Below are 55,170 nucleotides of genomic sequence, written 5' to 3'. Positions count from 1 at the left end.
ACGCTGTCCTTGCGCGCGCTCGATGCCTTCGACGCCTTCTTCAGCGCGCTCTATGACGCCTGCGAGGCGATGGACATTCCCGCCGACACCGCGATCTCCGAGGCCGGGCCGGGGCAGTTCGAGATCAACCTGATGCACCAGCCGGACGCGCTGAAGGCAGCCGATGACACCTGGGCCTTCAAGATGCTGGTGAAGGGGCTGGCGCGCAGCCACGGCTTTGCCGCCTCGTTCATGGCGAAACCCTATTCGCTGTGGTCGGGCAACGGCATGCACATGCATTTCTCGATCCTCGACGAGGCGGGGCGCAACATCTTCAACGACGGCAGCGAGAAGGGATCGGGGGCGATGCGCGCCGCGGTCGCGGGCTGCCTCGCCGCCCTGCCCGGCTCGACCCTGATCTTCGCGCCACATGCGAACAGCTTCGAGCGCCTCGTGCCGAACGCCCATGCGCCCACCGGCATCGGCTGGGCCTATGAGAACCGCACCGCGGCGCTGCGGATCCCGGCCTCGGGCCCGGCGGCGCGGCGGATCGAGCATCGCGTGGCGGGTGGCGACGTGAACCCCTATCTCAGCATCGCCGCGGTTCTCGGCGCGGCGCTGGTCGGGCTCGAGGACGGCCTGGTCCCCGACGATCCGATCATCGGCAACGCCTATGCGCAAAGCCTGCCGCAGCTGCCCGCGACCTGGAACCTCGCGATCAACACCTTCGCCGAAGACCCGCTGATCCGGCGCATCTTCGACGAGGAACTGGTCGAGAACTTCCTGATGACCAAGCGTCAGGAGGTGCATTACATGGCCGAGCTGTCCGAACAGGAACAGACCGAGCTCTACCTCGACACCGTCTGAAAAGGCCGGGCGTGCCATGTGCAAAGGGCCACCGCCCATGCGCAAACGGCCCGTCCGCCGCCCCTGCCGGCCCCCTTGCCCGCTTCGGGGCGGAGGGCTAGGCTTGCCCGACCCAACTGCACGAGACTTCCATGCTGATCGGCATCCTGCAAACCGGCGAATCCCCCGACATCCTTCGGGCGGACTCCGGCGACTATCCCGACATGTTCGAAACCCTGCTCGCCGGGCGCGGTTTCACCTTCCGCACCTATCGGGTGAAGGACATGGACTTCCCCGCCGACGTCCATGACTGCGAGGGCTGGCTGATCACCGGCTCGCGCTTCGGCGCCTACGAGGACCACCCGTTCATCAAGCCGCTCGAGGCCTTCATCCGCAAGGTGATCGCGGCGAAGGTGCCGCTGGTGGGTGTCTGCTTCGGTCATCAGATCATCGCCCAGGCCATGGGCGGCACCGTCGAGAAATTCGCCGGGGGCTGGGCCGTCGGGCCGCAGGACTATGATTTCGGCGGCGAGACGGTGACGCTGAACGCCTGGCACCAGGATCAGGTGACGAAGCGCCCCGAGGGCGCCGAGGTGGTGGGCGGCAACGCCTTTTGCGAGAATGCCGCCCTCGTCTACGGCGACACCGCCTTCACCGTGCAGCCCCACCCCGAGTTCCCCGACAGCTTCATCAAGGGGCTGATCGACACCCGCGGCACCGGCGTGGTGCCCGACGACCGGCTCGCGGCCGCCCGTGCCCGGCTCGGCGCGCCGAACCAGTCCGGCACACTTGCCGACCGGATCGCCGCCTTCTTCCTCAAACCCCGGGCCTGAGCCCCGAAAGGCACATCATGTCAGACTGGACCGATCTGATCCCGCAGGCCGCGCGCAACTACATCGCCGGGCGGCGCCTCGACGAGGTCGAGTGCATCGTCGCAGACATCGCGGGCGTCGCCCGCGGCAAGGCGATGCCGGCCTCGAAATTCGTGCATCAGGACCGCTTCTTCCTGCCGAACTCGATCTTCCTGCAGTCGATCACCGGCGAATGGGTCGACAACCCGATGGGCGCCTTCACCGAGCCCGACATGATCCTGACGCCGGACTGGAGCACCGCCACCGCCGCGCCCTGGACCGCCGACGTGACCTTGCAGATCATCCACAATGTCGAGGACCAGCAGGGCAACCCGGTGCCGACCGCGCCACGCAACCTGCTCAAGCGCATCCTTGCCCTCTACGAGGCCGAGGGCTGGAAGCCGGTGATCGCGCCCGAGATGGAATTCTTCCTCGTCGCGCGCAACCTCGACCCGAACCAGCCGATCATCCCGCCGATGGGCCGCTCGGGCCGGCGCGCCGCGGGCAAGCAGGCCTATTCGATGTCGGCCGTCGACGAATACGGCAAGGTGATCGACGACATCTATGACTTCGCCGAGGCGCAGGGCTTCGAGATCGACGGCATCTTGCAGGAAGGCGGCGCCGGTCAGGTCGAGATCAACCTCGCCCATGGCGATGCGGTGCATCTGGCCGACCAGATCTTCTTCTTCAAGCGGCAGATCCGCGAGGCCGCGCTGCGCCACGACTGCTTCGCCACCTTCATGGCGAAACCGATCGAGGGCGAGCCGGGCTCGGCGATGCACATCCACCAGTCGGTGGTCGACGTGAAGACCGGCGAGAACATCTTCTCGGAAGCCGACGGCAGCGAGAGCATCCAGTTCATGTATGCCATCGCCGGGCTGCAGAACCACCTGCCCGCGGTGATCGCGCTGCTTGCGCCCTATGTGAACAGCTATCGCCGTTACGTGCCGGACTTCGCCGCACCGATCAACCTCGAATGGGGTCGCGACAACCGCACTACCGGGCTGCGCGTGCCGATCTCGGAACCCGCCGGCCGGCGTATCGAGAACCGCCTCGCCGGGATGGACTGCAACCCCTATCTCGGCCTCGCGGCCTCGCTCGCCTGTGTCTATCTGGGCCTCAAGGAACAGAAGATGCCGCGCCCCGAGTGCATCGGCGACGCCTACATGAACGAGACCGACCTGCCCTACAACCTCGGTGACGCGCTGGATCTGTTCTCCGATTCCGCGCCGGTGCGCGAGGTGCTGGGGGTCGAGTTCTGCACCGTCTACGAGGCGGTGAAACGCAACGAATACAAGGAGTTTCTGCAGGTGATCTCGCCCTGGGAGCGGGAACATCTGCTGCTGAACGTATGAACCTTCTCTTCGCCAACGACCGTCCCGGGGAATTCCCGCAAAGCTTCTATGCCGCGAGCCGCGATCCGGCTCCGGACCGCCCCGCCCTTGCGGGCGCGATCCGTGCCGATGTCGCGGTGGTCGGTGCGGGATATACCGGGCTGTCGGCGGCGCTGCATCTGGCCCGCGCGGGGCGCCGCGTCGTCGTGCTCGAGGCGCATCGCGCGGGCTTTGGCGCCTCGGGCCGCAACGGCGGGCAGATCGGCTCGGGCCAGCGGCTCGAGATGCCCGACCTCGAGCATATGGCCGGCAAGCCCGCGGCGCGGCGGATGTGGGACATGGCCGAGGAGGCGAAGGCGCTGACCTATGCGCTCGCCGCCGAGGCGGGCGTGCCCACCCATCGCGGCATCGCCCATTGCGCGCTACACGAGCGCGAGGTCACCCACGCCCATCACATGGCCGAGCACCTCGCCACCCAGTACGGCTATGACGCGATCACGCCGCTTGACCGCGACGGGCTGGCCGCGCTGATCCCCTCGCCGCTCTATGTCGGCGGCGACATCGACCGCGGCGCGGGGCATGTGCATCCGCTGAACCTCGCACTTGGCATCGCCCGGCTGGCCGAGGCCGCGGGCGCGCAGATCTTCGAGCGCTCGGCGGTGACGAAGATCCGCCACGCCCATCACGCCGGCGAGACGAGCCGGGTGATCACCGCGGCAGGCGAGGTCAGCTGTGACCACGTGATCCTCGCCGCGAACGGCTATCTCGACCATCTCGAGCCGAAGATCGCCGCGCGCGTGATGCCGATCAACAATTACATCGTCGCCACCGAACCGCTCGGCCCCCGGCTGCGCGAGGTGCTGACCGAGAACATCGCCGCGCATGACACGAAATTCGTGGTGAACTACTGGCGCGCACACGAGGACCGGCTGCTCTTCGGCGGCGGCGAGACGGTCAGCTATCGTTTTCCGCGCGACATCGCCGCACTGGTGCGCAAGCCGCTCGAACAGGTCTACCCGCAGCTGAAGGGCGTGAAGATCACCCATGCCTGGGGCGGCACGCTGGCGATCACCGTGAACCGGATGCCCTGCTTCCGCCGTCCGCATCTGAACTGTCTTTCCGCCTCGGGCTTCTCGGGCCATGGCGTGGCGCTCGCCACCCATGCCGGCAAGCTGATGGCCGAGGCGGTGACGGCGACCGGCGACGGTTTCGACGTGATGGCGACACTGCCCGCCCATATCTTCCCGGGTGGCAGCCACCTGCGCTTCCCGCTCCTCGCACTCGGCATGGGCTGGTACAGCCTGCGCGATAGATTGGGATTCTAGGCGACACTTCGCCGGCGACACGAAACTTTCACTTGGCCTGCGGCCAGGAGCATCTTACTGCTTTTCTGAATATGACATTCAGGAAAGCTGAAACTCATGCCCCGTGATGGCGATCTCGCCCCGACCTGTCCCCCGCCGAACTGCTACGACGCCGAGCCTATCCCCGCGGCCGCCCGCGCCGAGATCGAGCGGCTTCTCAGCTCGGGCGATCTGTTCCGCTACACCTCGGAAAACGCGCCGGTGTCGCAGCTCGAAGCCGAATTCGCCGCCTTCATGGGCACCCGCTATGCCGTCGCCGTCGCCTCCTGCTCGGCGGCGCTGTTTCTCTCGCTGAAAGCGCTCGACCTGCCGCGCGGCGCGCGGGTGCTGGTGCCCGCCTTCACCTTCGCCGCCGTGCCCTCGGCGATCGTGCATGCCGATTGCGTGCCAGTGCTGGTCGAGGTCGGCGAAAACTTCCGCGTCGACCTCGACGACTTCCGGGAAAAGTTCGACGACAGCATCGCGGCGGTGCTGATCTCGCACATGCGCGGCCATACCTCGGACATGGACGCGATCATGGAGCTGGCCGACGCGAAGGGCGTGCCGGTGATCGAGGATGCGGCGCACAGCCTCGGCACGGTGTGGGACGGCAAGAAGATCGGCACGATCGGCAAGATCGGCTGCTTCAGCTTCCAGAGCTACAAGCTGGTGAACGCCGGCGAGGGCGGGGTGCTGGTCACCGATGACCCGGAACTCGCCGCCCGCGCGATCATCATGTCGGGCGCCTACGAGCACAATTGGAAGAAGCACCCGGGGCTGCAGAACAGCTTCGTGCACTGGCAAAACCAGCTGCCGCTCTACAACACCCGGATGCAGAACCTCTCGGCCGCGGTGATCCGCCCGCAGCTGGCCGAGGTGCCGCGCCGCGTGCGCGACGGGCTGGCGAACCACGATTACGTCGCGGCGAAGCTGAACGAGAGCCCCTGGCTCGACGTGCCGCCCGCCCTCGGCCCCGAGACGCGCGCCCCCGACAGCCTGCAGTTCAACCTCACGGGCGACTGGACCGATGCCGAGGCACTGCGCCTGCAGGACGAGGCCAAGGCCCGCGGCGTCGGCGTGCAGGTCTTCGGGCTGAGCAAGGACAATGCCCGCGCCTTCTGGAACTGGCAGTTCCTCGGCGATCTGCCCGAGCTGCCGAAGACCCGCGCGATGCTGATGCGCGCCTGCGACACCCGGCTGCCCGCGCGGCTGACCCGCCCCGAGCTCGACTTCATCGCCGATGCGATCGTCGAGGCGGCGGCGGCGGTCAAGGGCTGAGGACGCAGGGGGCGCTGCCCCCTCGCGGCTGACGCCGCTCCCCCCCGAGGTCTTTCGGGCAGGAAGAAAGCAGGGGCCTCGTCACTCAGGCGAGGCCCCTTCGCTTTTCATCTTGGCCCAAATACCTCGGGGGGCGCGCAGCGGGGGGCAGAGCCCCCCTCCCCGGTCACAGCCCGAGCCGCGGGATCTCCATCTTCGGGCAACGGTCCATCACCACCATCTTGCCGGCGGCGCGGGCGCGGGCGGCGCCTTCCTCGCTGATCACGCCAAGCTGCATCCAGACCGTGCGCAGCGCCGGCAGATGGGCAAGCGCCTCTTCGACGATGCCCGGCACCGCCTCGGGGGCGCGGAAGATGTCGACCATGTCGACGGCGATCTCCGCCGGGATCGAGGCGAGATCGGCAAAGACCGTCTCGCCAAGGAAGCTTTGGCCGGCAAGGCCCGGGTTGACCGGAATCACCCGATAGCCCTTCGTCTGCAGGAAGGCCGCAACGTAATGCGAGGCGCGGTCGGGTTTCGCGGAAAAGCCCACGACGGCGATCACCTTGGTGGTCTGCAGGATCTCGCGGAGTTCGGCATCGGTCATGGCAGCCTCCCTTTCAGCCGGACAGATAAAAATGCGCCCGAACCAGAACGGCCGGGCGCACAGGTGCGGAACGAGGGACAGTGAACTGAAACACAGCGGTTCCAAGCTGCGCTTCTGTCATCATACATAGGAATGCGTCCCCCCGGTTAAAGGGGGGCGGCCGCGAATCGCATCTTTGTGAAGCTGCGACAGGCATCCGTCCGTCCGCGCGCGTCAGCGGTTCGTGGCCGCGTAGAGCGCCACCGCCGCCGCGTTCGACACGTTGAGCGAGCCGAATGCGCCCGGGAATGGGATCTTCACCAGCCGGTCGCAGGTGTCGCGCGTCTTCTCGCGCAGCCCCGGCCCCTCGGCGCCCAGCACCAGCGCCACGGGCCGCGTGCCGACGGCGGCCAGCGCCTCGCCCAGCGTCTCCTCGGCCTCGCCCGCAAGGCCGAGCAGCACATAGCCCATCTTGCGCAGCTCTTCCATCGCATCGGCGAGGTTCGTCACGCGCAGATAGGGCTGGCGTTCGAGCGCGCCCGAGGCAGTCTTTGCCAGCGCCCCGGTCTCGGGCGCCGAATGGCGCGCCGGCGCGACCACGGCGCGCGCGCCGAACACCTCGGCCGAGCGCAGGATCGCACCGACGTTGTGCGGATCGGTCACCCGGTCGAGCAGCACGACCAGCGGCGCGCCGCGGCCGGTGAGCGCCACGTCCTCGAGCTTGCCCCAGTCGAGCGGCTTGACCTCGAGCGCGGCGCCCTGATGCACGGAATCGGGCGCGAGCGGCACCTGCGTGTCGAACTTGCGCGGATCGACGATCTCGGCCGTCATCCCCGAGGCGGCGATCGCTTCAGTCAGCTTGTCAGAGGCGTTCTTCGTCAGCACCAGACGCAGCTTCACCCGCGCCGGGTTCACCAACGCGTCGCGCACCGCATGCAGGCCGAACAGCCACACGGTTTCCGCCGCCGATGCACGCTTGGCGCGCTCCTTCTCGATCACCCAGGTCGGTTTCTTCATCGCCGCTCCCCTTTTGTCCCTTCCTGCGCCGGCAGCGCCGTTTTGGCAAGAGCCGCGAAAACCGTCAAAAACCCGCTTGACGCCCCCCACCCCCTTCGGTAAATCCCGCCCCACGTCGGGTGACGAGCTGCAAGGTGCGGCAGCGGACTGTAACTCCGCCGGGGAGACCCACGCCTGGTTCGATTCCAGGGTCACCCACCACTCCCCCTCAGGATTGGTGATTTCGCAAGGCCTGCGGGCACTTCCGCCGCGGTCTTCGCGCGCGCGGCACCTTCCCTCCGTCCCTGCTCTGCCGCTATAGTAAGCCGACAGTGAAAGGCAGTACGATGACGGGCACAGTGGCCGGCGGGCAAACCTACAACGTGTTCTGCGTGGCGCAGGCGGGGCGGCTCGAATACGAGGCGATCCTCTTCACCCATTCCTTCCGCAAGGCGAACCCCGACTTCGCCGGCCGGCTGCTGGTGGCCGAGCCCACCGGCGCCCGCTGGTCGCAGCCGGTGCGGATCTCGGACCCGGTGCGGGCGCTTCTGGCCGACGCAGGCGCCGAGATCGTGCCCTTCGAAAACAAGCACTTCGGCGAGATCTACCCGCATGGCAACAAGATCGAGGCGATGACGGCGCTGCCCGCCGAGCCCTTCGTCTTCTTCGACACCGACACGCTCTTCACCGGGCCGCTGAGCTCCGTGGGCTTTGATTTCGCCCGCCCCTCCGCCTCGATGCGGCGCGAGGGCACCTGGCCCGAACCGCCGCTCTACAAGGTCGGCTACACCGAGATCTGGAAAAGTCTCTACGACCATTTCGGCCTCGATTTCGAAAGCTCGCTCGACCTCAGCAAGCCCGATGAATACTGGCAGCGCTATCTCTACTTCAACGCCGGCTGGTTCTTCGGCGCCGATGCCCAGGCCTTCGGCAAGCGCTTCCTGCATTACGCACATTGGATCCGCTGGAACACGCCCGAGGAGCTGGCCTGTCAGTCGCTCGATCCTTGGCTCGACCAGATCGCGCTGCCGCTGGTGATCCATTCCTTCGGCGGCGGCCGGCCGGGACCGGAGCTGGCCGGGCTCGACGGCGCCGTCACCACCCATTACCGTGCCCTGCCGCTGCTTTACGCGCGCGAGAGCGACGCCGCGGTGGCGGTGGCTGAGGCGGTCGCCGCCCCGAATGCGGTGAAGAAGGTGCTGAAGAACTACGAGCCGGCAAAGAAGCTGATCTATCAGAACAAGGGGCAGAAGCTGCGCCGCAAGTTCGACCGCAACGATCTGCCCCGGCGCGAGCAGGTGCTGCGCAATGCGATCCGGCGCGAGGGGCTCTGGTTGCGCTGAGAGCTCTGCCACATTTCCTTCACGGTCTTCCCGCAATCCGACCCCAGTTCCGCTTTAACCTTTTGGCAGAGTGAGGATGGAGAAACCCATGGATCGGCTCATGGAATTCACGATACCGATTCTCGGTGCGGATGTTCCCGTCGTCATGACGACTCTGACCGGAATCGGGTTGGCGATCTTTGCCGAGGCCGTGCACACCGGCCTCGGCACCTGGTTCCGGCCGCTGCGCTTCCTCGGCACGCTGCTGGCTCTGGCGCTGGCCTCGGCCTTTGCCGCCGAGCTTCTCGCCTTCATCGTCCAGCCCTTCTCTCGCGCAGGCATCGTCTCGGCCGGAGCCGACGGGCTGATCGCGTCGACGGCCGTGCTTGGTGCCATCGGCTTCACCTACATGATCCTGAAGTGCATCATCGCGCCCGCCTGGTACCGGCTGCGCGACTATCTGCACCTCGGCCTCTAGCGCGCCGGCCGGAACATCCCGCACAAAACGAATGTGTTTGAAGCGCCCCGGACCCGGCGATAGGGTTCGCCCCGTTGCATTCCGGGAGGCGCATATGACCGACTTTTCCTTTGACACGCTGCAGGTGCACGCCGGGGCCGAACCCGACCCCGCGACCGGCGCCCGCCAGGTGCCGATCTATCAGACCACCGCCTATGTCTTCAAAGACGCCGACCACGCGGCGCGGCTCTTCAACCTGCAGGAAGTGGGCTACATCTATTCGCGCCTGACGAACCCGACGATCTCGGCGCTCGCCAGCCGCATCGCCGCACTCGAAGGCGGCGCGGGGGCGGTGTGCTGCTCCTCGGGCCACGCTGCGCAGATCATGGCGCTCTTCCCGCTGATGGGGCCGGGGCTCAACATCGTCGCCTCGACCCGGCTTTACGGGGGCACCATCACCCAGTTCGGCCTGACGATGAAGCGCTTCGGCTGGGGCTGCACCTTCGTCGATTTCGACGACACGGCGGCGATCGAGGCCGCGGTGGACGAGAACACCCGCGCGATCTTCTGCGAGTCGATCTCGAACCCCGGCGGCTACATCACCGATCTCGACGCGGTGGCGAAAGTGGCCGACAAGCTCGGCCTGCCGCTGATCGTCGACAACACCCTCGCCTCGCCCTACCTGTGCCGCCCGATCGAGCATGGCGCGACGCTGGTCGTGCATTCGACAACGAAATACCTCACCGGCAACGGCACGGTGATGGGCGGCGCGATCGTCGATTCCGGCAAGTTCGACTGGTCGGCCTCGGACAAGTTCCCCTCGCTCAGCGCGCCCGAGCCGGCCTATCACGGGCTGAAGTTCCACGAGGCGCTCGGGCCGATGGCCTACACCTTCCACTCGATCGCGATCGGGCTGCGCGACCTTGGCATGACGATGAACCCGCAGGCGGCGCATTACACGCTGATGGGGATCGAGACGCTCAGCCTGCGCATGGAAAAGCACGTGGCGAACGCGAAAGCGGTGGCCGAGTGGCTCGAGAAGGATCCGCGCATCGACTATGTCACCTGGGCCGGTCTGCCGTCCTCGCCCTGGCACGACCGGGTCGCGAAGATCTGCCCGAAGGGCGCCGGCGCGCTCTTCACCGTGGCGGTGAAGGGCGGCTATGACGCCTGCGTCAAGCTCGTCGACAATCTGAAGCTCTTCAGCCATGTCGCGAACCTCGGCGATGCGCGCTCGCTGATCATTCATCCGGCCTCGACCACGCACCGCCAGCTCAGCGAGGAACAGCAGGTCGCCGCCGGCGCCGCGCCGGGCGTGGTGCGGCTGTCGATCGGGATCGAGGATGTGGCCGACCTGATCGCCGACCTCGATCAGGCCCTGACCGCCGCGACCGCCTGAGGCGACGCCACGAGAACCGACAAGGCCGGACCCCGCGCCCGGCCTTTTTCCGGGGCGGGCGCAGCAGAAATACGTCCGCGGCCTGCGGGTGACAGTCCCTCCGAGGATCGCCCGCATCACTTTTTCAACATTCGGCGGAGAAATGCCGCTCAAGGCGGGCGCAGGCGGGGCCTGCGGCCCGGGCGCCGCTTTTCATGGCGGAGAAGATGCTTTACCAAGGGAGGAACCGCCCGCGCCCATTCCGGCGCCCGTTCCGCAGGTCCAGAGCCCCCGACATGAAACCCAGCTTCGCGCTCAATCTTTCGCATGACGGCATCGGCCTGCTGCTCCGCACCCCGACCGGCTGGGAAGTCCTGGGCGAGGTCAGCCTCGATGCGCCGAACCTGTCCGAGGAACTCGGCCGGCTGCGCCGCCTCGCCGAGGCGCGCGCGCCCGAGACCGGCGTGCTGACGAAGCTCATCATCCCGGCGAGCCAGATCCTCTATGCCGAGATCGCCGCCCCCGGCCCGCGCCCGGCGATGCGCCGCCGCCAGATCACCGCCGCGCTCGAGGGAATGACGCCCTATAAGGTCCCGGATCTGGTGTTCGACTGGTCCGGCCGCGGCGAGACGGTGCAGGTGGCGATCGTGGCGCGCGACACCCTCGCCGAGGCCGAGAGCTTTGCCGAGGATTGGGGCTTCTGCCCGGTGGGCTTCGTCGCCGTGCCGGCGCCCGGCCGTTTCGCCGGCGAGCCCTGGTTCGGGCTGAGCTCGGTCGCCGGCCGGCATCTGCCCGACGGCACCCGGCTGGACCGCGACCAGGACCCGGTGCCGCTGGCCTCGGCGCCCCATGCCGCAGCGGACGAACCGGTTCTGGAAAGTGTCGAGCGCGTCGAAGAGCCGGCGCCCGAACCTCACGAAGCTCCCGAAGCTGATCTGGACGCAATCGCCCCGGCCGAAGAGCTTGCGGCCCCCGAGATCGTGACCGCGACCGAAGACCCCGCCGCTGGAGACACCCTCGTCCCCGACGAGGCCGCCCCCGAGGCCGAAGCGCAGCCCGCCCCCGAGGCACCCGAGGTCGCCGCGGCACCGCCCGCCGAGGCCAGCGCGGACGAGACCGAAGCCGAGCCGGCCGAGATCCCCGCGGACGCGCAGCCTCAGCTCCCGGCCGACGCCGAGGAGCTTCCCGCGACGGAACCGGCGGCTGTGCCCGAGCCCGCCACAGAAACCGCACTGCTCGCCACAAGCGACGATGACACCGGCAGCGAGATCGACGCCCCCGAGGCAGCGCCCGATCTCGACCGGGCGCCGGACGGGCCGCTCGAGCCCGAGGCGGCCCCTGCGACCGAAACCACGGCGGACGACAGCCCCGCGGAGCCGATCACGCCGGCCTCCCCGATCGAGGCGCCGGCCGAACACCCGGTCGAGGCGGATGCCGCTCTTGCGCCGCTGGACGCGATGCCCGAGGCGGAAACGTCCGAGCTGGCGGCCGCGGAAGGCCCCTCCGAAAGCGACACGCTTGCCGTTGCGGCGGCCCTTGCCGCCGCAGAAGTGAGCGCGATCGAGGAGACCGCCGAAGCAGCCGAGAAGATGGCCGAGGCCGAAGAGGACACCGCTGAAGAGCACGCCGCCGAAGACGATTCTGCCGAAGCGACGGCAGAGGTCGAAACGGACGTGGCGGAAGAGGACACGGCCGAAGCAGTCCCCGAGGCGGAGACCGACGAGGACGTGCCCGAGGCGGAAAACCCGCCCGAACCGGCCACCGACGGCGCAGCGGAGGCCGGGACCGGCACCGCCGCGCGCACAACACGCATCCCGCCGCTGGCCGGTGTCGCGCGCGCCTCCGCCCCGCCCCGCCCGCTTGGCGGCGCGGTGCGCCCGGCCGCGATCACCGCCCCGGGGCTCGAGCTGACCGAGGACGAGGCCGCACCGGTGCTTGCTGCGCCGCGCAAGCCGCGTCCCGCCGAGCCAAAGCCCGCTCCGGGTGCGCACACCGCCGTTCCGCCCGAGACCACGGTCTTCGGCGCGCGGCGTCAGAAGCAGATCGGTGGCAAGCCGCGGCATCTCGGCATCGCGCTGATGCTGGCCTTGGTGATCTTCCTTGGTCTGGTGGCGATCTGGGCCTCCTATCTCGATACGCCTGCCCCCGTAGCGAACTCCGTCGCGGCGCCGGAACAGGACAGCGCCGCGCAGGGCCTGTCCCTCGGCACCGACAGTGCCGCGCTGACCGGCGGGCCGGCGGATGCCGCATCGGACCTTGCCACGGCCTCGAGCCCCGACAGCCCTGGCCCTGCCGACGCGGCGGCAAGCGATATCCCCGCCGATGCCGACCTTGCCGGCATCGATGCGGAGATGGCGGCCGATGGCGTGATCCCGGAAGCCACTCCGACCGGCAGCGCCGAGGGGCTGGCCGCGGCCCCCGACGGCACGCTGTCGAGCCCGCAGCTGCCTGCCGAGCCCGCCGCCGACGGGCAGGATCCGGCCCCGGCCGCCCCGGTGGCCGATGCCCTCGCCGCCGCGGCAGAGGCCACCGCCGCCGGCGCCCCGGCCGGCGCCATTCTTGCCCCCGCCGCGCCGCAGCCCGACCTTCAGCCCGCCGTCCCAGCCGCCCCGCCGCCCTTCGAGGAGCTCGCCCGCGTCTCACCGGGCGCCTCCTTCGAGCCGACGCCCGAGGGCGTGGTGACGCCGGGCGGGTTCACCCTCTACTCCGGCCGGCCGCCGCGGGCCTCGCGCGCGCGCCCCGATGCGGTGACCAAGGCCGCCATCGCCGCCGAAGAGGCCGCCGCCCTGCCCTGGGCCGACCCGGCGCTGAAACGTTTCAAACCGAAAACCCGGCCCGCGACGGTCGAGACCGCCGCGGCGGTGGCGGCGACGGCCCCCGCCCCGCAACCCGCCCCTGCCGCGACAGAGCCCCCCAAGGCCACCGAGGCCGAAACCGAGACCGCGGCCGCCCCCGTCGCGCCGCTCTCGGCCGAGGCGCAACGCCTGGCCGCACAGCGTCCCTCGACCCGGCCGAGCGCCGTCGAACGCAGCGCCGAGGCCGCCGCGGCCGCCGCCGAAGCCGAGGCCGCCAAGGCCGAAGCGGAAGCCCAGGCGGCGAAAGCCGAAGCCGAAGCCGGTGCCACGGCACAGGCGGTGTCGGTCTCGCGCCGCCCCGCGGCCCGGCCGCGCAGCTTCAAGACCTCGGTCGAACAGGCGCTGGCCCTGGCGATCGCCGCCGAACCCGAACCCGTCATCGCCGCCGCCGCACCGGCGCCGGTGATCGCAGCCCCCGCCCCGGCGTCGCAGAAGGCCGCCCCCGCGGCCCCGCAACGCGGTGTCGCCGCCGCGCCGGAACCGGCGGTGGAGCTCGACGAACCGGAACCGACACTGCCGACGAAGCGGATGCCGACCTCGGCCTCGGTGGCGAAACAGGCGACCGAGCAGAACGCGCTGGCGCTGCGCGAGATGAATCTGATCGGCGTCTACGGCGCCTCGGGCAACCGCCGCGCGCTGATCCGCATGCCGAACGGCCGCTTCGTCAAGGTCGCCGTCGGCGACCGGCTCGACGGCGGCCGGGTGACGGCGATCGGCGACGGGCAGCTGAGCTACCAGAAGGGCAGCCGCACCCTGATGCTGAAGATGCTCAAAGGCAGCTGACGCGCGATAACAGCTTCGACAGACGCCGGTTTCAGCCTTGTCGCCGGGGCGTGATGCTCTAGGCTTGTGCCGTCCATCCTCTCCCTGCCCTTCGGCTGCTTCGGGCGGCCCAGAGAACGAGTCCCCGCGCCATGACCGGCTTCCTGATTCAGGCCACGCTTTATCTTTTCGCGATGGTGATCGCGGTGCCGCTCGCGACCCGCGCCGGGCTCGGCTCGGTGCTGGGCTATCTCTGCGCCGGCATCCTGATCGGACCGGTGCTGGGCCTGTCGGGCTCGGAGATGACGGATCTGCAGCATTTCTCCGAATTCGGCGTGGTGATGATGCTGTTCCTGATCGGGCTGGAGCTGGAACCGCGCGCGCTCTGGGCGATGCGCGACAAGCTGGTGGGGCTGGGCGGCTTGCAGGTGCTGCTGACGATGGCGCTGGTGACGGCGGTATCGCTCGCCTTTCACCAGACCCTGCCGGTGGCGGTCGCACTTGGCATGATCTTCTCGCTCTCCTCGACGGCGATCGTGCTGCAGACGCTGAACGAGAAACGGCTGATGCAGACGGCCGGGGGCCGCTCGGCCTTCGCGGTGCTGCTGACGCAGGACATCGCGGTGATCCCGATGCTTGCGCTGCTGCCGTTGCTGGCGCTGCCGGGCGCGCGTGCCGTCGCCAAGGCCGAAGCCGCGGGCGATCACCCGGTCAGCCGCTTCATCGACAGCATGCCCGGCTGGGGCGTGACGCTGATGACGCTGGCCGCCGTCGCCTTCATCATCATCGCCGGGCACTATCTGGTGCGCCCCGTCTTCCGCTTCGTGCACGGCGCTCGGCTGCGCGAGATCAACACCGCGATGGCACTGCTGATCGTGGTGGGTATCGCCTCCCTGATGAGCCTTGTCGGGCTGTCGCCGGCGCTTGGCACCTTCCTTGCCGGCGTGGTTCTCGCCGACAGCGAGTTCCGGCACGAGCTCGAAAGCGACATTGAGCCGTTCAAGGGCCTGCTGATGGGCCTCTTCTTCATCACCGTCGGCGCCGGCATCAACTTCGCGGTGATTACCGCCCAGCCGTTCCAGATCATCGCCCTCGTCGCCGCACTGGTGGCGGTGAAGGCCGGGGTGCTGTACGTGCTTGCCCGCATCTTCCGGCTGAAGGGGGCCGACCGCGGCCTCTTCACCCTTGGTCTTGCGCAGGCGGGCGAGTTCGGCTTTGTCCTCGTCTCCTTCGCGGTCAGCCAGCGGATCTTGCCCACACCGGTCGCGGAAAAGGTGCTGGTGCTGATCGCTCTCTCGATGCTGATCACGCCGCTTCTGTTCATCCTGAACGAGCAGTTGTCCCGCCGGCTGCGGCGCGAGGACGACGGCCCCGATGCCGACGAGATCGATGAGCAGCAGCCGATCATCATCGCCGGCGTCGGCCGCTTCGGGCAGGTGGTGAACCGGATGGTGACGATGTCGGGCTTCCGCACCACGGTGCTCGATGCCGATCTGAAGACGATCCAGCTGATGCGTACCTTCGGTTTCAAGGCCTATTTCGGCGATCCGACGCGACCCGACCTGCTGGCGGCAGCGGGGCTGGCGAAGGCGCAGGTGCTGGTCGTGTGCCTTGACGACAAGGCCTCGGCGAACCGGCTGGTGGCCTATGCCCGCTCGGTCCGGCCCGATCTGCACATCATCGCCCGCGCCCGCGACCGCATCCATGTGTTCGAGCTCTACAAGGCGGGCGCCAACGACATCGTGCGCGAGCTCTTCGACTCGTCGCTGCGCGCGGCGCGCTATGTGCTGGAAAACGTCGGGCTGAACGAGTTCGAAGCCTCGGAGCTGGAGAAGGTCTTCTTCAAGATCGACCGCGCCGCGGTGCGCGACCTCGCGCAGGCCTGGAAGCCCGGCGTGCCGATCGAGCAGAACCCCGACTACATCCAGCGCACCCGCGAGCTGAACGCCGAGCTGGAAGCGGCGATGCTGAAGAGTTTCGCGCGACGCGAGGACAAGAGCGAGGAGCCCGAAGCCACCCCCGCCACGCCGCTCGACAGCCGGAGCTGAAATGCGAACGGGCCCCGCAAGGGGCCCGTGATAAACGCGCGGTAGCCAGTGCTCAGGCGGCGCGGCCGACCAGAACGTCGTCGACCTTCTTCGCCGCACCGGCTTCGTCGGTGCCCGAGACCGCCGCAACCTCGCGGGTCAGCCGCTCGAGCGCCGCCTCGTAGAGCTGACGCTCGGAATAGGACTGCTCACGCTGGTCATCGGCGCGGTGCAGGTCGCGCACCACCTCGGCAATCGACAGCAGGTCGCCCGAGTTGATCTTCTGTTCATATTCCTGCGCCCGGCGCGACCACATCGCGCGCTTGACCTTGGCCTTGCCCTTCAGGGTTTCCAGCGCCTTCGACACCACATCCGGGGTCGACAGGCCGCGCATGCCGATGTCGAGCGCCTTGTAGGTCGGAACGCGCAGCGTCATCTTGTCCTTCTCGAAGGAGATGACGAACAGCTCGAGCCGGAGACCGGCAATCTCCTGCTCCTCGATCGAGATGATCTTGCCGACGCCGTGGGCAGGGTACACAACGAAATCGTCCGGACGAAACTCGGTCTTCTTGGTCTTGGTCATTCAGTCGCTTCCTCGCAGCCGGTCCTTCGCCCACCGTTTTCAGCGCAGAAAACATCCCCGGCGCCGAAGCTCCGCGATGTCATTCTCTGTCACCGGAAACGCCCCGGAAAGGCGAGCAGAGCCGCCGGGGCTTGGGGGTCGAACATCCTTGTTACATGAATGTAGCACAAAATAAGGCCATTTCAAAGCACTGCAGCACGACACGACAACGTAATGCCGCAGTTTCAAGGCCTTGGCTGCGAAAATTCCGTTTCTTTCCCTTGGGGAAGCAGCCCTGACGCAGCCGAATCAGGGGAAAGGACCGCCGGCAGCGGGGCCCGGTCGATCAGTCGCCGGTGCCGGGATTCGGCGAGAAGTATTTCTCGAGCTTGCCGGTCTCGCCGTCGTGCTTCTCATGATCCGGAAGCGGCTCTTTCTTCTGGGTGATGACCGGCCAGATCTCGGCGTATTTGCGGTTCAGCTCGACCCAGCTCTCCATCCCCGGCTCGGTGTCCGGACGGATCGCATCGGCGGGGCATTCGGGCTCGCACACACCGCAGTCGATGCATTCGTCGGGGTGGATCACCAGCGTGTTCTCACCCTCGTAGAAGCAGTCCACCGGGCAGACCTCGACACAGTCGGTGTACTTGCAGGCGATGCAATTGTCGGTGACGACATAGGTCATGGAGAACCCCCGGATCGTTTGCGCTTTTTCCGCTTCCTAGCCCTGCCGTGCGGATCAATCAAGAGCGCGGCGGCCGGAAAGACCGGCCGCGGCATTCTTGCCGCGGGCTCAGGACGGGCGTTCCGCGGTTTCGACGCCCGGGGAAACACCGGCCTCGCCGAGTTCGAGGAACAGCTCGGCCGCCTCGGTCGCGGGGCCGCGGCGCAGGCCGCAACCAAGGACGCGCAGAACCCGCACCCGCCCGGCGACCGCAATGGTCAGAACGTCGTCCGGGCCGACGGCGCGGCCCGGCTTGTCGGTGCGGGTGCCGTTCACCCGGACCCGCCCCTTCGACACCAAGTCGGCGGCCAGCGCGCGGGTCTTCACCACGCGCGCGTGCCACAGCCACTTGTCGATGCGGATGCGCTCCGGGCTCTCCTCCACTCAGGGCTTGCTCTTGAAGCCCATCAGCGCGGCGGCGAAGGGGTTGTCCGGGTCGATCGGCTTGTCCTTCTTCGGCGGACGGGCCTCGTAGGCGCGGCTCTTGTCCTCGTCGCGCGGCTTGCCATGCGGCTTGCCCTTGCCCTTCGGCTTGCCGCCCTTGGCGCCGTCGCGGTCGCCACGGAACTCGGGCTTGCCCCCCTCGCGGCGCGGCTTGCCACCGCCCTCGCCCTCGCGACGCGGGGCGCGCTCGGGGCGCTGCGGGCGCGGACGCGGGGCCCAGGCGAAGGTGTAAAACACCTCGGTCTCGGGTTCGGCCGCGGCGGCCTCGGCTTCGGCCTCGGTCTCGGCAATCGGCGAGGTCTCTTCCGGGATCGGGTTCTCGGCGCCCTCGACCGGCGGCTTCGGCTCGGCCACCGGGCGGGTCTTCGCCCGCTCGCCCTTCTCGGCGCGATAGCCCAGCCCCTGCATCAGGTCGGCGAACTGCTCAAGCGTCATGCCGGTGATCGACAGCATGTCGGGCGTCGCCTCGAAGCCACCGCGGGTGTCTTGCGTGCGCAGCAGGTCGGCGAGACGTTCGAGCATGTCGATGCGGATCGCGCGGCTACCCGCCGGGCGATAGCCCGACAGCGTGTAGGCCGAGGCCGGCACTTCGGCGATATGCGGGATCGTCACGAGGCCCGGAGGCGGGCTTTCGGGGAATTCCTGCAGCCCGTCCCACAGCGAGGCGAGCACGAGGCGCAGCCGCGTCGGCGCGGGCTTCAAGAGCGCCTGCTGGAAGATCGTGTACTGGCCGAAGCGCACGCCATGCTTGCGCAGCAGGCCGCGGGCGTCCTGGTCAAGCTCCTTGACCTCGTTGGCCACGCCCTCGCGCGGCAGGATGCCCATGTGCTCGACCAGCCGGAAGGCGAAGCCGCGGGCAAGCCCCGTCAGCGCCTCGTCGCGGCTCATCGCCAGAAGCGGCTCGAACAGCGCGGCGACCTTGCGGTCGATGAAATGCTGCAGGCGGCGCTTGACCTTCTCGGCCACGTCGGCGCCCGCTTCCTCGTCGACGAAGGCCTCGACCGAGGGCTTCATCGGGTCGGAGCCCTTCACCAGCTTGCCCACCGCGAGCTCGCCCCACATCAGGCCACCCTGCTCGGTGAAGTCCATCTCGGTGTCGGGCGCGTTGTAGAAGCGGTCCGCCCGCAGGCTGAACTCGGGCTTCAGCGCCTCGTAGGCGGCGCGCGCCAGCATCTTCGCCTCGTCAGGCGACGTGGTCGCATCCTGCCGGAAGCGGAAGCCTTCCAGACGGCCGGCGAATTCGCCCTCGACCGTCACTTCGCCCTTGTCGTTCACCTCGGCCACGAGGGTCTCCTTCTGCTTGAGCCGGCGCAGCAGCACAGAGGTGCGCCGGTCCACAAATCGTTGGGTCAGCGCACCGTGCAGCGCATCCGACAGGCGGTCTTCTACCGCGCGCGTTTCCTCGCGCCAATGGGTTTCGTCATCGACCCACCCCTTGCGTTGCGCCACGTAGGTCCAGGTGCGGATGAAGGCGAGCCGTTTCGACAGCGTGTCGATGTCGCCCTGCACCTTGTCGATGCGCGAGATCTGGCCCGCAAGCCAGTCCGAGGGCACACCCTTGCCCTCGCGCAGGAAGCCGAAAATGCGTGCCAGAAGCGTGGCATGTTCGGCCTCGGAAATCGAGCGGAAATCGGGAATGCGGCAAACGTCCCACAGCAGGCGCACATCATGCGGATGGCCGATCCGGCCGGCAATCTCGGGGATCTCGACCAGCGCCTTCAGCGCGCGCAGGTCGTCCGCCTCGCGGCCGCGGGTCAGCCACTGGTTCTGCGGGCTTTCCTCGAGCGAGCGGATCAGCCGCTCGGGCGTGCCGAATTCAAGCCGCGGGTTGCGCCATTGCAACCGCTGGATCGGGGCGAAGCGGTGCTCCTCGACGGCAGCGATCACCTCGGGCGGCGGCGGGCTCGCCTCGCCGGTCACGCCGAAGGTGCCGTCCATCGTGTGCCGCCCGGCGCGGCCGGCGATCTGGCCGATCTCGTGCGGGAACAGGGCGCGCATCCGGCGGCCGTCGAATTTCGCCATCGAGGAGAAGGCGACATGCTCGATGTCGAGGTTCAGCCCCATGCCGATGGCGTCGGTGGCAACGAGGTAATCGACGTCGCCCGACTGATAGAGCGCCACCTGCGCGTTGCGCGTGCGGGGCGAAAGCGCCCCCATCACCACCGCCGCCCCGCCCTTCTGGCGGCGCAGCAGTTCCGCGATGGCATAGACATTTTCAACCGAAAACCCGACGATCGCGCTGCGCGGCTTCATCCGGCTTGTCTTTTTCGAACCTGCCCAGCTGAGTTTCGAGAACCGCTCGCGGCGGGTGAACTGCACCCCCGGCACCAGCGCCGCAATCGCGCCCTTCATCGTTTCCGAGCCCAGGAACAGCGTCTCGTGCAGCCCGCGCATGTGCAACAGCCGGTCGGTGAAGACATGGCCGCGCTCGGGATCGGCACAGAGCTGGATCTCGTCGATGGCGACGAAATCGGCGCCGACCTCGGGCATCGCCTCGGTGGTCGCGACCCAATAGGCCGCGCGCTCGGGCACGATGCGCTCCTCGCCGGTGACCAGCGCCACGACCGAGGGGCCGCGCGCGCTCACGATCCGGTCATAGACCTCGCGCGCCAGAAGCCGCAGCGGCAGCCCGATGACGCCGGTGCGATGCGCCAGCATCCGCTCGATCGCGTAATGCGTCTTGCCGGTGTTGGTCGGCCCGAGGACCGCGGTGATCCGCCCAGACATTTCCCCTGCCCCCTCGCGGCCGTCACAGGGCGACGCCCGCAAGCTCCTTTTCCAGCCTTGCGATAGCGTCTTTCACATCCTGCTGGTGCGGGTTCAAGGCGAAAGAGGCGCGATAGGCGGCAAGCGCCCGGGGCTGGTCGCCGATCTCGTCGAGAATCGCGCCCAGCCCGGCCAGCGCCTCCCAGTGCCGCGGCTCGAGGGTGAGCGTGCGGGCGATATCCTCGACTGCCGGGCCGAAGAGCCCTGCCCCGGCATAGGCGGTGGCCCGCGCATTCCAGCCCTCGGCGAAATCGGGGGCGTGATCGGTCAGCGCGGTCAGGTGCTCGATCGCCGCGGTGGTGTCGCCCGAATCAAGCGCCTCCTCGCCGCGTTTCAGAAGCAGATCCATCGACGCCGAGCCAGAGCGCGACCAGGCGCGCCGAATATCCGACTCGGCGCGGCTCCAGCCGGCATAGCCCGGATCGGCCAGTTCGGCGAAAGACCGGTCGAGCCCCGCCGTCTCGGCATGGGCCGGAACCGCGAGGTTGACGATTACGGCAACTGCCGCAACGATACATTTGTTTGTGGCCCGGAGCGCGCGCATATACCAAACTGTAACCCAAGCGCCGGAGAAAGCGAGAGCCCGGCGTTCACTTTCGGAGGAACTCAATGAGCGACATCATCGACAAGGCGGTCTCGGCGCTGGCCGAGAAACTGCCGAATGGCTTCTCGTCGACGGCGAAATTCGTCATCAAGGACGAGGGCAGCATCATCATCGACGCCGACGGCGTGCGCGCGGGCGATGACGAGGCCGATGTGACGCTGATCGCCGATGCCACCACCTTCCGCGGCATCCTCGAGGGCGACGTGAACCCGACGATGGCCTTCATGACCGGCAAGCTGAAGATCGACGGTTCGATGGGCCTCGCGATGCAGCTCGGCGCGGCACTCAGCTGATGCAGGCGGCCCCGTTCCACGCGGCGATGGCGCGCGGCCCCGAGGGCGGCCGCGCGGTCTGGCTGCGCACAGAGGACGGGGTGCGCATCCGCCTCGGCCTGTGGCCGGGGCCGGCGGCGGCGCAGGGCACGGTGTTCCTGCTGCCCGGCCGCACCGAATATGTCGAGAAATACGGCCCCGCGGCTGCCGATCTTGCCGCGCGCGGCTATGCGATGCTCGCCGTCGACTGGCGCGGCCAGGGGCTCGCCGACCGGCCGCTCGACGACCCGCTGAAGGGGCATGTCGCGCATTTCCCCGATTTTCAGCGCGATCTGGCCGCCGTCATCGCCACCGCAACCGAGATTGACCTGCCCCGCCCCTGGTTCGTCCTCGGCCATTCGATGGGCGGCGCGATCGGGTTGCGGGCGCTGATGGGGGTGCATCCCTTCGCCGCCGCGGCCTTCTCGGCGCCGATGTGGGGCATCGGCCTGCCGCCGCTCATTCATCCCTTCGGACCGCAGATCTCGCGGCTCTTCGACGCGAGCGCCCTTGCCGAACGCTATGCCCCGGGCACCGGCCCCGGCACCTATGTGCTGAGCGCGCCCTTCCTCGACAACAAGCTGACCACCGATCCCGGCATGTGGGCCTTCATGGTCGGCCATCTCGGCGAGGCGCCCGAGCTCGCCCTTGGCGGGCCGACGCTGCACTGGGTGACGCAGGGGATCCTCGAATGCGAGGCGCTTGCCGCGCTCGCCTCGCCCGACCTGCCCTGCCTGACCGCGATCGGCGGCGCCGAGCGGATCATCGACATCCCGGCCGCAAAGGCCCGGATGGCGCGCTGGCCGAAGGGGCGGCTCGAGGTCTTCGAGGGCGCCCAGCACGAGCTGATGATGGAGGGCGCCACCACCCGCGCGCGTTTCTTCGACGCGGTGGCCGAGACCTTCGCGCGCGCCTGAGCCCCGGCCCCGGAGCTCAGATCTCGATGCGGGTGAAGCCCTCGCGCAGCGCCTCGGACCAGGCCTCGGACATGCGGGCGAAATCCGGGTCCTTCTTCTCGATCCGGCGGCGCGTGGTGACGCGGCAGGCATCCTTCGCGATCACCGCGAAATCGAGCGGCATGCCCACCGACAGGTTCGAGCGTAACGTCGAGTCCATCGACAGCAGCACCGCCTTGCGCGCATCGTCAAGCGAGGTCGCGGGCGTCACCACCCGGTCGAGGATCGGCTTGCCATATTTGTGCTCGCCGATCTGCAGATAGGGCGTGTCCTCGGTCGCCTCGATGAAGTTCCCTTCCGGATAGATCAGGAACATCCGCATCGCGCCGCCCTTGCGCTGGCCCGCGACGATCATCGAAGCCGCGGTCGAGACCTTCGATGCCTCCATCTTGGAGTCGATGTCCTGACGCACGGACGACAGCGTGTTGCCGACGATCTCGGCCACCTTCAGCATCGTCGGCGCCAGCATGATCGAGCTTTCCGAGGTCGCCTCGTGGTCGTCGATCGCCTCATGCAGGCGCGCCATCGTCGTCTGTGTCACCGACAGCGAACCCGCGGTGAGAATGCCGATCACCCGCTCGCCCGGCTCCTCGAAGACGAACATCTTGCGATAGGTGGCGATGTTGTCGAGCCCCGCGTTGGTGCGGGTGTCGGACAGCAGCACCATCCCCTCGTTGAGCAGAAGGCCAACGCAATAGGTCATGTTCTTCCCCGGAAAAGCCCGGGGCCCCTTCTATTGCTGGATCGCGTCGAGAGCAACGGTCACATCGAGCTTCTCCTCGCCCGCGCCCATCGCAATGCCCTTGATCGGCGCCGCCTCGCGCGCGTCGAGCCCCGAGCCAAGCCGGATGTAGCGCTCGTCCGGGCAGCAGCCGTTCGCCGCGTCGAAGCCGATCCAGCCGATACCGTCGACCCAGATCTCGGCCCAGGCATGGCTCGCCTCATGCGGTTCGCCGTCGTCGCGGGCGTAGAGATAGCCCGAGACATAGCGCGCCGGCAGGTCGAGCGCACGCGCGCAGGCGATCAGCGCATGGGCATGATCCTGGCAGACCCCCTCGCCCAGCTCCAGCGCCTCGGCCGCGGTGGTATGCGCATGGGTCACCCCCGGCGCATAGGCGATCGCGCCGGCCACCGCCGCACTCAGCCGGTGCGCCCGGTCGAGCGCATCATCGGCGCCGGCCGCGGCCTCCTGCGCCAGCGTCTCGATCGCGTCGTCGATCCAGGTCGCCACCGTCTCGCGCAGATAGGCGAAGGGGGGCACGATCTCGCGGTGGCCGCGCAGCACACCCGCCATGTCGATGGTCTCGACCTGCCCCGCGACGGCGATCGACACCTCGGCCACCGGGCCGCGCATCGACCAGCCCTCGACCTTGTCGCCCGCCCCGTCGCGGAACGAGCCGCCGCGGGTGCCGCCCTCGACCGTCACGTCCCAGCGGATCGAGCGCTGCCCGTCGAAGCGCGAGGGGAACAGCCGCAGCGACTGCACCGCCGCGCGCATCGGCGCATCATAGCGGTAGGTGGTCACATGATTGATCGTCAGGATCATCTCGCCTCTCCGCTCAGATACGCATTGAAGACCATGTTCGTCAGCTCGCCGATGTCGCGGATGAAGCGGGTCAGGAATTCGTGCAGACCTTCCTCGAAGATCTCCTCGACGGTGGTCTCGGCCAGTTCGCCCACCAGCGCGCGGGCGCGCATCTGCGCCGGGCCGGACTTGTGATAGGCATGGGCCAGATCGTCGAGATGCTCCATCGCCGAGGTCGTCGCGGTGATCAGCGAGCGCGGCGTCTGCCGGTTCAGGATCAGGAAATGCGCGATCTTCTTCGCCGTGATGTCGCCGCCATAGGCCCAGTGGAAGGCGCGCTGTGCCGACATCGCGCGCAGCAGCGTCTGCCACTGATAGTTGTCGAGCCCGGAGCCGACGAAATCCACGCTCGGCAGCAGGACGTAATATTTCACGTCGATCAGCCGCGCGGTGTTGTCGGCGCGCTCGAGCGCGAAGCCGAGGTTCAGGAAGTTGTAGCCGTCGTTGCGCAGCAGCGTCGCCTCGATCGCGCCGCGGATCATCGCCGCCTGCCGCATCACCCATTCGGTGAGTTCGGTCAGCTCGAGCTCGGAGCGCGGCTTGCGTTCGAGCTGGCGCATCTCCTGGAACGCCATGTTGAGCGCGTCCCAGACCTGCGCGGTCAGCGCGGTGCGCACGATGCGGGCGTTTTCCCGCGCCCGTTCGATGCAGGAGATCACCGAGGACGGGTTGTCGCGGTCGAAGAACAGATAGCTCTCGATGTTGCGCTGCACCGGGTCGCCGTATTTCTCGGCAAAGCCCTCGGCCGTGCCCGAGGCCTGCAAGAGGCTTTCCCACTCGCTTCGATAGCCATGCCCCGCCGAGGGCATCAGCGCGATCCTTGCGCCCACCTCGAGCAGGCGCGCCATGGTTTCCGCCCGCTCGATGTAGCGCGCGATCCAGAACAGGTTTTCCGCAGTCCGGCTCAGCATCTTGTCGTCACTCCGCCAGCACCCAGGTGTCCTTGACCCCGCCGCCCTGCGACGAGTTGACGACCAGCGAGCCCTCCTTCAGCGCCACGCGGGTCAGCCCGCCCGGCACCAGTTCGATCTTCTCGCCGACGAGGCAATAGGGCCGCAGATCGACGTGACGCGGCGCGATCCCCTCCTCGACGAAGGTCGGCGTCGTCGACAGCGCCAGCGTCGGTTGCGCGATGTAATTGTCCGGATTTTCCGTGATCTTGACGCGGAAGGTCTCGATCTGGTCCTTCGTCGACTTCGGCCCGACGAGCATGCCGTAGCCGCCCGAGCCATGCACTTCCTTCACCACCAGATCGCCAAGGTTCTCGAGGACATATTTGCAATCGTCCTCGCGCGCGCATTTCCAGGTCGGCACGTTGTTCAAGAGCGGCTCCTCGCCGAGGTAGAAGCGCACCATGTCCGGCACATAGGTATAGATCGCCTTGTCGTCGGCCACCCCGGCCCCCGGCGCCGAACAGATCGTCACCCCGCCCGAGCGGTAGACATCCATCAACCCAGGCACGCCCAGCATGCTGTCCGGGCGGAAGCACAGCGGATCGAGGAAGGCATCGTCGATCCGGCGATAGATCACGTCGAGCTTCTTCGGCCCCTCGGTCGTGCGCATCCAGCAAAAGCCGCCTTCGACGAAGAGATCGGCGCCCTCGACGAGTTCCACCCCCATCAGGTCGGCCAGGAAGCTGTGCTCGTAATAGGCCGAGTTGAAATGCCCGGGCGTCAGGATCGCGAGCGTCGGCTCGCGGTCGCATTTCGCCGGCGCGACCGAAGCCAGCGTCCGGCGCAGCGCATCGGCATAGCCATCGACCGGCTCGATCCGGTTCTCGCGGAAGATGTTCGGGAACATCCGCATCATGATCTCGCGGTTTTCCAGCATGTAGCTGACGCCCGAGGGGGTGCGGCAATTGTCTTCCAGCACGAAGAACTCGTCCGCCCCGGTGCGCACGATGTCGATGCCGACGATATGGCTGTAGATGCCGCGCGGCGGGGTGAAGCCCGCGACGGCACGCTCGTAGGCCTCGTTCTGATAGACCAGCCGCGCCGGGATCTTGCCCGCCTTGACGATTTCGCCGCGCCCGTAGACGTCGAGCAGGAAGGCGTTGAGCGCGCGGGCGCGCTGCTTGATGCCCTTCTCGAGCCGGCGCCATTCGAACTGGGTGAAGACGCGCGGGAACATGTCGAAGGGGATCAGCCGATCCGGGTCTCCGCCTTCGCCATAGACCGCGAAGGTGATGCCGATGCGGCGGAAGAGTGCCTCCGCCTCGGCCTGTTTCAGGTGCCGCAATTCGGCGGGCATCGCCTTGGTCCAGTCCTCGAGCCGTGCATAGGGCTCGCGGACTTTTCCGGCGTCATACATTTCGTTGAAGAAGTCAGTCATGGCGCGTTGATTCCTCCGGCCTTGCTCAAACCTTAAGGAGCGGTTTCGGCGAGCGGAAGCGGCGCCCCGGTGTCAAAGCGCCCGCACCCCGGAATTAAGCGCGAACACGGGGCATTTGCCTAAAATTTATACAGCATTCAGCTTTCTTTTAGGGCGAAATGATAACTTTAGCCGCCAAATCGGGCAATTCATCGCGATTTTTCGGCAGCGCGGCGACAGGCCGGGCCGCCGGGATCGACCACGGCGGCGCACCGGCACCGGCGCCCCGCCGCCGTCCGGTCCGCACCGCGGCTTGAACCTGCCCCCTGCCTGCGCCTATCTCTGGGACAACCACAGATGAGGGTGCCATGAAAAAGAACCTGCCGCTTCTCGATGCCAACGCCAGTGCCGGGGGCGCTTCGGGCGGCTTCGGTGACCTGCCGGACTGGGACCTGAGCGATCTCTACACCGCCCCCGACGCGCCGGAACTTGCCCGTGACATGGCATCGCTCGAAACCATGTGCGCGAGCTTCGCCACCGATTACGAAGGCAAGCTCGCCACGCTCGACGCCGCCGCGATGGCCGAGTGCATCCGCCGCTACGAGGCGATCGAGACCACGGCGGGCCGGATCATGTCCTATGCCGGGCTGCGCTACTATCAGAACACCGTCGACGGCGCGCGCGCGAAGTTCCTGTCGGACGCGCAGGACCGGATCACCGGCTACACCACGCCGCTCGTCTTCTTCTCGCTCGAGTTCAACCGGATCGACGATGCGACCTATGAGGCGGTCTTCGCCGATGCGGCGGTGGCCCGCTACAAGCCCGTCTTCGACCGGATGCGGGCGATGAAGCCCTATCAGCTGTCGGACGAGCTGGAAAAATTCCTGCACGACCAGTCGGTCGTCGGGGCTGCCGCCTGGAACCGGCTCTTCGACGAGACCACCGCCGCGCTGACCTTCGAGGTCGAGGGCGAGACGCTCAACCTCGAGGCGACGACGACGCTGATGACCGACCACGACCGGCCGAAGCGCGAGGCGGCGGCGCATGCGCTGGCCAAGGTCTTCACCGACAACATCAAGATCTTCTCGCGCGTGCACAACACGCTCGCCAAGGAGAAGGAGATCGAGGACCGCTGGCGCAAGATGCCGACGCCGCAGACCGGCCGGCACCTGTCGAACGACGTCGAGCCCGAGGTGGTCGAGGCGCTGCGCAACGCCGTGGTCGCCGCCTATCCGCGGCTCAGCCACCGCTATTACGCGCTGAAGGCGAAATGGCTGGGCCTCGAGACGCTGGAAATCTGGGACCGCAATGCGCCGCTGCCGACCGAGGCGCCGCGCAAGATCCTGTGGGACGAGGCGAAGGACACGGTGCTGAGCGCCTATGCCAGCTTCTCGCCGAAGATGGCCGAGATCGCGCAACCCTTCTTCGAGAAGGGCTGGATCGACGCGGGCGTCAAGCCCGGCAAGGCGCCCGGCGCCTTCGCCCATCCGACCGTGACCACCGTCCACCCCTATGTGATGCTGAACTATCTCGGCAAGCCGCGCGACGTGATGACGCTGGCGCATGAGCTGGGCCATGGCGTGCATCAGGTGCTGGCCGCGGGTCAGGGCGAGATGCTGGCCGACACGCCGCTGACGCTGGCCGAGACCGCCTCGGTCTTCGGCGAGATGCTGACCTTCCGCAAGCTGCTCGATGGCGCCAAGACCCAGGCCGAGCGCAAGACGCTGCTCGCCGGCAAGGTCGAGGACATGATCAACACCGTGGTGCGGCAGATCGCGTTCTATGACTTCGAATGCAAGCTGCACGCCGCCCGCGCCCAGGGCGAGCTGACGCCCGAGGACATCAACGCGCTGTGGATGTCGGTGCAGGCCGAGAGCCTCGGGCCGGCGTTCACCTTCATGCCGGGCTACGAGACCTTCTGGTCCTATATCCCGCATTTCGTGCACTCGCCCTTCTACGTCTATGCCTATGCCTTCGGCGACGGGCTGGTGAACGCGCTCTACGCTGCCTATGCCGACGGGCTGCCCGACTTCCAGGAGAAGTATTTCGAGATGCTGAAGGCCGGCGGCTCGAAGCATCACAAGGAGCTGCTCGCCCCCTTCGGTCTCGATGCTTCGGACCCCGCCTTCTGGGACAAGGGGCTGAACATGATCGCAGGCTTCATCGACGAGCTCGAGGCGATGGAGGCCTGAGCCTGACGCAAGGGTGCCTCTGGGCGCCCTTGCCCTGCCCTGCTAGCCTCTGTGCCGGAGGATTTCAGGGAGGAATTTCCAATGGCACACAAATGGATTTGGGGTCTTGCGGGGGGGCTGGCACTGGCTGCCGGCGGCTTCTTCACACTCGCCCCCGGCATTGCCGAGAACGGGCAGAACGCCGTCACCCCGCATGCGCCCTGGCCGGTCTCGCCCGAGGCCGCGGCGCTGCATGACCGGCTGTTCATCGGCGACTGGCATTCGGATGCGCTGTTGTGGGACCGCGACCTGCTGACCCGCTCGTCCCGCGGCCATGTCGACCTGCCGCGGCTGCGTGCGGGCCATGTCGCGCTGCAGGTCTTCACCACGGTGACGAAAAGCCCCGCGGGGCAGAATTACGACCAGAACTCGGCCAGCACACGCGACAATATCACCGCGCTGGTGATCGCCGAGGCGCGCCCGCCGCGCACCTGGTTCAGCCTGATGAACCGCGGCCTCGATCAGGCGGCGCGGCTGAATGCGATGGCGGCAAAGGCCCCCGACCAGCTGCAGCTGATCCGCACCCGCGCCGATCTCGACGCGCTCGTTGCCGCGCGCGAGGCCGGCGCCGAGACCGTGGGCGGGATCCTCGGCGCCGAGGGCGGGCATGTGCTGGAAGGCCAGATCGAGAACCTCGGCCGGCTTTACGACGCGGGGTTCCGGCTGATGGGGCTCACCCATTTCTTCGACAACGAACTTGGCGGCAGCCTGCATGGCGAGGGCAACGCCGGCCTTACCCCCTTCGGCCGCGAGGTGGTGGCCGAAATGGTCGCGCGCCACATGGTGATCGACCTCGCCCATGCCTCACCGCAGATGGCGCGCGACGTACTGGCGATGCCCGGCACCCGGCCGATCGTCAGCCACACCGGCATCCACGGTGTCTGCCCGACGAAGCGCAACTTCCCCGACGAGCTGATGCAGGCGATCGTGGCGAAGGGCGGCGTGATCGGCATCGGTTTCTGGGACGAGGCGGTCTGCGACCCGACGCCCGCGGGCATCGCGAAGAGCATCACGGCCGCGGTGGCGCTTCTGGGCGAGGATCACGTCTCGCTCGGCTCCGATTTCGACGGCGCAGTGACCACCGATCTCGACAGCTCGGAACTTGCCGCGATCACGCAGGCGCTGCTCGACACCGGGATGAGCGAGACGGTGATTGCCAAGGTGATGGGCGGCAACATGCTGCGCTATCTGCGCGAGACCCTGCCCGGCTGAGCCTCAGCCCCACAGCGCCGCTGCCTCGAATCGGGTCAGGCGCGGCACTGCGGGCCGGCCGAAACCGGCCGGGCCCGCGAGCTGCAGGAACAGCGACAGCATCCGCGGCTCGACCCGCGCCCCGAGCCCTTCGCCGGGGAAGCAGCTTTCGACCTCGATGCCGGCGACGCGCAGGCTGCCCTGCCGCTCGAGCACGAGGTGATGCACGCTGACCGGCGTCGCCCGCGGCGGCCGCGCGTCGCACAGGCGCAGCCGGGCCGCGGGCCCCAAGCACCACGTCGGGCATCTGTCGCAATCACCGCACCACGCGCGAGCGCCGAGAAGGCCTCCTCGAAGAACAGGATCGCCGGGGCAAGCCGGGTCGAGCGTCCGACACGGCCATCGGCCGTCAGCCAACCGGTGTCATACCGGCGGGGCAACGGCACCGGGCACGCAGACATCTGGGCGGGAGGCGCGGGTTTGAACGGCCCGGTAGCGGATCTGGGGCATGGAAACGCTCTTGCTATGCGCCAGATCTGCTGGACGCCCACCCTTTCGAAAAAAGACCCCGAAAGGATGCGCACGCGCCGCCGAACGGTCAGATCTTCCTGAAAACTGCCGCGTCCTGCCGGATCAATCGACGCGGCGCGGGATGAATTGTTTCGGAGCCTCTGCCCCGCCCGGATCGCGCCATGAACTGTGACGACCCGACGGGCAAGATGGCCGGCAGGATGGTGGATCTCGGCGGGCCGGGAGTGGCAGCCCCCGGCCCGGGGCCAGCCCGCTCAGCGGGCGGCCAGCACCGGACACTGCGGCGCGCGCGAGGCGGCTTCGGCAGCGGCACGGCGCGCAATCATCGCCGCGCGGCACGCGCCCCGGGCCCAGGGCATCTGCGCTTCGGACTGCGCCGCCTCGGCGAGGATCGACTTCATCCAGCGGGGGGTCTTGGTCTTGCTCATCTGTGCTCTCCTGCCTTGGGGCGTGTCGCTGCGGGGGCTTCCCGGATGCATCCTGTATCGCGGCCCATTGCGGCACTGTTAAGGCTTTGGAACCAATCCGTCACCGCCCCAGATGCCGGAAATATGGCCCGCGGATTGTTGCGCAACACGAACAAATCAACGCATTTCCGCGGGAACCGGCCGCAGGGCGCCACAATTGCGGCAAGAGCGTGGCGTGGGGCGGCGCAATCGCGCCGCAATCAAAGCCGAATCGCCGAGATCAGCCGGCCGTAATCGGCCTCGCCGGCATGGGTCGCGCGACGGTAGGAATAGAATCGGTCGGGGTCGGAATAGGTGCAATGCCCGGTCCATTCCGCCGCGCCCACCCCCGCCGTGCGCAGCCGGTGCAGGCCGAAGGACGGCAGGTCGAACATCGGCTTGCCATTCGGGCCGCCGGCGAAGAAGCGGTCATACTCCGGGTCTTCGGCAAGGAAATTGTCCATGAAGTCGAAACCGACCTCATAGGCGCGCTGCGAGATGCAGGGGCCGATCACCGCCACGGTATCGGCGCGCTGCGCCCCCAGCCCCTCCATCGCATCGAGCGTCGCCTCGAGCACACCGCCCAGCGCACCGCGCCAGCCGGCATGGGCGACGCCCACCACTCCCGCGGTGCGGTCGGCAAACAGCACCGGCTCGCAATCTGCGGTCAGCACCGTCAGCAGCAGACCGGGCGTCGCGGTGACGATCGCATCGGCGGTGACCGGCGCGTCGAGCGGCGCCTCGACCACCGCGACATCGGCGGAATGCACCTGGTTCACGCCCACCATCTCGGCCGGACTCACCCCCATCGCGCTCGCCACGCGGGCGCGGTTGAGGTTCACGGCTTCGGTCAGGTCGCTTGACCCGTGGCCGCAGTTCAGCCCGTGGAACACCCCCGAGGAGGCCCCGCCGCGGCGAGTGAAGAAGCCATGCTTGACGCCCGAAAGCGCGCGCGAGGTCAGGATATCAAGAGTTGTCGGCATCATCATCTGCGGTGGCTGCATCGAAGCCCGGAGGCCGCGGGGCGGCCTTGGGGTAAAGGGCAAGCGTCTGGAACAGGTGACCCATTTCGGCCGGGTGGGTCAAGCGCCGATGCGCGGCGACATGCGCATCAAGCGCCTCCCCGGACAGCGCCTGCGCCAGCCGCTCGGCCCGGGCGGTGATGCCGAGCCGTTCCAGCAGCACCCCCTGCGGCGTCATCGCGCTGACCGCGACCCCCGCAGCGCGGGCCGCCTGCGCGATCGGCTCGAAATCGACATGGGCGGTCAGGTCGGCCTCGCCCGGCGCCTCGAACGGGTCGCAAGGCGCATGGGCGCGCAGTGCCTGGAAGGTGTCGCCAAGGCTGCGCCAGTTGCCATAGTCGATGACCAGCGCCGCGCCGCCATGGCGCGCGATCCGGCCGGCGATCTCGGCAACGATGCCGGGCACGGCGGGGCAGATCTCGACGATGTCGCCATCCTGTGTGTCGGCGAGGCGATCGTCGAGCAGCGTCAACGCCACCGGCGGCGCCAGCCCCGGCACCAGCCGCCCGTCCGCAAGCCCCACCTGCCGCTCGGCCCAGGCCTCGCCCCGGCGTTCGAAGGCGCGGATCGGCAGGGCGTCGAAGAACTCGTTCGCCACCAGGAACAGCGGCGCCTCGGGCAGATCGGCCACGGCTTCGTGCCACTGCACCGCATGCCCCGCAAGGCGCGCGCGCTGCACCTCGCGCAGGCTGGGCGAGGCCTCGACCAGATGCACCTCGGCCGCCGTCGCCATTCCCGGCACGGCCCGCATCGCGCGCAACATGTCGGCCATCAGCGTGCCGCGCCCGGGGCCGAGCTCGGCCAGCACGAAGCGCGCGGGCGCGCCCTGATCGAGCCAGGCCTGAGCCAGGCACAGACCCAGCATCTCGCCGAACATCTGCGAGATTTCCGGCGCAGTGATGAAATCACCCGCCCGGCCGAACGGATCGCGGGTGGCGTAATAGCCATGCGCCGGGTGCAGCAGGCACTCGGCCATGTAGGCATCGAGCCGGATCGGCCCCTCGAGCGCGATGCGCCGCGCGAGGATCTCGGCAAGCGGGGTCACGCCTGCCCCCGGCGCGCGCGCAGCGCAAACCACAGCCCGACGGCGATCATCGGCAAGGACAGGATCTGCCCCATCGTCAGGCCCCAGTCACCGAACTGCAGCGCAAGCCCGAGCGGGTTGCCCGGCCCGACAAACTGCGCGTCGGGCTGACGGAACAGCTCGACCACCGCGCGGCTGAGGCCATAGCCGGTCAGGAACACGCCCAGCAGCAGCCCCGGCCGTTTCAGCGCCCCCGTGGCCATCAGCGCCCAAAGGACGGCGCCCAGCAGCAGACCTTCGAGCCCAGCCTCGTAAAGCTGCGAGGGGTGGCGCGCGCAGGCTCCGTCGATCTGCCCGGCGATGCCGTTGCAGAGCTGCGCCGCCTCGACCGGGAAGATCACGCCCCAGGGCGCATCGGTGGGCCGGCCCCAAAGCTCGGGCTTGATGAAATTCGCGACCCGGCCAAGGAACAGCCCGATCGGCGCGACGAGGGCGAAGGCATCGGCCACGCGCAGCGCCGGCAGCGCGTGGCGGCGGCAGAACCACAGCCCCGCCACCACCGTGCCGAGGAATCCGCCATGGAAGGACATGCCGCCTTGCCAGACCTTCACCACCTCGAGCGGATGGCTCAGGTAATAGCCCGGCTCGTAGAACAGCACGAATCCGAGCCGGCCGCCGATCACCACGCCAAGGATCACCGCCGTCAGCAGATCCTCGACCAGCTTCGGCCGCATCGGCGCGGTGCCGCCCCAGAGCGCGGGGCGGTTCATCAGCGCCACGATGATGCGCCAGCCGGCCATCAGCCCGGCGATATAGGCCAGCGCATACCAGCGGATCGGCAGGTTCACGACCGGAATGACGAAGGCGTTCGGGTCGATCTCGGGGAAGGGAATGGCCATGGTGCTCCTCGATGTCGCGCGCAGGAAGCCCGCGGGCCGGGGCGAAGTCAACCTTGTCTCTTGCCGCGGCTGCGCTCATATAGGGCAAAACCCCGTGACCATGAGGGAAGCGATGCAAGCGCCGAACAAGTTCTTCGACGAGATGTCCAAGCTGATGACCAACGCCATGGGCGTCGCGCAGGGCGCCCGCACCGAGGCGGAAACCGCGATGAAAAGCTGGATGGACCGCTGGCTTGCCGACCGCGACTTCGTCACCCGCGAGGAATTCGACGCGGTGAAGGCGATGGCGCAGAAGGCGCGCGAGGAGAACGAGGCCCTGAAAGCCCGTCTCGACGCGCTCGAAGCCGCGGCCCCGAAGACCGGGGCCTGAGCCCCCGCGGGCTTTTCTCCCGCGGCTTTTTCCTGGATCAAATCCTCCCGCCGGAGACGCCGGCCCCTAGGGGCGCCTCCGCCGGGCGTATTTTTTTGCAAGGAAAGGCCTAAACGCGCGCCGCCAGAGCGCGGGCGAGGACCTCTTCGACGCGCGCGCTCATCGGGCGAGCGCGGGCCAGCACCTCGGGCACCGGCACCCATTCCGCCTCGAGCGCGTCATCGGCGGCCTGCGCCGTGCCCTCGGCCCCTTCGCAGGCGACGGCCACCAGGTGATAGTGGAACTGCACCGCGCCATCTATGCCGCGGCTGATCGCGTCGGTCTGGGCGATGACGGTGCCGGCGCGCGCCACAAGCCCCGTCTCCTCGGCCAGTTCGCGCAGAGCCGCCGCCTCGACCGTCTCGCCCCAATCGACCTTGCCGCCCGGATAGCCCCAGAGCCCGGCGTCAGGCGGGTTCGCGCGGCGCACGAGCAGCACATCCTCGCCGCGCAGCACCACCGCCAGCACGGCGAGCCGCGGCACCGGCGCGCTCATGGCGCGGGCGCCCCGGGGGTGGGCGCGAGCCGGGTCTCGCCCAGCAGCGTGCCGTCGCGCAGATAGACCAGCACCCGGTCGTCGGCGCCCAGCACCACGATGCGGTTACCGGCGAAAGCGAGCGAGATCGGGCGCAGCCCCTCGGGCAGCACCACCGCCGCGGGCAGCTCGGGCAGCGGCACCGGGCCCGACAGGCGGGTGACAAGCAGCCCCACGATCGTTACAAGCCCGAGGATCATCGTCACGGCCAGCGCCGTCACCAGGATTTTCAGAAACCGGACCTCGGGCAGCGGGGCCGGATCGGAAGGCAGCATGTCGGACATCGGGCAGACCATCCTTCGCGTCGAGATCGGGGACACCCCCGCCGGCCGCCTTGATAAGGCCTTGGCGGCGGCAGTGCCAGAGGAAGCGGCACTGTCGCGCTCGCGCCTGGCGCGACTGATCGCCGAGGGCGCGGTGACGAAGGACGGCGCGCCCGTCACCGACCAGAAGGCGAAGGTCGAACCGGGCGAGGTCTACGAGATCGCGCTCGAGCCGCCGAAGCCGGTCGAGACCGTGGCGCAGCAGATCCCCCTCACCGTGGTCTGGGAGGACGAGGACCTGATCGTCATCGACAAGCCGGCGGGGATGGTGGTGCATCCGGCGCCGGGCTCGGAAGACGGCACGCTGGTCAATGCGCTGCTCCATCATTTCGGCGGCAATCTCTCGGGCATCGGCGGCGAGGCGCGGCCGGGGATCGTGCACCGGATCGACAAGGACACCTCGGGCCTTCTGGTGGTGGCGAAGTCGGACCGCGCCCATCACGGGCTTGCCGCGCAGTTCGAGAAGCACACGGTGCACCGCCATTACTCGGCCGTGGTCTATGGCGTGCCCGATGCCGGAGACCCGCGGCTGCGCGGCACCCGCGGCGTCAGTTTCGAGGCCGGCAACGTGATGAAGGTCACCTCGCAGCTCGCCCGCCACAAGACCGACCGGCAGCGCCAGGCGGTGCTGTTCGAGGGCGGCCGCCACGCCGTCACCCGCGCCCGCGTGGTCGAGGCCTTCGGCGGCGTCGCGGCGCTCGTCGATTGCTGGCTCGAGACCGGACGCACGCATCAAATCCGCGTGCACATGGCACATGCCGGCCACGGGCTGATCGGCGATCCGGTCTATGGCGGCAAGCGCAAGCTGCCGCCGAAGGCCGTGGGCGAGGCCGGCGCGGCAGCGGCGGCCGCCTTCCCGCGTCAGGCGCTTCATGCCGCAACGCTCGGTTTCCTCCACCCGGTGACCGGCGAGGAGCTGAGCTTTTCCTCGCCCCTGCCCGCCGACATCGAGGCGCTGCTCGATGCGCTGCGCGCCGGCGAAAACTGAACCGAAAAGTTCATATTTTCACCATTCGGCCCTTGCCCGGCAGCGGAAACGGTTCCATCATCCGTAAGACTTCCCGAGCCCGCGCTGCCGGGCCCCATGCAGGGGCTTGAAGGTGGCGGGGACCCTCCCCATCTGTCGGGGTTGATCAGGGAGAAAGGGACCAATGACGAGTTACGCGAACCTTCCCGCACCCAGCCCCGAACAGGGGATGAACCGATATCTGCAGGAAATCCGGAAGTTTCCGCTGCTGGAGCCGGAAGAGGAATACATGCTGGCGAAGGCCTGGGTCGACCATCAGGACCCGGAGTCCGCGCACAAGCTTGTCACCTCGCATCTGCGACTCGCGGCGAAGATCGCCATGGGCTATCGCGGCTATGGCCTGCCGCAGGCCGAGGTGATCTCGGAGGCGAACGTCGGGCTGATGCAAGCGGTGAAGCGTTTCGATCCGGAACGCGGCTTCCGCCTGGCCACCTATGCGATGTGGTGGATCCGCGCCGCGATCCAGGAATACATCCTGCGCTCGTGGTCGCTGGTGAAGCTCGGCACCACTTCGGCGCAGAAGAAGCTGTTCTTCAACCTGCGCAAGGCCAAGGCCCGGATCGGCGCCTATGAGGAGGGCGATCTGCGTCCCGACGCGGTGAAGCGCATCGCCCATGACCTGAACGTCACCGAGACCGAGGTGGTCGAGATGAACCGCCGCCTGTCGGGCTCGGACGCCTCGCTGAACGCGCAGGTCGGCTCGGCCGAGGGCGACGGCGCGGCGCAGTGGCAGGACTGGCTCGAGGACGAGGACGCCGATCAGGCCGAGGCCTTCGCCGAGGCCGACGAGCTCGAGGCGCGCCGCGCGATGCTGGTCGCGGCGATGGACGTGCTGAACGAGCGCGAGCGCGACATCCTGATGGAGCGGCGGTTGCGCGACGAGCCGGTCACGCTCGAGGAGCTGTCGACGAAATACGACGTCTCGCGCGAGCGGATCCGGCAGATCGAGGTGCGTGCCTTCGAGAAGCTGCAAAGCCGGATGCGGGTTCTGGCAAAGGATAAGGGGATGACGATTCCCGCCTGACGCGGGGCGTCTTGCGCCCCTCCCCTGCCCGCCCCGCCGACGCCCCCTCAGGCCGCCGTCTCGAAGGCGGCCTGGAGGCGCGGCGAGGTGAGCAGGATATCGGCTGTCTTCCGCAGATGCGCTTCGATGAGGTCTCCGGCCCGGGCCGCATCGCGGTCGAGCGCCGCGCGCATCAGTGCGGCATGTTCGGTATTCACATCGCGGTCGATTCCCGGAGAGCCGCCGCGGGTGAGGCCCGACAGCTGGCGATATCGTTCCGACTGGATGAACAGCTGCTGTCGGAAGCGCAGCCACCAGCGGTTGCCGCAGGCGCAGGTCAGCGCGTCGTGAAAGGCCTCGTGCAGCGCATGCCATTGCAACACGGTGTCGCGGTCGCCCTTCTGCGCGAGCATGGTGGTCGCAGCCGCAAGCCGGTGCTCGGCCGCGATGAGCTCGCTTTCCCAGTTGACGTCGCCACAGGCGATCGAGGCCGCCAGACAGTCCCGTTCGACCCGGACACGGGCGTCCGTCAGCTCGGTCAGCTCGTCGCGCGAAATCGGCGAGACGATGAAGCCGCGCTGCGGCAGCGCCGTCACCAGCCCTTCGGCGCTCAGCCGCGACAGCGCCTCCCGCACGATGCCGGTGGAGGCGGCAAAGCGCAGCGCGAGATCGTCGATCTTCAGCTTACTGCCGGGCAGATATTCCCCAAGCACGATGCTCGTGCGAAGGTCATCCGAGATTTGTGCAGCGAGGCTGGATTTGAGCGATTTGTCTTGCATGGAGTTTTCATAGCATCATTTGGCGGATCGTAAAAAATAAATTTTATGTTGAAAAATTAACATGAGGCCTCTAAACCCGATCCTGTTTCAAGCAGGAGGTGGACGATGCGGTTTCTGGCATTCGAGGCTGATGGCCGGAAAGGGCTTGCCGTCGCGATGGAGGGCGGCGCCTATCATGGATTGACCGAGGCGGACACGGCCTGGCCGGGCGATCTCGAGACGCTGATCGCCGGGGGCTTCCCGGCATCGGCGATCGCGGCGCTGCGCTCGGGCCGCGCGGTGGATCCGGCCATGGTGACGGTGGCGCTGCCGGTGCGCCGGCCCGGGAAGATCCTCTGCGTCGGGCTCAACTATGCCGCCCATGCACAGGAATCGGGGCACGAGATCCCGAAGGTTCCGACGGTGTTCGGCCGGTTCGCCACCGGGCTGATCGCCTCGGGCGCAGGGCTGGTGCGGCCGCGGGTCTCGGATCTGCTCGATTACGAGGCCGAGCTAGCGGTGGTGATCGGCAAGGCCGGACGCGACATCGCGAAAGAGCATGCGCTCGAGCATGTGGCGGGCTACACGATCTTCAACGACGGCTCGGTGCGCGACTGGCAGCTCGCCACGCCGCAATGGACGGTGGGCAAGAATTTCGACGGCACCGGCGCACTCGGCCCGGTGCTGGTCACGCCCGACGAGTTGCCGCCGGGGGCCTCGGGGCTGCATCTGCAGCTGCGGCTGAACGGGCAGGTGCTGCAGGACACGAAGACCGACGATCTGATCTTCGGCGTCGCCGATCTGATCGCCTTCCTGTCCACCGCGATGACGCTGGAGCCGGGCGACATCATCGCCACCGGCACGCCCTCGGGCGTTGGCGGGGCGCGCAAGCCGCAGGTCTGGATGAAACCGGGGGATGTTTGCGAGGTCGAGATCGAGGGCATCGGCATCCTGTCGAACCCGGTCGTGCAACAGGAGTGAGGCCCGGAGGAGGGCCGCAACAAGGGAGAGAGAGAAATGGCGGAATTCAATCCGAAGACGGTGGGGCTGGGCTATGTCGCGCTTGGCAGCACCGATCCGGCGCGGGCGGTGGCGCATTACCGCGACGTGCTCGGCCTGACCGAGACCGGCAGCGAGGGGGGGGCGACCTATCTGTCGCTGTGCGGGGCGCATCACGACATCGTGGTGACCAAGGCCAGCGAGAAGAGCTTTGTGCATCAGGGCTATCAGCTGCGCGCCGATATCGAACTTGCGGCCTTCGCAAAAGAGCTCGGCGCGGCGGGCTTTGCGGCGCAGATCAAATCCGACAGCCAGCCCGGTGTGGCAAAGCTCGTCGAGATCGACGGCCCCGGCGGCGTGACCTTCCAGTTCTACAAGGAGATGGAGCGCAGCGTTGCCCCGGCCACGCCCGCCGGCATCGCGCCGCTTCGGCTTGGCCATGTGGCGATCATCAGTCCCGAGGCGGCGAAACTCTTCGCCTTCTACCGCGACGTGCTCGGCTTCCACTACACCGATGACATCGCCGAGCTCGCCTTCTTCCTGACCTGCAACCGCGACCACCATGTGGTGAACCTCGTCGGGCTGCCCGACAGCCGGGTGCATCACATCGCCTTCGAGCTGCGCGACGGCAGCGATCAGGTGCGCGCCGCCGACATCCTGGCGCGGAACGGCGCGCCGACGCTCTGGGGGCCGTCGCGGCACGGCGCGGGGCACAACCTCGCCGGCTATCACCACGCCCCCGACAAGGTGATGATCGAACTTTACACGCAGATGGACGTTTACCTGCCCGCGCTTGGCCAGCATGAGCCGCGCCCCTGGCACGAGGACTATCCGATGGTGCCGAAGTCCTGGCCGCTGGAGAAGATGTCGGTCTGGGCCACCGAGTTCAACTTCAACATCGCGATGGGCTGACCCGCCCGCCGCGCCGGGTGCAAAAAGAGAGAGCCGGGGAAACCCGGCTCTCTTTCGTTTTGCGGTGCCGGCCCGGCCCGCCTCGGGACGGCGGCCTCAGCCGCCGCTGATCTCGGCGCGGAAGGTGAAGGGCTGCAAGGCGGCGCGCAGCGTCGCGGCATCGCCTCCGGCCAGCGTGACATGGGCGAGCATGCCGCGGGCGGGGTCCTGTTCGACCCGCACCTGAGCCAGCGCCACCCCCGCCCCGGCGGCAGCCTCGCGCAGCACGCTCTCGATCTCGCGCATCACCAGCGCCGGCTTGAAGATCTTGCCCACCGCGGTCACCGGCATCGCCTCGATGATGTGGACCACCTTCGGCCGGGCGGCGCGCTCGCCGATCTCGGCCTCGGCCCAGGCGGCGATCTCCTCGGGGCTCAGCGTCGCGCCGGGCTTCGGCTGGACATAGAGCACCGGCACCTCGCCGGCATGGGCGTCGGGACGGCCGACCGCGGCGGCGAGCGCGACCTGCGGGTGATGGTGGATCGGGTTCTCGATCGTGGCGGGGTCGATGTTGTGGCCGCCGCGGATGATCAGCTCCTTGCGCCGGCCGGTCAGCCAGAAGAAGCCGTCGCCATCCTCGCGCCCGAGATCGCCGGTGTTGAGCCAGCGTTCGCCGGCGATCTCGACCCAGGCGGCGGCGGTCTGCGCCGGATCGACATAGCCGGCAAAGACATTCGGACCGTTCAGCAGCAGGCTGCCCGCCTCGTCGGTGTCGCACCAGCGCCGGAACCGGCCCTCCGCGTCCAGCTCGGCGGCGCGCATCCGCTGATAGGGCAGACGCAACCCGATCGAGCCGATCCGCGGCGCACCGTTGGCCGGATTGAGCGAGGAGACGCAGGCGCCCTCGGTCAGCCCGTAGCCTTCAAGGATCTTCAGCCCGGTCGCGGCCTCGAACTTGCCGAACAGCGCCGCCGGCATCGGCGCTGCGCCGCAAACGGCATATTCGAGCGACGACAGGTCGTGCCCTTCGACCGGCGTCGCCAGCAGTGCCGAGAGGATCGTCGGCACCGAGGAGAAGATGGTGACGCGGAACCGCTCCACCACCTCCCAGAACCGCGCGAGCAGCTCGGGCGTGCGGTAGCCCGCTGCGCCACCGAGCACCACCGCACCGCCCTGCATCCAGACCGCGAGCCCGGTGACGAGCTGGGCGTTGACGTGGAACAGCGGTAACCCGCAGAAGGCAACAGTGCCCGCGTGCAGCAGCTGCGGATGCGCCGCGGCGATCGCCCAGGCGTCGAAGATCTCCGAGCGCTGGCTGCGCCGGGCGATCTTCGGCAGACCGGTGGTGCCGCCAGTGCAGAAATAGGAGGAGATATCCTCCGCCTCGGGCGGCGCGAAGCTGAGCGCGCGCCCCGGCGCGGCGGCACGCAGCCGGTCGAAATCGCGCACTGGAACCGCGCCGATGCTCTCGCCCGGCGCGACCGGGCCGACCTTCAGCACGAGCCGCAGGCAGTCGGTCGCGCCGGCGGCGGCGACCGCCTTTTCCCAGATCTCGGGGGCGATCTGCGGCCCCGCGGCAACCAGCATCCGGGCCCCTGCGGCGCCCAGCAGCGCGGCGATTTCCTCAGCGCCAAGCGCGGGGTTGAGCGCCATCACGATGCCCGCAGTCTCGCCGCCCCAGATCGTCCAATGCGTCTGCGGCAGGTTCGGCAACAGATAGGCCACCACGTCGTCGCGGCCGAGCCCCTCGGCGCGCAGCATGTTGGCGGTGCGGGTGATCTCTTCCGCGAAGGCGCGGAACGACCAGGTTTCTGGCCGCTCCATCGCCTCCATCCCCGGGAAATAGGCCAGCGCCATGGCCTCCGGCCGGGCGGCGGCGGCCTGCCGCAGCGCCGCGTAGGTGCTCGTCGGAAGTCCCCGCCGCGCGAGCGGCGTCGCCTCGATGCGCAGGACGTCCGCCAGATCCGAGATTCCCTCGGGAAGTTCCGTCACGCTCATGCTGTCTCCTTCTCCTTCGTGATCGCAGGTTGGTTGAGGGAATAGGCACCGACCAGCCAGTCGAGCTGCCCGTCGCCGGCCCCCGGCGCCATCACGTCGGCGACGATCCGGTCGGGGCGAACGAGGACCAGCGCCGGGCGCCGGCCCAGCCATTTCGCCAGCGCCCCTTGCGGGTCGCGGATCGCGCCGCCGGTCTCGACACCGAGAAGCCGCGCGCCGAGCCGGTCGAGCGTGTCGCGGTCCTTCCGGCCGAGAACCGTCTCCGGCTCGACGCCGAGACCGACCAGCGCGAACCCCGGCCCCATCAGCGCGTCAAGCCGCGCGGCCCGGCCCGCCACCGACAGCTCGGGCGTTTCGATGAGCCGCCCGACCCGCCGGTGCGCCCGTCGCCGCACGAGAGGAGAATGACGCTGCACATTATGCGGCACCGGGTCGTTGCGGTCGATGTAATCGCGCAGCGGCGGAACGCTCCAGATCAGCCGCATGAGGCGGTCGCGCATCCAGGCCTGCACCGGCCGCGTCGTCATGATGAAGCCGCCGAGCCGCACCGCGAACCCCGTCGCCCGGTGCAGTTGCGGCAGGCGTTCGGGGCGATAGCTGTCAAGGATCTCCGCCCCGAACCGCCCCTGCAGCACGCCAGCGAGCTTCCACGCAAGGTTGCCCGCATCGCGCACACCGCCGACCAGACCCTGCCCCGCGAAGGGCGGGGTCACATGCGCCGCATCGCCGGCAAGCAACAGGCGGCCGACGCGGAATTCCGCCGCATAGCGGGCATGGAAGGTGTAGATCACGCAGCGTTCGATGCCGAAGCCCGCGCCGCCGCCCTGCTCGGCGATCCGGGCCCGCACCCAGGCGTCGGAAGACACTTCCGCCTCGTCGTCGCCGGGCATCACCAGGAACTCCCAGCGGCGCCGTCCGCCGGCATTCGGAACCGTCAGCGCCGGCCGCGCCGGATCGCAGAAGAAGAAGATCCCGTCCTCGGGGAACTGGTCCTCGAGCGTGTCGACCACGACCCATTTCTCGGTGAAGGTCTCGCCCTCGAACCGCAGCCCCAGCGCAGCGCGGGTCGGGCTCGAGCCGCCGTCGCAGGCGACGGCATAGCGCGCGCGCAGCATGCCACCGCCAAGGTCGAGCATGACGCCGTCGTCATCCTGCACGACCGCACACACCTCGGTGCCGCGCCGGAGTGTGACTTGCGGCAGCTCGGCGATCGCCTCGCTCAGACCGCGTTCGAGATCGGGCTGGTAATAGGTCCCGCGCGCGGCGAAGCCGAAAGCCTGCGGGCACTGGGTGAACGACCACAACACCTTGCCCTTCGCGTTCAGATAGCGCACCCCGAGGTCGTGAACGAAGGATGCCTCGATCCGCTCGAGCACCCCCACCGTCCGCAGGCTGCGCATCAGCTCGGCGTCATAGGCGATGGCACGCGGCGTGGTGAACGGTTCGTCGCGTTTCTCCAGCACACAGACGCGGACGCCCGCCCGTCCCAGCTGCAGGGCCATCATCAGCCCGGTCGGGCCGGCGCCGATGATGGCGACGTCGCAGTCGAAATTCTTCTGAGGCATGGTCTCCCTCCCCTTTTCTTGCGGTCTTGGCGCTCCCGCTCCCCGCTCCTCCGGGAAGTGCCTCGGGCGCACCGGAATGAGGTTCAGCCGGCCGCGAGGCCGCGCAGCGCGACCTGAGCGCTCGGTCGGGCGAGCAGCGCCTCGGCATAGGCTGACAGCGGCGCGGGCACGGCGATGCCCAGTGCCCGCGCCCAGACGAGAATGTAGAACAGCGCCGCATCCTCGATGCCGATCCGGCTGCGCGCACACAGCGCCGCGCCGTGCTGTGCCGCCACCGTCGCAAGCCCGGCCTCGACCTCGCGACGGCCGAGCGCGCGCAAGCTGTCCTGCGCCGCCGGGTCGGCCGAGAATTTCTGCGGCATCGCAAGGAAGGTGAAGCCGCGCATGTGGATCGAGGCGACGAGGAACTCGACCAGTTCGAGCACCCGTGCCTGGCCGTCGATCGTGTCGGGCCAGAGCTCGGCCGCGCCATGGCGGCGGCAAAGCCAATAGGCGATCGCGGGAAATTCGGTCAGCGCCGTCCCGTCGTCGAGAATCAGCGTCGGAACCTTCCCTTTCGGGTTCATCTGCCGGAATGCCGTGTCGTTCTGCTCGCCCTTGCGCAGGTCGATCGCTGCCAGCGTATAATCGACGCCGAGTTCTTCGAGCAGAAACACGATCCCCATCGAGCACGCGCCCGGGGAGTGAAATAATGTAAGCATGGCTGGTCCTCCTGAAGACCTCCTAGCTGAAAAAATAACAAAAATGAAGAAAAATTAATTTTTCTGGAATTGTCGTTTGACACGAATCTCGTTTTGACCACGTAGTCACTGCGAGATGTCGGTCGACGCCCCGGCATTTCACATTGCAACCGTCCCGCACGGCCCGGACAGGAGGAGGTTTCGGTCCGGATCTGCCCCCGATCCGCCGCAGGCGGTGCGATCGGCGGCGGGGTCATGCCGGGATGTTACACCCGAACGGAGGAGACCCGAGAAATGCCCCCAGAAACTCCCGCAGCCATACCTGATATCGAAGTGCCGGTGCTCGTCGTCGGCGGTGGCGGCGCTGGCCTGACCAGCTCGATGCTGCTGTCCGGGCTCGGCGTCGAGCATCTTCTGGTCAGCGCGCTGCCGACCACCTCGACCCTGCCCAAGGCGCATGTGCTCAACCAGCGCAGCATGGAAATCCTCGAGGATGCCGGTGTCGCCGAGGCGATCTATGCCCGCAGCACCCCGGCCGAAAACATGCGGGCGATGGGGTGGTATGCCGGGCTTGCCGGCGCCGACCCCGATCTCGGCCGGACCATCGCCAAGATCGAGTGCTGGGGCGACGGCGGTCAGAATGTGAACTGGCAGCAGGCAAGCCCGCTGCGTTCGGCCAACTTGCCCCAGATCCGGCTCGAGCCGGTCCTGCGGGCGCGGGCCGAGGCGCTGAACCCGGGCAATGTCCGCTTTCATCACGAGCTGACGCGGCTCGTGCAGGACGCGGAGGGTGTCACCGCCTGGATCACCAATCGCGACGACGGGTCCGAATACACGGTGCGGGCGCGCTACCTGCTCGGCTGCGACGGCGGGCGGACAATCCCGCGGCTCGTCGGCATCGCGCATCAGGGGCTCGGCGTGATCGCCCAGACCGCGACGGCGCATGTCTCGGCCGACCTGTCGCAACTCGCCCGCGATCCCGACGTGCTGATCCGCTGGATCTGGTGTCCGGCGATCGGCGAGATGGCGGTGCTGGTGCCGATGGGCCCCGACCATTGGGGGCCGGAGAGCGAGGAATGGGTGTTCCACATCACCTATCAGGGCGAAGGGCCCCACGATCTGACCGACGAGCAGATCGTCGCGAACATGCGGCTTGCCCTCGGCATTCCCGAGCTGCCGATGACCGTGCACAAGATCACCCGCTGGGCACTCGAAGGGGTGCAGGCAGAGCGATTCCGCGCCGGCCGGGTGTTCCTCGTCGGCGACGCCGCGCATCGCCATCCGCCGACCGGCGGGCTCGGGCTGACAAGCGGCATTCAGGATGCGCACAACCTGTGCTGGAAGATCGCCGCGGTTCTGGCCGGTCAGGCCGGGGCGTCGCTGCTCGACAGCTACGAGGCCGAGCGCGCCCCGGTGGACGGGCACAACATCCGCCGCTCGATGGAAAACTCGATGGGCCACATGGCGATCGGTCGGGCGATGGGGCTTTCCCCCGAAGCCACCGCCGCGCAGAACTGGGCCAAGGTCAAGCGGCTGCTGAGCGGCCTGCCGCAGGATGCCGCGCACCGCGCCACCGCGATGCGCGCGATCCGGGCGCTCAGCATGGAGGCGAATGAGCTGAACGTCGAATACGGCTATCGCTATGCCTCCGGCGCGATCGTCGGCGACGGCAGCACGCCCCCGGTGAATGTCGACGAGATCCGGCTTTACGAGCCGAGCACCTTCCCCGGCAGCCCGCTGCCGCATGCCTGGCTTGACGACGAGGCCGGCAGGCGGCTGCCGATCAAGGACCTCGTGCGCCCCGGCCGGTTCCTGCTGATCGCCGGCGAGAATGGTGCGGCCTGGTGCGCCGCGGCCGAGGCCCTCGCCCGCGCCAACGACCTGCCGCTCGACGTGCGGCGCATCGGCCATCTCGACGGTGACCTGTTCGATCCGCGGCTGATGTGGGCGCGTTCGCGCGGCATCTCCGAGACCGGCGCGGTGCTGATCCGGCCCGACCGGGTGGTGTGCTGGCGTCAGGCGGAAGCGGGCGACGCGCCCGCCGCAAGCCTCGCCGCGGCGCTTGGCACGGTGCTCGGCCGGCACCTCGTCGCGGGCTGAGGACCGGCTCCGGCCGGCCACGGCCCCCCGAAGCCCCCGCCCCGGCAACAGCCGGGGGCGGCCCCCCGCGCCCGGACGTCGCCGGGGGTTGACCTGGGGCGGCTCTGCAGGCAGGTCGCTGTGCAGGACCGAAGCGACGAAAAGGGCCTTCGATGGCGCGGGTGAACCTGGAACGTCGGGCGGAGATCGGCCGCGAGAAGCGGGCGCGTACGCGCGCGCTGATCCTCGCGGCAGCACGCGGCTGTTATGCCGATCCGGCCGCGCCCCAGGTCACTGTCGAGGTCTTGACCCGTGCCGCCGGGGTCGCAAAGGGCACCTTCTACGTGCATTTCCCCGACCTGAACACGCTGGAGGCGGAGCTGGGCGACGAGATCATCGACGCGCTGGCGCAGCGCCATCAGGCCGTGCTCGAAATCGTGTCCGACCCGCTGACGCGGATCGCGACCGTCACCATGATTTTCCTGCGCGATCTGGCACAGGCCCCGGCGCGGGCGCGGCTGGTGTCGCATGCCGTTGCCGCATTGCCAGATTTCGCACAGGCGGTTCAGGCCCGGCTGCACAACGACCTGGCCGAGGCCCGGGATGCGGGGCGCCTTGCCGTCGGTGCGCCCGGCCTCGCCGCGCAGATCGTGGTGACGATGGTCGCGCAGGGGGCGCAGATGCTGGGGAGGGGCGCGCTTGATGCGGCCGGGGTTCCCGATCTCGTGCGTGCCCTCCTGCGCGCCCTTGGAAGCCCGCCGGACGACGCGGCGACCCGTACCGAGACGGCCATTGCGACGGCCGAGGCGATCGCCCGGACGCACAACCTCTGACCCTCTGCGGCGCGCCTCCATCTTCCCTGCTGTTCAAAAGCGACCTGCACCGCAGACGCGCCATGCCGACCAGCACATCTGCCCGGCCGGACCGCTGCTGATCTCTGCGCCGGTCCGGCTGGGCATAAATATCAAAATAATTCACAAAAATTAATTTTCTTTAAAATATCATCGAAACGGCTTACCCATGGACAGGCCGCTGGGAGACCCCGGTGCGGTTGCCGGCATCGCACTGCGGTGCCGCATCCGGGAGCGGCACATGCCATGGGAGAGGTGCCTTCGGGCACGGAGGGAGGAAAAATGAAGGACATTATGCTGACGGCCGTCGCCGTCATGCTCGCCGCAGGGGCCGCACAGGCCGGCGGAGTGGAGCGATCGAGCCAGTCGGTCGGCATCCTGTTCGAACAGGGCCGCTATGCCGAGATCAGCGCCGGCGGCGTAGCCCCCGACGTTTCGGGGACGGGGCTGGACAGCATGACGACCGGGATCGCGGGAACCGGCGACGTGACGCCGGGCTTCGGGGCTGCCGGCCTCGGTTACAAGCAGCCGCTCGGCGACCGGGTCGACCTGGCGATCATCCTCGACGAGCCGATCGGCGCGAAGTCGCATTACCCCGACGACAGCACCTACCTGTTGCGCGGAGTGACCGGGCAGATCACCTCGGCCGCGGTCACCACACTGCTGCGCTACAAGATGGCGAACAACTTTTCGGTCTATGGCGGGCTGCGGGCGGTGCGGACCTCGGGGCGCACCGAAGTGCCGCTTGCCGGCTACACGATGAAAACATCGACCGAGACCGATTACGGCTATGTCCTCGGCGGTGCCTGGGAAAAGCCAGAGATCGGGGCGCGGATCGCGCTGACCTACAATTCCAAGATCACCCACCGGTTCGATGCGACCGAACGGTTCGGCGCCGCCACCATTTCGGACGGGTTTTCGATGACGGTGCCGGAATCGGTCAATCTCGAGTTCCAGACCGGCCTCTCCCCCCGGACATTGCTGCTGGGGTCGGTGCGTTGGGTGCACTGGACGCAGTTCGAAATCGCGCCCCCAGCCTATGCCGCGGCGATCAACCCGCTGACCTCGCAGCCGTTCGGCCCGCTCGTCAGCTATGCGTCGAACACCACGACGCTGAACCTCGGCCTCGGCCGCAAGTTCAACGACGTCTGGTCCGGGGCGGTGATGCTCGGCTACGAGAAGACCAGCGGTGACCTCGTCCCCGACCTCGGCCCGACCGACGGCTTCAAGTCGATCGCCCTCGCGGCAAGCTACCAGGCCTCGGAGACGATCCGGATTTCCGGCGGCGTGACTTATGTCGACATCGGGGATGCCAAGGCCCTGGCCGGCCGCTTCAGCGGCAACTCCGCCTGGGCCGCGGGACTGCGCATCGGTGTGACCTTCTGATCCCGGCCCGAGGGGCCCGGCCGGCCGCACCGGGCGCCGCGGCGTTCCGGAGCGGTCCCCGGGCACCTCCCCCACACATGTCCGCATGCCGTTCCAGTCCCGGGGAGGCTGCGACAGGGGGCGGATGACCGAAGGCGGCGCCGGCTCCCGCGGACGGCGGGCGCGCGCCTCGCCGGCATGTGGCATTTGGAAGCAGCCGGCCGGATGCTCCCGGGGCCGGGCACGGCGGGGCCACAGATCCGCGGCCGGCCGGCGAATCGCCCCGGCCCGCGACGGCCGCGCTCAGGCCTGTTTCGCGAGGCGCTCCTCGAGCACGTCGAAAGGCACGCCGGGCTCGTCCTTGGCGCAGCGGATGACGAGCGAGGTCTTCACGCTTGCTACGTTGTCGGCCGGCGTCAGCTCGCCCATCAGGAAGGACTGGAAGGTCGAGAGGTCGGGCGCCACGCATTTCAGCACGAAGTCGATCTCGCCGTTCAGCATGTGGCACTCGCGCACGAGCGGCCAGGCCCGGCAGCGGTTTTCAAAGGCGCTGAGGTCGGCCTCGGCCTGGCTTTGCAGCCGCACCATGGCGAAGACCTGCACCTCGAAGCCCAGCTCGCGCGGGTTCACGTCGGCATGGTAGCCGCGGATATAGCCCGCCTCCTCGAGGGTGCGCACCCGGCGCAGGCAGGGCGGCGCCGAGATCCCCACGCGCTTGGCCAGTTCGACGTTCGTCATGCGACCGTCCGCCTGCAACTCGGCCAGGATCTTCCGGTCGATCTCGTCAAGCTTGGTGCTGGCCATCTTACCCTCCGCAGTTGCGCAGAACTTATCCGCGAGAAGAAGATGGCGCAATAATCTTTCGCCCGAACCGCTGCAAGAGCAATTCGACCGGTTTTCAAAGCGTTTTGGCCGAGGGGTTCCGTCGGCGCCCGTCTATGCCTATATCTGCGGCGCCAGAAACCGGGAGGCTGCCATGGGCGAGACCAAGAAGACACGCGTTCTGATCATCGGGTCGGGGCCCGCCGGCTATACCGCCGCCGTCTATTCCGCGCGCGCGATGCTGAACCCGGTGCTGGTTCAGGGCATCCAGCCCGGCGGCCAGCTGACGATCACCACCGAGGTCGAGAACTGGCCCGGCCGCACCGCGGTCGAGGGACCCGAGCTGATGGTGCAGATGGAAGAACATGCCCGCACCATGGGCACCGAGATCATCTCGGACACGATCACCAGCCTCAACCTCGGCGACCGGCCCTTCGTCGCGCTCGGCGACTCCGGCACCACCTATGTCGCCGATGCGGTGATCCTGGCCACCGGGGCGCAGGCGCGCTGGCTCGGCCTGCCCTCGGAAGAGACGTTCAAGGGCTTCGGCGTCTCGGCCTGCGCCACCTGCGACGGCTTCTTCTATCGCGGCAAGGAGGTCGTGGTGATCGGCGGCGGCAACACCGCGGTCGAGGAGGCGCTGTTCCTGACCAATTTCGCCACCAAGGTCACGGTGATCCACCGCCGCGACAGCTTCCGCGCCGAGAAGATCATGCAGGACCGACTGTTCCGCAACCCGAAGATCGAGGTGATCTGGGATTCGGTTCCCGAAGAAATCCTCGGCGACGAGACGCCGCTTGGCGTCACCGGGGTGCGGATCCGCAACGTGAAGACCGAAGCGGAAACCGTGGTGCCCTGTGACGGCTTCTTCGTGGCGATCGGCCATGCCCCCGCCTCGGAGCTGGTGAAGGATCAGCTCAGGCTGCATGGCGGCGGCTATGTCTGGGTGCAGCCCGGCACGACCCGCACCTCGATCGAGGGGGTCTTCGCCGCCGGCGATCTGACCGACCACACCTATCGCCAGGCGGTGACCTCGGCCGGCATGGGCTGCATGGCCGCACTCGACGCCGAGCGCTGGCTGGCCGAACAGGAATAAACCTGTCGGGCGGGCGGGAACATTTGTGGTCCCACCCGCCTGAAATCGCGAAATTTGGCCCGAAATGGTGCCGAAAAGCCCAAAAATCGGCTTTTTTCCGCTGCTCCTTTCCCCGATGCTTGCCACAAGCGCGCTTTGCACGCTAAGGCCCGCGCAGGATGCCATCGGTGTTCTTTCGGCATTTCACGTCAATCAGACAGGTCCAGTAATGTCCCTCCCCAATCTCGCCCCGATCCCGGAGCTCTATGTTTCCCATGAATCCGCGCAGAAGCTGAAGATCGAGGCCGGCAACCTCGTTTCGTGGGACCTGACGCCGCGGCAGATCTGTGACCTCGAGCTGCTGATGAACGGCGGTTTCTACCCGCTCAAGGGCTTCCTGAGCGAAGAGGATTACAACTGCGTCGTCGAGGACATGCACCTCGCCAACGGGGCGCTCTGGCCGATGCCGATCACCCTCGACGTCAACGAGAAATTCGCCGACGGCATCGAGCCCGGCACCGACATCGCGCTGCGCGACCAGGAAGGCGTGATCCTCGCGATCCTGTCGGTCACCGACAAATGGGTGCCGAACAAGGCCAACGAGGCCGCCAAGGTCTTCGGCGCCGACGACCTCGCCCATCCGGCGGTGAACTACCTGCACAACACCGCAGGCGCGGTCTATCTCGGCGGCCCGATCACCGGCATCCAGCCGCCGGTGCATTACGACTTCAAAGCCCGTCGCGACACGCCGAACGAACTGCGGGCCTATTTCCGCAAGCTCGGCTGGCAGAAGATCGTCGCCTTCCAGACCCGCAACCCGCTGCACCGTGCGCACCAGGAACTGACCTTCCGCGCTGCGCGTGAGGCGCAGGCGAACCTGCTGATCCATCCGGTCGTCGGCATGACGAAGCCCGGCGACGTCGACCACTTCACCCGCGTGCGCTGCTACGAAGCGGTGCTCGACAAATACCCGCAGTCGACCACGACGATGTCGCTTCTGAACCTTGCCATGCGCATGGCCGGCCCGCGCGAAGCCGTCTGGCACGGGCTGATCCGCCGCAACCACGGCGTCACCCACTTCATCGTCGGCCGCGACCACGCCGGCCCGGGCAAGAACAGCGCCGGCAAGGACTTCTACGGCCCCTATGACGCGCAGGAACTCTTCAAGAAATACGAAGAGGAAATCGGCGTCACCATGGTCGACTTCAAGCACATGGTCTATGTGCAGGAGAAGGCCCAGTACTACCCCGCGAACGAGGTGCCGGAAGGCTGCACCGTGCTCGACATCTCGGGCACCGAACTGCGCCGCCGCCTGCGTGAAGGCCTCGACATTCCGGAATGGTTCTCCTTCCCGGAAGTCGTGACCGAACTGCGCCGCACCTCGCCGCCGCGCTCGAAGCAGGGCTTCACCGTGTTCTTCACCGGCCTCTCCGGCTCGGGCAAGTCGACGATCGCCAACGCGCTGATGGTCAAGCTGATGGAAATGGGCGGCCGCCCGGTGACCCTGCTCGACGGCGACGTGGTGCGCAAGCACCTGTCCTCGGAGCTCGGCTTCTCGAAAGAGCACCGCGACATCAACATCAAGCGCATCGGCTATGTCGCCTCCGAGATCACCAAGAACGGCGGCATCGCGATCTGCGCCCCGATCGCGCCCTACACCGCGACCCGTCGCGCCGTGCGCGAGATGATCGAGGCCTACGGCGCCTTCGTCGAGGTCCACGTCGCCACCTCGCTCGAGGAATGTGAAGCGCGCGACCGCAAGGGTCTCTACAAGCTCGCCCGCGAAGGCAAGATCAAGGAGTTCACCGGGATCTCGGACCCCTATGAAGCGCCCGCCACCCCCGAGCTGCGCGTCGACACCACCGGCGTCGACGTCGACCACTGCGCGCATCAGGTGATCCTGAAGCTCGAATCGATGGGTCTGATCAAGGCCTGAGCCGCAGGCTCCCCGAAATGACGAACGCCCCGGCCTGCGCCGGGGCGTTTCGCTTTTCCGCCCGGATTTCGGGGACGAGGCCCCGCCCCCGGCTCAGTGCACGTTAACCGCCTGCACCTCGTTCTCGCGCGCCAGCGCAAAGGCCATCCAGCGATCCTTGACGAGGGCAAGCCGCTCGCCATTCGCGTCACACAGCGCGTAAAGCTGAGTCAGCCCCGCCGCCTGCGCCTGGATCTCTTCTGGCAGCTCTGCCACCGCCACCGGCCGGACATAGACGATGCGCTCGCCCGTCTCCGTGCCGAAATCAAATCTCGTGTCCATTTCAGCCTCCTTGCCTGATGTTCACCGCCGCCGGATCGGGATCGACTGCACCACCGGATCGGGCATCACCCGCTTCAGATCGACATGCAGCAACCCGTTCTCGAGCCCCGCCCCCGCCACCTCGACACCGTCCGCCAGCACGAAGCTGCGCTGGAAGGCGCGTGCGGCGATGCCGCGGTGCAGGAAAATCCGCTCGCCCAGATCGTCGGCCTGTCGGCCGCGGATCACCAGCGCCCGGTCCTCCATGGTGATCGCGAGGTCATCCTCGGCGAAGCCCGCCACCGCGAGGGTGATGCGGAAGGCGTCGGGGCCGTTCTGTTCGATGTTGTAGGGCGGATAGGAGTCGGAGCCGGACTTGGCCGTCCGCTCGACAAGGCGCTCCAGCTGGTCGAAGCCCAGCAGGTAGGGATGCGCGCCAAAGCTCAGTTTCGTCATCAGGCAAGCCCTTGATCAGCGACATTGCGGTTGCGGGCCCCGCGCTGCGGCAACCCGTTCCGCACAGATATGGGCAGGCGATGCCGCAGCTGCAAGGGGGTCATGCCGCCGGGGCGCACCGCGAATTTTTCCCCGCAACCGCAAGGAATTGCTATATTTGTCCTCAGCCGGGGGCCGAGTCGCCCGCGCGCCTTGCAAGCCAGAGCCAGTCAGAAGCCCGAAAGCCGGACATGAACGCCCACAGCGATGCCCCCGTCGAGATGAACACCGAAGAAGTGCTGCAGCTGAAGCTTGCCGTGCTGCGGCGCGAACATCGCGACCTCGACGAGGCGATCGCGGCGCTTGTCGACACCGGCCACCCCGACCAGCTGCGCATCGTGCGGCTGAAGAAGCAGAAATTGTCGCTCAAGGACCAGATCGCCCGGATCGAGGACCGCCTCACCCCCGACATCATCGCCTGATGGCGGCCCCTGCCCCGCCCGCCCCCCTTGCCGTTCCGGGCCCGCCGCCTATAGTGCCCGCGCGACAACAGCGAGGGCGGCGATGAGCGTGAAAGTGGGAATCATCATGGGCAGCCAGTCCGACTGGGCGACCATGCGCGAGGCGGCGGCGGTGCTCGACGAGCTCGGCGTTCCCTACGAGAAGAAGATCGTCTCGGCCCACCGCACCCCCGACCGACTCTGGAGCTATGGCAAGACCGCGGTCGAGCGCGGGCTCCATGTCATCATCGCCGGCGCCGGCGGGGCCGCGCATCTGCCGGGCATGATGGCCTCGAAGACCCGCGTGCCGGTGATCGGCGTGCCGGTGCAGACGAAGGCACTCTCGGGCGTCGACAGCCTCTATTCGATCGTGCAGATGCCGAAGGGCTTCCCCGTCGCCACCATGGCGATCGGCGCCGCGGGTGCGGCGAATGCCGGGCTGATGGCCGCCGGCATCCTTGCGATCTCCGACCCCGCGCTCGCCGTCCGTCTCGACGCCTGGCGCGCCGCCCTTTCCGCTTCCATTCCCGACGAGCCGCAAGATGACTGAGACCCTGAAACCCGGCGCCACCATCGGCATTCTCGGCGGCGGCCAGCTTGGCCGCATGCTCTCGGTCGCGGCCTCGCGCCTCGGCTTTCGCTGCCACATCTTCGAACCCGGCGCCGAGCCGTCGGCAGGTCAGGTTGCCTGGAAGGTGACGACCGCGCCTTACGAGGACGAGGCCGCACTGACCGCCTTTGCGGAAAGCGTCGACGTTGTGACCTATGAATTCGAGAATATCCCGACCGCCGCGCTTGACCTGATCGAGCGGCTGCGCCCGATCCACCCGAACCGCCGGGCACTGGCGATCTCGCAGGACCGGCTGCAGGAGAAGGCCTTCCTGAACGGGATCGGCCTTGCCACCGCCCCCTGGGCCGCGGTCGAGGACATGGCCTCGCTCGAGGCGGCGCTCGCCACGATCGGCACGCCCTCGATCCTCAAGACCACCCGGCTCGGCTATGACGGCAAGGGCCAGGCGCGGATCAAAGCGCCCGAAGACGCTCCGGCAGCGCTTGCCGCAATGGCGGGCGCGCCCGCCGTGCTCGAGGGCTTCGTCGAGTTCAGCTGCGAGATCTCGGTGATCGCGGCGCGCGGCCTTGACGGTTCCGTCTCCTGCTTCGATCCGGGCGAGAACGTGCACCGCAACGGGATCCTGCACACCACCACGGTGCCGGCGCGGGTCTCGCCCGCGCTGCGTTCGGATGCGGTGCTGATCGCCGCGAAGATCCTCAACGCGCTCGATTACGTCGGCGTTCTGGGGGTCGAGCTTTTCGTCACGCCGAAGGGCCTGCTGGTGAACGAGATCGCGCCGCGGGTCCACAACTCGGGCCACTGGACGCAGGCAGGCTGCACCGTCGACCAGTTCGAACAACACATCCGCGCGCTTGCCGGATGGCCGCTTGGCGACGGCAGCCGCTATGCCGATGTCGAGATGCTGAACCTGATCGGCGACGATGTCGCGCAGGTGCCGGCGCTGGCGAAGGAGCCGCGCACACAGATCCATCTTTACGGCAAGGCCGAGGCCAAGCCCGGTCGCAAGATGGGCCACGTCAACCGCGTGCTCTGAGCGCCGGGGCTCTGCCCCGGACCCCGAGGTATTTCAGGCAAGATGAAGAGGCTTTCATCTTGCTCAAAATACCTCGGGGTGAATGGGCCGCAGGCCCAGAGGGGCAGCGCCCCTAGCCCTTGCGCAGCGACAGCGCGATGCCTCCCAGAACCAGCACCGCCGCTGCCCAGAAGCGCGGCCCCGGCACCTCGGCGAGGAGCAGCGCTCCGCCAAGGGCGGCCAGCACCGGCACTGAGAGCTGCGCGACGGCGGCAAGGCTTGCGGCAAGGCGCGGCACCACCGCATACCTGAGCACCTCCCCGAAAATTGGACAGTGACGGAAGCTACGATCTGACGTCTGCTGGTCTCCAAGAACGAGGAGATCAGAACATGTCGAAACGCAGAAATCACGACGCGGGCTTCAAGGCTCGCGT

General features: G+C 68.2%; 53 protein-coding genes and 1 tRNA gene (1 of these 54 only partly in view). 28 read left to right on the top strand and 26 right to left on the bottom strand.

The window, feature by feature from the left end; genetic code table 11:
- From EOW65_RS02955 to EOW65_RS02935, 5 genes are all read left to right on the top strand, one after another.
- Window positions 1-846: the 3' portion of a glutamine synthetase family protein gene (locus EOW65_RS02955; protein WP_128147521.1), read on the top strand. 486 nt of this gene lie to the left of the window's left edge; the window shows 846 of its 1,332 coding nt (coding positions 487-1,332); the start codon falls outside the window, past its left edge; the stop codon is at window positions 844-846.
- 131 nt (window positions 847-977) lie between these two features.
- Complete coding sequence (locus EOW65_RS02950) at window positions 978-1,658, top strand: type 1 glutamine amidotransferase (protein ID WP_128147520.1); 681 nt, start codon at window positions 978-980, stop codon at window positions 1,656-1,658.
- A gap of 17 nt (window positions 1,659-1,675) precedes the next feature.
- On the top strand, window positions 1,676-3,031 hold the full coding sequence (locus tag EOW65_RS02945) for a glutamine synthetase family protein (protein WP_128147519.1): 1,356 nt from the start codon (window positions 1,676-1,678) through the stop codon (window positions 3,029-3,031).
- The gene (locus EOW65_RS02940; RefSeq protein WP_128147518.1) at window positions 3,028-4,335 is read left to right on the top strand and encodes an NAD(P)/FAD-dependent oxidoreductase; all 1,308 of its coding nucleotides are present in this window, start codon (window positions 3,028-3,030) and stop codon (window positions 4,333-4,335) included. Before EOW65_RS02945 ends, EOW65_RS02940 begins: the two co-directional genes overlap by 4 nt.
- Before the next feature lie 96 nt (window positions 4,336-4,431).
- Window positions 4,432-5,631, top strand: coding sequence for a DegT/DnrJ/EryC1/StrS family aminotransferase (locus tag EOW65_RS02935; protein WP_128147517.1), 1,200 nt, complete (start codon window positions 4,432-4,434; stop codon window positions 5,629-5,631).
- 166 nt (window positions 5,632-5,797) lie between these two features.
- Here the strand turns inward: EOW65_RS02935 and EOW65_RS02930 are convergent, their stop codons facing one another.
- On the bottom strand, window positions 5,798-6,217 hold the full coding sequence (locus tag EOW65_RS02930) for a CoA-binding protein (RefSeq protein ID WP_128147516.1): 420 nt from the start codon (window positions 6,215-6,217) through the stop codon (window positions 5,798-5,800).
- A 213-nt stretch (window positions 6,218-6,430) separates the two neighbouring features.
- On the bottom strand, window positions 6,431-7,213 hold the full coding sequence (rlmB, locus tag EOW65_RS02925) for a 23S rRNA (guanosine(2251)-2'-O)-methyltransferase RlmB (protein WP_128147515.1): 783 nt from the start codon (window positions 7,211-7,213) through the stop codon (window positions 6,431-6,433).
- 117 nt (window positions 7,214-7,330) lie between these two features.
- On the opposite strand from rlmB, the gene EOW65_RS19880 reads away from it, so the two are divergent.
- The 6 genes from EOW65_RS19880 to EOW65_RS02900 all read left to right on the top strand — a co-directional run bounded on the left by EOW65_RS19880 (window position 7,331) and on the right by EOW65_RS02900 (window position 16,014).
- A tRNA-Tyr gene (locus EOW65_RS19880) sits at window positions 7,331-7,414 on the top strand.
- 125 nt (window positions 7,415-7,539) lie between these two features.
- On the top strand, window positions 7,540-8,535 hold the full coding sequence (locus tag EOW65_RS02920; protein ID WP_128147514.1) for a hypothetical protein: 996 nt from the start codon (window positions 7,540-7,542) through the stop codon (window positions 8,533-8,535).
- A gap of 145 nt (window positions 8,536-8,680) precedes the next feature.
- Window positions 8,681-8,992, top strand: a complete 312-nt coding sequence (locus EOW65_RS02915; RefSeq protein ID WP_128147513.1) for a hypothetical protein — start codon at window positions 8,681-8,683, stop codon at window positions 8,990-8,992.
- Between the two features lie 94 nt (window positions 8,993-9,086).
- Window positions 9,087-10,370 carry an O-acetylhomoserine aminocarboxypropyltransferase/cysteine synthase family protein gene (locus EOW65_RS02910; protein WP_128147512.1) on the top strand — a complete coding sequence of 428 codons (1,284 nt, stop codon included), beginning with the start codon at window positions 9,087-9,089 and terminating at the stop codon, window positions 10,368-10,370.
- Between the two features lie 275 nt (window positions 10,371-10,645).
- Entirely contained in the window at window positions 10,646-13,987 is a 3,342-nt protein-coding gene (locus EOW65_RS02905) for a hypothetical protein (RefSeq protein WP_128147511.1), read from the top strand.
- Window positions 13,988-14,118: 131 nt separating this feature from the next.
- Complete coding sequence (locus tag EOW65_RS02900; RefSeq protein WP_128147510.1) at window positions 14,119-16,014, top strand: monovalent cation:proton antiporter-2 (CPA2) family protein; 1,896 nt, start codon at window positions 14,119-14,121, stop codon at window positions 16,012-16,014.
- Between the two features lie 52 nt (window positions 16,015-16,066).
- Here the strand turns inward: EOW65_RS02900 and EOW65_RS02895 are convergent, their stop codons facing one another.
- The 5 genes from EOW65_RS02895 to EOW65_RS02875 form a co-directional block, all read right to left on the bottom strand.
- A complete protein-coding gene (locus EOW65_RS02895; RefSeq protein ID WP_113901795.1) occupies window positions 16,067-16,576 on the bottom strand; it encodes a CarD family transcriptional regulator in 510 nt (169 codons plus the stop codon).
- Between the two features lie 325 nt (window positions 16,577-16,901).
- On the bottom strand, window positions 16,902-17,240 hold the full coding sequence (gene fdxA / locus EOW65_RS02890; protein ID WP_113901794.1) for a ferredoxin FdxA: 339 nt from the start codon (window positions 17,238-17,240) through the stop codon (window positions 16,902-16,904).
- Between the two features lie 108 nt (window positions 17,241-17,348).
- A complete protein-coding gene (locus tag EOW65_RS02885; RefSeq protein ID WP_128147509.1) occupies window positions 17,349-17,663 on the bottom strand; it encodes an RNA-binding S4 domain-containing protein in 315 nt (104 codons plus the stop codon).
- Window positions 17,664-20,450: a helicase-related protein gene (locus EOW65_RS02880; protein ID WP_128147508.1), complete on the bottom strand. Its 2,787-nt coding sequence runs from the start codon at window positions 20,448-20,450 to the stop codon at window positions 17,664-17,666.
- Window positions 20,451-20,472: 22 nt separating this feature from the next.
- Window positions 20,473-21,033 carry a tetratricopeptide repeat protein gene (locus EOW65_RS02875; protein WP_128147507.1) on the bottom strand — a complete coding sequence of 187 codons (561 nt, stop codon included), beginning with the start codon at window positions 21,031-21,033 and terminating at the stop codon, window positions 20,473-20,475.
- Between the two features lie 65 nt (window positions 21,034-21,098).
- Here EOW65_RS02875 and EOW65_RS02870 point away from each other — a divergent pair, with 65 nt between their 5' ends.
- Together EOW65_RS02870 and EOW65_RS02865 are read left to right on the top strand one after the other, a co-directional pair.
- The gene (locus EOW65_RS02870) at window positions 21,099-21,386 is read left to right on the top strand and encodes an SCP2 sterol-binding domain-containing protein (RefSeq protein WP_113901790.1); all 288 of its coding nucleotides are present in this window, start codon (window positions 21,099-21,101) and stop codon (window positions 21,384-21,386) included.
- Complete coding sequence (locus tag EOW65_RS02865; protein WP_128147506.1) at window positions 21,386-22,321, top strand: alpha/beta hydrolase; 936 nt, start codon at window positions 21,386-21,388, stop codon at window positions 22,319-22,321. Before EOW65_RS02870 ends, EOW65_RS02865 begins: the two co-directional genes overlap by 1 nt.
- Window positions 22,322-22,337: 16 nt before the next feature.
- On the opposite strand, the gene EOW65_RS02860 is transcribed toward EOW65_RS02865, so the two are convergent.
- From EOW65_RS02860 to EOW65_RS02845, 4 genes are read right to left on the bottom strand one after another with little or no spacing between them, the layout of a single operon-like run.
- A complete protein-coding gene (locus EOW65_RS02860) occupies window positions 22,338-23,063 on the bottom strand; it encodes a proteasome-type protease (protein WP_128147505.1) in 726 nt (241 codons plus the stop codon).
- A 30-nt stretch (window positions 23,064-23,093) separates the two neighbouring features.
- Window positions 23,094-23,906, bottom strand: a complete 813-nt coding sequence (locus EOW65_RS02855; RefSeq protein WP_128147504.1) for a transglutaminase family protein — start codon at window positions 23,904-23,906, stop codon at window positions 23,094-23,096.
- Window positions 23,903-24,856: an alpha-E domain-containing protein gene (locus EOW65_RS02850; protein WP_128147503.1), complete on the bottom strand. Its 954-nt coding sequence runs from the start codon at window positions 24,854-24,856 to the stop codon at window positions 23,903-23,905. The genes EOW65_RS02855 and EOW65_RS02850 overlap by 4 nt, the downstream gene beginning before the upstream one ends.
- Before the next feature lie 7 nt (window positions 24,857-24,863).
- Complete coding sequence (locus EOW65_RS02845) at window positions 24,864-26,276, bottom strand: circularly permuted type 2 ATP-grasp protein (protein ID WP_128147502.1); 1,413 nt, start codon at window positions 26,274-26,276, stop codon at window positions 24,864-24,866.
- 347 nt (window positions 26,277-26,623) lie between these two features.
- Between EOW65_RS02845 and EOW65_RS02840 the strand changes: the two genes are divergently transcribed.
- Window positions 26,624-28,447 carry a M3 family oligoendopeptidase gene (locus EOW65_RS02840; RefSeq protein WP_128147501.1) on the top strand — a complete coding sequence of 608 codons (1,824 nt, stop codon included), beginning with the start codon at window positions 26,624-26,626 and terminating at the stop codon, window positions 28,445-28,447.
- Between the two features lie 81 nt (window positions 28,448-28,528).
- Complete coding sequence (locus EOW65_RS02835) at window positions 28,529-29,698, top strand: dipeptidase (protein WP_128147500.1); 1,170 nt, start codon at window positions 28,529-28,531, stop codon at window positions 29,696-29,698.
- Between the two features lie 3 nt (window positions 29,699-29,701).
- Here the strand turns inward: EOW65_RS02835 and EOW65_RS02830 are convergent, their stop codons facing one another.
- From EOW65_RS02830 to lgt, 5 genes are all read right to left on the bottom strand, one after another.
- Window positions 29,702-29,968 carry a hypothetical protein gene (locus tag EOW65_RS02830; protein ID WP_128147499.1) on the bottom strand — a complete coding sequence of 89 codons (267 nt, stop codon included), beginning with the start codon at window positions 29,966-29,968 and terminating at the stop codon, window positions 29,702-29,704.
- 494 nt (window positions 29,969-30,462) lie between these two features.
- On the bottom strand, window positions 30,463-30,636 hold the full coding sequence (locus EOW65_RS19875) for a hypothetical protein (RefSeq protein ID WP_164879968.1): 174 nt from the start codon (window positions 30,634-30,636) through the stop codon (window positions 30,463-30,465).
- Window positions 30,637-30,875: 239 nt separating this feature from the next.
- A complete protein-coding gene (gene pgeF / locus EOW65_RS02825; RefSeq protein WP_128147498.1) occupies window positions 30,876-31,637 on the bottom strand; it encodes a peptidoglycan editing factor PgeF in 762 nt (253 codons plus the stop codon).
- Window positions 31,621-32,721: a class I SAM-dependent methyltransferase gene (locus EOW65_RS02820; RefSeq protein WP_128147497.1), complete on the bottom strand. Its 1,101-nt coding sequence runs from the start codon at window positions 32,719-32,721 to the stop codon at window positions 31,621-31,623. Before EOW65_RS02820 ends, pgeF begins: the two co-directional genes overlap by 17 nt.
- The gene (gene lgt / locus EOW65_RS02815; RefSeq protein WP_128147496.1) at window positions 32,718-33,599 is read right to left on the bottom strand and encodes a prolipoprotein diacylglyceryl transferase; all 882 of its coding nucleotides are present in this window, start codon (window positions 33,597-33,599) and stop codon (window positions 32,718-32,720) included. The genes EOW65_RS02820 and lgt overlap by 4 nt, the downstream gene beginning before the upstream one ends.
- Window positions 33,600-33,711: 112 nt before the next feature.
- On the opposite strand from lgt, the gene EOW65_RS02810 reads away from it, so the two are divergent.
- Window positions 33,712-33,969, top strand: a complete 258-nt coding sequence (locus EOW65_RS02810; RefSeq protein WP_113901779.1) for an accessory factor UbiK family protein — start codon at window positions 33,712-33,714, stop codon at window positions 33,967-33,969.
- Between the two features lie 109 nt (window positions 33,970-34,078).
- Here EOW65_RS02810 and EOW65_RS02805 read toward each other — a convergent pair whose 3' ends face one another.
- Window positions 34,079-34,504 carry an NUDIX hydrolase gene (locus tag EOW65_RS02805; RefSeq protein ID WP_128147495.1) on the bottom strand — a complete coding sequence of 142 codons (426 nt, stop codon included), beginning with the start codon at window positions 34,502-34,504 and terminating at the stop codon, window positions 34,079-34,081.
- Window positions 34,501-34,827: a DUF6476 family protein gene (locus tag EOW65_RS02800; protein WP_128147494.1), complete on the bottom strand. Its 327-nt coding sequence runs from the start codon at window positions 34,825-34,827 to the stop codon at window positions 34,501-34,503. The genes EOW65_RS02805 and EOW65_RS02800 overlap by 4 nt, the downstream gene beginning before the upstream one ends.
- On the opposite strand from EOW65_RS02800, the gene EOW65_RS02795 reads away from it, so the two are divergent.
- Entirely contained in the window at window positions 34,817-35,854 is a 1,038-nt protein-coding gene (locus tag EOW65_RS02795; RefSeq protein WP_128147493.1) for an RluA family pseudouridine synthase, read from the top strand. The genes EOW65_RS02800 and EOW65_RS02795 overlap by 11 nt on opposite strands.
- Window positions 35,855-36,017: 163 nt before the next feature.
- On the top strand, window positions 36,018-36,917 hold the full coding sequence (gene rpoH, locus EOW65_RS02790) for an RNA polymerase sigma factor RpoH (RefSeq protein ID WP_128147492.1): 900 nt from the start codon (window positions 36,018-36,020) through the stop codon (window positions 36,915-36,917).
- A 47-nt stretch (window positions 36,918-36,964) separates the two neighbouring features.
- Here the strand turns inward: rpoH and EOW65_RS02785 are convergent, their stop codons facing one another.
- Window positions 36,965-37,675, bottom strand: coding sequence for a GntR family transcriptional regulator (locus EOW65_RS02785; RefSeq protein ID WP_128147491.1), 711 nt, complete (start codon window positions 37,673-37,675; stop codon window positions 36,965-36,967).
- A gap of 105 nt (window positions 37,676-37,780) precedes the next feature.
- Between EOW65_RS02785 and EOW65_RS02780 the strand changes: the two genes are divergently transcribed.
- Window positions 37,781-38,635, top strand: coding sequence for a fumarylacetoacetate hydrolase family protein (locus EOW65_RS02780; RefSeq protein WP_128147490.1), 855 nt, complete (start codon window positions 37,781-37,783; stop codon window positions 38,633-38,635).
- Window positions 38,636-38,671: 36 nt separating this feature from the next.
- Window positions 38,672-39,565 carry a VOC family protein gene (locus EOW65_RS02775; RefSeq protein WP_128147489.1) on the top strand — a complete coding sequence of 298 codons (894 nt, stop codon included), beginning with the start codon at window positions 38,672-38,674 and terminating at the stop codon, window positions 39,563-39,565.
- A gap of 96 nt (window positions 39,566-39,661) precedes the next feature.
- On the opposite strand, the gene EOW65_RS02770 is transcribed toward EOW65_RS02775, so the two are convergent.
- The 3 genes from EOW65_RS02770 to EOW65_RS02760 form a co-directional block, all read right to left on the bottom strand.
- Window positions 39,662-41,542, bottom strand: coding sequence for an acyl-CoA synthetase (locus tag EOW65_RS02770; protein WP_128147488.1), 1,881 nt, complete (start codon window positions 41,540-41,542; stop codon window positions 39,662-39,664).
- Window positions 41,539-43,107, bottom strand: coding sequence for a bifunctional 3-(3-hydroxy-phenyl)propionate/3-hydroxycinnamic acid hydroxylase (locus tag EOW65_RS02765; RefSeq protein WP_128147487.1), 1,569 nt, complete (start codon window positions 43,105-43,107; stop codon window positions 41,539-41,541). Before EOW65_RS02765 ends, EOW65_RS02770 begins: the two co-directional genes overlap by 4 nt.
- A gap of 83 nt (window positions 43,108-43,190) precedes the next feature.
- Window positions 43,191-43,808 (bottom strand): glutathione S-transferase family protein, encoded by a 618-nt coding sequence (locus EOW65_RS02760; protein WP_128147486.1) that lies wholly within the window; start codon window positions 43,806-43,808, stop codon window positions 43,191-43,193.
- A gap of 273 nt (window positions 43,809-44,081) precedes the next feature.
- Between EOW65_RS02760 and EOW65_RS02755 the strand changes: the two genes are divergently transcribed.
- From EOW65_RS02755 to EOW65_RS02745, 3 genes are all read left to right on the top strand, one after another.
- A complete protein-coding gene (locus EOW65_RS02755; protein ID WP_128147485.1) occupies window positions 44,082-45,887 on the top strand; it encodes an FAD-dependent monooxygenase in 1,806 nt (601 codons plus the stop codon).
- Between the two features lie 152 nt (window positions 45,888-46,039).
- Window positions 46,040-46,699 (top strand): TetR/AcrR family transcriptional regulator, encoded by a 660-nt coding sequence (locus EOW65_RS02750; RefSeq protein ID WP_128147484.1) that lies wholly within the window; start codon window positions 46,040-46,042, stop codon window positions 46,697-46,699.
- 300 nt (window positions 46,700-46,999) lie between these two features.
- Window positions 47,000-48,103, top strand: a complete 1,104-nt coding sequence (locus EOW65_RS02745; RefSeq protein WP_128147483.1) for an OmpP1/FadL family transporter — start codon at window positions 47,000-47,002, stop codon at window positions 48,101-48,103.
- Window positions 48,104-48,385: 282 nt separating this feature from the next.
- Here EOW65_RS02745 and EOW65_RS02740 read toward each other — a convergent pair whose 3' ends face one another.
- Window positions 48,386-48,886, bottom strand: coding sequence for an Lrp/AsnC family transcriptional regulator (locus tag EOW65_RS02740; RefSeq protein ID WP_128147482.1), 501 nt, complete (start codon window positions 48,884-48,886; stop codon window positions 48,386-48,388).
- Window positions 48,887-49,058: 172 nt separating this feature from the next.
- On the opposite strand from EOW65_RS02740, the gene trxB reads away from it, so the two are divergent.
- Together trxB and EOW65_RS02730 are read left to right on the top strand one after the other, a co-directional pair.
- Entirely contained in the window at window positions 49,059-50,000 is a 942-nt protein-coding gene (gene trxB / locus EOW65_RS02735) for a thioredoxin-disulfide reductase (protein WP_128147481.1), read from the top strand.
- A gap of 208 nt (window positions 50,001-50,208) precedes the next feature.
- Window positions 50,209-51,915: a bifunctional sulfate adenylyltransferase/adenylylsulfate kinase gene (locus tag EOW65_RS02730; protein WP_128147480.1), complete on the top strand. Its 1,707-nt coding sequence runs from the start codon at window positions 50,209-50,211 to the stop codon at window positions 51,913-51,915.
- A gap of 93 nt (window positions 51,916-52,008) precedes the next feature.
- Here EOW65_RS02730 and EOW65_RS02725 read toward each other — a convergent pair whose 3' ends face one another.
- Window positions 52,009-52,236 carry a DUF1150 family protein gene (locus tag EOW65_RS02725; RefSeq protein WP_128147479.1) on the bottom strand — a complete coding sequence of 76 codons (228 nt, stop codon included), beginning with the start codon at window positions 52,234-52,236 and terminating at the stop codon, window positions 52,009-52,011.
- Between the two features lie 21 nt (window positions 52,237-52,257).
- Window positions 52,258-52,671, bottom strand: coding sequence for an Hsp20 family protein (locus tag EOW65_RS02720; protein WP_128147478.1), 414 nt, complete (start codon window positions 52,669-52,671; stop codon window positions 52,258-52,260).
- Between the two features lie 230 nt (window positions 52,672-52,901).
- Here EOW65_RS02720 and EOW65_RS02715 point away from each other — a divergent pair, with 230 nt between their 5' ends.
- The 3 genes from EOW65_RS02715 to EOW65_RS02705 all read left to right on the top strand — a co-directional run bounded on the left by EOW65_RS02715 (window position 52,902) and on the right by EOW65_RS02705 (window position 54,757).
- Window positions 52,902-53,132 carry a YdcH family protein gene (locus EOW65_RS02715; protein WP_113899282.1) on the top strand — a complete coding sequence of 77 codons (231 nt, stop codon included), beginning with the start codon at window positions 52,902-52,904 and terminating at the stop codon, window positions 53,130-53,132.
- Between the two features lie 82 nt (window positions 53,133-53,214).
- Window positions 53,215-53,700, top strand: a complete 486-nt coding sequence (purE, locus tag EOW65_RS02710) for a 5-(carboxyamino)imidazole ribonucleotide mutase (RefSeq protein WP_128147477.1) — start codon at window positions 53,215-53,217, stop codon at window positions 53,698-53,700.
- A complete protein-coding gene (locus EOW65_RS02705) occupies window positions 53,693-54,757 on the top strand; it encodes a 5-(carboxyamino)imidazole ribonucleotide synthase (RefSeq protein ID WP_128147476.1) in 1,065 nt (354 codons plus the stop codon). Before purE ends, EOW65_RS02705 begins: the two co-directional genes overlap by 8 nt.
- Before the next feature lie 112 nt (window positions 54,758-54,869).
- On the opposite strand, the gene EOW65_RS02700 is transcribed toward EOW65_RS02705, so the two are convergent.
- On the bottom strand, window positions 54,870-55,052 hold the full coding sequence (locus tag EOW65_RS02700; RefSeq protein WP_128147475.1) for an EamA family transporter: 183 nt from the start codon (window positions 55,050-55,052) through the stop codon (window positions 54,870-54,872).
- Window positions 55,053-55,170: the final 118 nt, after the last annotated feature.

The sequence above is a fragment of the Paenirhodobacter ferrireducens genome (assembly GCF_004022265.1).
Classification (GTDB): domain Bacteria; phylum Pseudomonadota; class Alphaproteobacteria; order Rhodobacterales; family Rhodobacteraceae; genus Rhodobacter; species Rhodobacter ferrireducens.
This window is presented reverse-complemented; position numbering and strand designations above follow the sequence as displayed.

Excerpts from the sequence above, each read along its gene's own strand:
- EOW65_RS02950 (WP_128147520.1), top strand. The coding sequence starts at position 978 with ATGCTGATCGGCATCCTGCAAACCGGCGAATCCCCCGACATCCTTCGG.
- EOW65_RS02945 (WP_128147519.1), top strand. The coding sequence starts at position 1,676 with ATGTCAGACTGGACCGATCTGATCCCGCAGGCCGCGCGCAACTACATC.
- EOW65_RS02940 (WP_128147518.1), top strand. The coding sequence starts at position 3,028 with ATGAACCTTCTCTTCGCCAACGACCGTCCCGGGGAATTCCCGCAAAGC.
- EOW65_RS02935 (WP_128147517.1), top strand. The coding sequence starts at position 4,432 with ATGCCCCGTGATGGCGATCTCGCCCCGACCTGTCCCCCGCCGAACTGC.
- EOW65_RS02930 (WP_128147516.1), bottom strand. The coding sequence starts at position 6,217 with ATGACCGATGCCGAACTCCGCGAGATCCTGCAGACCACCAAGGTGATC.
- rlmB (WP_128147515.1), bottom strand. The coding sequence starts at position 7,213 with ATGAAGAAACCGACCTGGGTGATCGAGAAGGAGCGCGCCAAGCGTGCA.
- EOW65_RS02920 (WP_128147514.1), top strand. The coding sequence starts at position 7,540 with ATGACGGGCACAGTGGCCGGCGGGCAAACCTACAACGTGTTCTGCGTG.
- EOW65_RS02915 (WP_128147513.1), top strand. The coding sequence starts at position 8,681 with ATGACGACTCTGACCGGAATCGGGTTGGCGATCTTTGCCGAGGCCGTG.
- EOW65_RS02910 (WP_128147512.1), top strand. The coding sequence starts at position 9,087 with ATGACCGACTTTTCCTTTGACACGCTGCAGGTGCACGCCGGGGCCGAA.
- EOW65_RS02905 (WP_128147511.1), top strand. The coding sequence starts at position 10,646 with ATGAAACCCAGCTTCGCGCTCAATCTTTCGCATGACGGCATCGGCCTG.
- EOW65_RS02900 (WP_128147510.1), top strand. The coding sequence starts at position 14,119 with ATGACCGGCTTCCTGATTCAGGCCACGCTTTATCTTTTCGCGATGGTG.
- EOW65_RS02895 (WP_113901795.1), bottom strand. The coding sequence starts at position 16,576 with ATGACCAAGACCAAGAAGACCGAGTTTCGTCCGGACGATTTCGTTGTG.
- fdxA (WP_113901794.1), bottom strand. The coding sequence starts at position 17,240 with ATGACCTATGTCGTCACCGACAATTGCATCGCCTGCAAGTACACCGAC.
- EOW65_RS02880 (WP_128147508.1), bottom strand. The coding sequence starts at position 20,450 with ATGTCTGGGCGGATCACCGCGGTCCTCGGGCCGACCAACACCGGCAAG.
- EOW65_RS02875 (WP_128147507.1), bottom strand. The coding sequence starts at position 21,033 with ATGCGCGCGCTCCGGGCCACAAACAAATGTATCGTTGCGGCAGTTGCC.
- EOW65_RS02870 (WP_113901790.1), top strand. The coding sequence starts at position 21,099 with ATGAGCGACATCATCGACAAGGCGGTCTCGGCGCTGGCCGAGAAACTG.
- EOW65_RS02865 (WP_128147506.1), top strand. The coding sequence starts at position 21,386 with ATGCAGGCGGCCCCGTTCCACGCGGCGATGGCGCGCGGCCCCGAGGGC.
- EOW65_RS02860 (WP_128147505.1), bottom strand. The coding sequence starts at position 23,063 with ATGACCTATTGCGTTGGCCTTCTGCTCAACGAGGGGATGGTGCTGCTG.
- EOW65_RS02855 (WP_128147504.1), bottom strand. The coding sequence starts at position 23,906 with ATGATCCTGACGATCAATCATGTGACCACCTACCGCTATGATGCGCCG.
- EOW65_RS02850 (WP_128147503.1), bottom strand. The coding sequence starts at position 24,856 with ATGCTGAGCCGGACTGCGGAAAACCTGTTCTGGATCGCGCGCTACATC.
- EOW65_RS02845 (WP_128147502.1), bottom strand. The coding sequence starts at position 26,276 with ATGACTGACTTCTTCAACGAAATGTATGACGCCGGAAAAGTCCGCGAG.
- EOW65_RS02840 (WP_128147501.1), top strand. The coding sequence starts at position 26,624 with ATGAAAAAGAACCTGCCGCTTCTCGATGCCAACGCCAGTGCCGGGGGC.
- EOW65_RS02835 (WP_128147500.1), top strand. The coding sequence starts at position 28,529 with ATGGCACACAAATGGATTTGGGGTCTTGCGGGGGGGCTGGCACTGGCT.
- EOW65_RS19875 (WP_164879968.1), bottom strand. The coding sequence starts at position 30,636 with ATGAGCAAGACCAAGACCCCCCGCTGGATGAAGTCGATCCTCGCCGAG.
- pgeF (WP_128147498.1), bottom strand. The coding sequence starts at position 31,637 with ATGCCGACAACTCTTGATATCCTGACCTCGCGCGCGCTTTCGGGCGTC.
- lgt (WP_128147496.1), bottom strand. The coding sequence starts at position 33,599 with ATGGCCATTCCCTTCCCCGAGATCGACCCGAACGCCTTCGTCATTCCG.
- EOW65_RS02810 (WP_113901779.1), top strand. The coding sequence starts at position 33,712 with ATGCAAGCGCCGAACAAGTTCTTCGACGAGATGTCCAAGCTGATGACC.
- EOW65_RS02805 (WP_128147495.1), bottom strand. The coding sequence starts at position 34,504 with ATGAGCGCGCCGGTGCCGCGGCTCGCCGTGCTGGCGGTGGTGCTGCGC.
- EOW65_RS02795 (WP_128147493.1), top strand. The coding sequence starts at position 34,817 with ATGTCGGACATCGGGCAGACCATCCTTCGCGTCGAGATCGGGGACACC.
- EOW65_RS02800 (WP_128147494.1), bottom strand. The coding sequence starts at position 34,827 with ATGTCCGACATGCTGCCTTCCGATCCGGCCCCGCTGCCCGAGGTCCGG.
- rpoH (WP_128147492.1), top strand. The coding sequence starts at position 36,018 with ATGACGAGTTACGCGAACCTTCCCGCACCCAGCCCCGAACAGGGGATG.
- EOW65_RS02785 (WP_128147491.1), bottom strand. The coding sequence starts at position 37,675 with ATGCAAGACAAATCGCTCAAATCCAGCCTCGCTGCACAAATCTCGGAT.
- EOW65_RS02780 (WP_128147490.1), top strand. The coding sequence starts at position 37,781 with ATGCGGTTTCTGGCATTCGAGGCTGATGGCCGGAAAGGGCTTGCCGTC.
- EOW65_RS02775 (WP_128147489.1), top strand. The coding sequence starts at position 38,672 with ATGGCGGAATTCAATCCGAAGACGGTGGGGCTGGGCTATGTCGCGCTT.
- EOW65_RS02770 (WP_128147488.1), bottom strand. The coding sequence starts at position 41,542 with ATGAGCGTGACGGAACTTCCCGAGGGAATCTCGGATCTGGCGGACGTC.
- EOW65_RS02765 (WP_128147487.1), bottom strand. The coding sequence starts at position 43,107 with ATGCCTCAGAAGAATTTCGACTGCGACGTCGCCATCATCGGCGCCGGC.
- EOW65_RS02760 (WP_128147486.1), bottom strand. The coding sequence starts at position 43,808 with ATGCTTACATTATTTCACTCCCCGGGCGCGTGCTCGATGGGGATCGTG.
- EOW65_RS02755 (WP_128147485.1), top strand. The coding sequence starts at position 44,082 with ATGCCCCCAGAAACTCCCGCAGCCATACCTGATATCGAAGTGCCGGTG.
- EOW65_RS02750 (WP_128147484.1), top strand. The coding sequence starts at position 46,040 with ATGGCGCGGGTGAACCTGGAACGTCGGGCGGAGATCGGCCGCGAGAAG.
- EOW65_RS02745 (WP_128147483.1), top strand. The coding sequence starts at position 47,000 with ATGAAGGACATTATGCTGACGGCCGTCGCCGTCATGCTCGCCGCAGGG.
- EOW65_RS02740 (WP_128147482.1), bottom strand. The coding sequence starts at position 48,886 with ATGGCCAGCACCAAGCTTGACGAGATCGACCGGAAGATCCTGGCCGAG.
- trxB (WP_128147481.1), top strand. The coding sequence starts at position 49,059 with ATGGGCGAGACCAAGAAGACACGCGTTCTGATCATCGGGTCGGGGCCC.
- EOW65_RS02730 (WP_128147480.1), top strand. The coding sequence starts at position 50,209 with ATGTCCCTCCCCAATCTCGCCCCGATCCCGGAGCTCTATGTTTCCCAT.
- EOW65_RS02725 (WP_128147479.1), bottom strand. The coding sequence starts at position 52,236 with ATGGACACGAGATTTGATTTCGGCACGGAGACGGGCGAGCGCATCGTC.
- EOW65_RS02720 (WP_128147478.1), bottom strand. The coding sequence starts at position 52,671 with ATGACGAAACTGAGCTTTGGCGCGCATCCCTACCTGCTGGGCTTCGAC.
- EOW65_RS02715 (WP_113899282.1), top strand. The coding sequence starts at position 52,902 with ATGAACGCCCACAGCGATGCCCCCGTCGAGATGAACACCGAAGAAGTG.
- purE (WP_128147477.1), top strand. The coding sequence starts at position 53,215 with ATGAGCGTGAAAGTGGGAATCATCATGGGCAGCCAGTCCGACTGGGCG.
- EOW65_RS02705 (WP_128147476.1), top strand. The coding sequence starts at position 53,693 with ATGACTGAGACCCTGAAACCCGGCGCCACCATCGGCATTCTCGGCGGC.